48 protein-coding genes and 3 pseudogenes (1 of these 51 cut by a window edge) are annotated in these 54,868 nt (G+C 72.3%); 25 read left to right on the top strand and 26 right to left on the bottom strand.

The features are described from left to right. From ACWDZ7_RS25440 to ACWDZ7_RS25430, 3 genes are all read right to left on the bottom strand, one after another. Window positions 1–554, bottom strand: the 5' portion of a protein-coding gene (locus ACWDZ7_RS25440) for a TetR/AcrR family transcriptional regulator (protein WP_451516756.1). It extends 70 nt beyond the left edge of the window; 554 of the gene's 624 nt are visible here — the first part of the coding sequence; it begins with the start codon at window positions 552–554; its stop codon lies beyond the left edge, outside the window. Window positions 555–654: 100 nt separating this feature from the next. After that, window positions 655–942, bottom strand: coding sequence for a YiaA/YiaB family inner membrane protein (locus tag ACWDZ7_RS25435; RefSeq protein WP_451800067.1), 288 nt, complete (start codon window positions 940–942; stop codon window positions 655–657). Between the two features lie 84 nt (window positions 943–1,026). Next, window positions 1,027–2,178, bottom strand: a complete 1,152-nt coding sequence (locus ACWDZ7_RS25430; protein WP_451800065.1) for an acyl-CoA dehydrogenase family protein — start codon at window positions 2,176–2,178, stop codon at window positions 1,027–1,029. Window positions 2,179–2,295: 117 nt separating this feature from the next. Between ACWDZ7_RS25430 and ACWDZ7_RS25425 the strand changes: the two genes are divergently transcribed. After that, window positions 2,296–2,955 carry a TetR/AcrR family transcriptional regulator gene (locus tag ACWDZ7_RS25425; RefSeq protein ID WP_451800064.1) on the top strand — a complete coding sequence of 220 codons (660 nt, stop codon included), beginning with the start codon at window positions 2,296–2,298 and terminating at the stop codon, window positions 2,953–2,955. A 43-nt stretch (window positions 2,956–2,998) separates the two neighbouring features. Then, the gene (locus tag ACWDZ7_RS25420; protein ID WP_451800063.1) at window positions 2,999–3,709 is read left to right on the top strand and encodes an ArsR/SmtB family transcription factor; all 711 of its coding nucleotides are present in this window, start codon (window positions 2,999–3,001) and stop codon (window positions 3,707–3,709) included. A 16-nt stretch (window positions 3,710–3,725) separates the two neighbouring features. Here the strand turns inward: ACWDZ7_RS25420 and ACWDZ7_RS25415 are convergent, their stop codons facing one another. Beyond that, the gene (locus ACWDZ7_RS25415; RefSeq protein ID WP_451800061.1) at window positions 3,726–4,301 is read right to left on the bottom strand and encodes a TetR/AcrR family transcriptional regulator; all 576 of its coding nucleotides are present in this window, start codon (window positions 4,299–4,301) and stop codon (window positions 3,726–3,728) included. A gap of 151 nt (window positions 4,302–4,452) precedes the next feature. Between ACWDZ7_RS25415 and ACWDZ7_RS25410 the strand changes: the two genes are divergently transcribed. After that, window positions 4,453–5,385 (top strand): DMT family transporter, encoded by a 933-nt coding sequence (locus tag ACWDZ7_RS25410; RefSeq protein WP_451800059.1) that lies wholly within the window; start codon window positions 4,453–4,455, stop codon window positions 5,383–5,385. Between the two features lie 58 nt (window positions 5,386–5,443). Continuing rightward, on the top strand, window positions 5,444–6,517 hold the full coding sequence (locus ACWDZ7_RS25405) for an urea transporter (RefSeq protein WP_451800057.1): 1,074 nt from the start codon (window positions 5,444–5,446) through the stop codon (window positions 6,515–6,517). Here ACWDZ7_RS25405 and ACWDZ7_RS25400 read toward each other — a convergent pair whose 3' ends face one another. Both ACWDZ7_RS25400 and ACWDZ7_RS25395 read right to left on the bottom strand, forming a co-directional pair. Further along, window positions 6,518–7,597 (bottom strand): Zn-dependent alcohol dehydrogenase, encoded by a 1,080-nt coding sequence (locus tag ACWDZ7_RS25400; protein ID WP_451800056.1) that lies wholly within the window; start codon window positions 7,595–7,597, stop codon window positions 6,518–6,520. A gap of 16 nt (window positions 7,598–7,613) precedes the next feature. After that, window positions 7,614–9,002 (bottom strand): aldehyde dehydrogenase family protein, encoded by a 1,389-nt coding sequence (locus tag ACWDZ7_RS25395; protein WP_451800055.1) that lies wholly within the window; start codon window positions 9,000–9,002, stop codon window positions 7,614–7,616. Between the two features lie 205 nt (window positions 9,003–9,207). On the opposite strand from ACWDZ7_RS25395, the gene ACWDZ7_RS25390 reads away from it, so the two are divergent. Then, on the top strand, window positions 9,208–10,158 hold the full coding sequence (locus ACWDZ7_RS25390; RefSeq protein ID WP_451800210.1) for a DUF5829 family protein: 951 nt from the start codon (window positions 9,208–9,210) through the stop codon (window positions 10,156–10,158). On the opposite strand, the pseudogene ACWDZ7_RS25385 reads toward ACWDZ7_RS25390, so the two are convergent. Beyond that, a pseudogene (locus tag ACWDZ7_RS25385) lies at window positions 10,142–10,348 on the bottom strand (RNA polymerase subunit sigma-24); the annotation flags it as partial. The gene ACWDZ7_RS25390 and the pseudogene ACWDZ7_RS25385 overlap by 17 nt on opposite strands. Beyond that, window positions 10,339–10,512 (bottom strand): annotated as a pseudogene (locus tag ACWDZ7_RS25380) (YciI family protein); the annotation flags it as partial. The pseudogenes ACWDZ7_RS25385 and ACWDZ7_RS25380, both read right to left, overlap by 10 nt. A gap of 410 nt (window positions 10,513–10,922) precedes the next feature. Between ACWDZ7_RS25380 and ACWDZ7_RS25375 the strand changes: the two are divergent. Beyond that, complete coding sequence (locus tag ACWDZ7_RS25375; RefSeq protein ID WP_451800054.1) at window positions 10,923–12,134, top strand: S8 family peptidase; 1,212 nt, start codon at window positions 10,923–10,925, stop codon at window positions 12,132–12,134. A gap of 587 nt (window positions 12,135–12,721) precedes the next feature. Here ACWDZ7_RS25375 and ACWDZ7_RS25370 read toward each other — a convergent pair. The 3 genes from ACWDZ7_RS25370 to ACWDZ7_RS25360 form a co-directional block, all read right to left on the bottom strand. After that, window positions 12,722–13,900, bottom strand: a complete 1,179-nt coding sequence (locus ACWDZ7_RS25370; RefSeq protein ID WP_451800052.1) for an MFS transporter — start codon at window positions 13,898–13,900, stop codon at window positions 12,722–12,724. Beyond that, window positions 13,900–15,417, bottom strand: a complete 1,518-nt coding sequence (locus ACWDZ7_RS25365; RefSeq protein ID WP_451800050.1) for a CitMHS family transporter — start codon at window positions 15,415–15,417, stop codon at window positions 13,900–13,902. Before ACWDZ7_RS25365 ends, ACWDZ7_RS25370 begins: the two co-directional genes overlap by 1 nt. A 138-nt stretch (window positions 15,418–15,555) precedes the next feature. Then, the gene (locus ACWDZ7_RS25360; RefSeq protein ID WP_451800048.1) at window positions 15,556–16,188 is read right to left on the bottom strand and encodes a TetR/AcrR family transcriptional regulator; all 633 of its coding nucleotides are present in this window, start codon (window positions 16,186–16,188) and stop codon (window positions 15,556–15,558) included. 119 nt (window positions 16,189–16,307) lie between these two features. Here ACWDZ7_RS25360 and hmgA point away from each other — a divergent pair, with 119 nt between their 5' ends. The 3 genes from hmgA (at window position 16,308) to ACWDZ7_RS25345 (ending at window position 19,759) form a co-directional block, all read left to right on the top strand. Continuing rightward, the gene (gene hmgA, locus ACWDZ7_RS25355; protein WP_451800046.1) at window positions 16,308–17,657 is read left to right on the top strand and encodes a homogentisate 1,2-dioxygenase; all 1,350 of its coding nucleotides are present in this window, start codon (window positions 16,308–16,310) and stop codon (window positions 17,655–17,657) included. Window positions 17,658–17,712: 55 nt separating this feature from the next. Next, window positions 17,713–18,462 carry a GntR family transcriptional regulator gene (locus ACWDZ7_RS25350; protein ID WP_451800044.1) on the top strand — a complete coding sequence of 250 codons (750 nt, stop codon included), beginning with the start codon at window positions 17,713–17,715 and terminating at the stop codon, window positions 18,460–18,462. An 88-nt stretch (window positions 18,463–18,550) separates the two neighbouring features. Beyond that, window positions 18,551–19,759: a type ISP restriction/modification enzyme gene (locus ACWDZ7_RS25345; protein ID WP_451800042.1), complete on the top strand. Its 1,209-nt coding sequence runs from the start codon at window positions 18,551–18,553 to the stop codon at window positions 19,757–19,759. Between the two features lie 100 nt (window positions 19,760–19,859). On the opposite strand, the gene ACWDZ7_RS25340 is transcribed toward ACWDZ7_RS25345, so the two are convergent. Continuing rightward, window positions 19,860–20,129, bottom strand: a complete 270-nt coding sequence (locus ACWDZ7_RS25340) for a hypothetical protein (protein ID WP_451800040.1) — start codon at window positions 20,127–20,129, stop codon at window positions 19,860–19,862. A gap of 341 nt (window positions 20,130–20,470) precedes the next feature. On the opposite strand from ACWDZ7_RS25340, the gene ACWDZ7_RS25335 reads away from it, so the two are divergent. Continuing rightward, a complete protein-coding gene (locus ACWDZ7_RS25335) occupies window positions 20,471–22,138 on the top strand; it encodes a serine/threonine-protein kinase (RefSeq protein ID WP_451800209.1) in 1,668 nt (555 codons plus the stop codon). Here the strand turns inward: ACWDZ7_RS25335 and ACWDZ7_RS25330 are convergent. Continuing rightward, the gene (locus ACWDZ7_RS25330; protein WP_451800038.1) at window positions 22,122–22,931 is read right to left on the bottom strand and encodes an SGNH/GDSL hydrolase family protein; all 810 of its coding nucleotides are present in this window, start codon (window positions 22,929–22,931) and stop codon (window positions 22,122–22,124) included. The genes ACWDZ7_RS25335 and ACWDZ7_RS25330 overlap by 17 nt on opposite strands. Window positions 22,932–23,165: 234 nt before the next feature. Between ACWDZ7_RS25330 and ACWDZ7_RS25325 the strand changes: the two genes are divergently transcribed. The 6 genes from ACWDZ7_RS25325 (at window position 23,166) to ACWDZ7_RS25300 (ending at window position 31,669) form a co-directional block, all read left to right on the top strand. Then, window positions 23,166–23,591 carry a hypothetical protein gene (locus ACWDZ7_RS25325; protein ID WP_451800036.1) on the top strand — a complete coding sequence of 142 codons (426 nt, stop codon included), beginning with the start codon at window positions 23,166–23,168 and terminating at the stop codon, window positions 23,589–23,591. A gap of 1 nt (window position 23,592) precedes the next feature. After that, window positions 23,593–24,693, top strand: coding sequence for a GNAT family N-acetyltransferase (locus ACWDZ7_RS25320; RefSeq protein WP_451800034.1), 1,101 nt, complete (start codon window positions 23,593–23,595; stop codon window positions 24,691–24,693). Window positions 24,694–25,055: 362 nt separating this feature from the next. Next, window positions 25,056–25,889, top strand: a complete 834-nt coding sequence (locus tag ACWDZ7_RS25315; RefSeq protein WP_451800032.1) for a glycosyltransferase family 2 protein — start codon at window positions 25,056–25,058, stop codon at window positions 25,887–25,889. After that, window positions 25,886–26,905, top strand: coding sequence for a glycosyltransferase family 2 protein (locus ACWDZ7_RS25310; RefSeq protein ID WP_451800030.1), 1,020 nt, complete (start codon window positions 25,886–25,888; stop codon window positions 26,903–26,905). Before ACWDZ7_RS25315 ends, ACWDZ7_RS25310 begins: the two co-directional genes overlap by 4 nt. Further along, window positions 26,902–27,705: a polysaccharide deacetylase family protein gene (locus ACWDZ7_RS25305; protein WP_451800028.1), complete on the top strand. Its 804-nt coding sequence runs from the start codon at window positions 26,902–26,904 to the stop codon at window positions 27,703–27,705. The genes ACWDZ7_RS25310 and ACWDZ7_RS25305 overlap by 4 nt, the downstream gene beginning before the upstream one ends. Then, complete coding sequence (locus ACWDZ7_RS25300) at window positions 27,698–31,669, top strand: lipopolysaccharide biosynthesis protein (RefSeq protein ID WP_451800026.1); 3,972 nt, start codon at window positions 27,698–27,700, stop codon at window positions 31,667–31,669. The genes ACWDZ7_RS25305 and ACWDZ7_RS25300 overlap by 8 nt, the downstream gene beginning before the upstream one ends. Window positions 31,670–31,693: 24 nt before the next feature. Here the strand turns inward: ACWDZ7_RS25300 and ACWDZ7_RS25295 are convergent, their stop codons facing one another. Continuing rightward, on the bottom strand, window positions 31,694–33,115 hold the full coding sequence (locus ACWDZ7_RS25295; RefSeq protein ID WP_451800024.1) for a GH39 family glycosyl hydrolase: 1,422 nt from the start codon (window positions 33,113–33,115) through the stop codon (window positions 31,694–31,696). Between the two features lie 142 nt (window positions 33,116–33,257). On the opposite strand from ACWDZ7_RS25295, the gene ACWDZ7_RS25290 reads away from it, so the two are divergent. Next, window positions 33,258–34,352: a DUF5925 domain-containing protein gene (locus ACWDZ7_RS25290; protein WP_451800022.1), complete on the top strand. Its 1,095-nt coding sequence runs from the start codon at window positions 33,258–33,260 to the stop codon at window positions 34,350–34,352. Window positions 34,353–34,447: 95 nt separating this feature from the next. Here the strand turns inward: ACWDZ7_RS25290 and ACWDZ7_RS25285 are convergent, their stop codons facing one another. Further along, window positions 34,448–34,828, bottom strand: a complete 381-nt coding sequence (locus tag ACWDZ7_RS25285; RefSeq protein ID WP_451800020.1) for a GntR family transcriptional regulator — start codon at window positions 34,826–34,828, stop codon at window positions 34,448–34,450. Between the two features lie 74 nt (window positions 34,829–34,902). Here ACWDZ7_RS25285 and ACWDZ7_RS25280 point away from each other — a divergent pair, with 74 nt between their 5' ends. The 3 genes from ACWDZ7_RS25280 to ACWDZ7_RS25270 all read left to right on the top strand — a co-directional run bounded on the left by ACWDZ7_RS25280 (window position 34,903) and on the right by ACWDZ7_RS25270 (window position 36,575). Continuing rightward, window positions 34,903–35,841, top strand: a complete 939-nt coding sequence (locus ACWDZ7_RS25280) for an N-acetyltransferase family protein (protein WP_451800018.1) — start codon at window positions 34,903–34,905, stop codon at window positions 35,839–35,841. Further along, window positions 35,822–36,328, top strand: a complete 507-nt coding sequence (locus ACWDZ7_RS25275) for a DUF402 domain-containing protein (protein ID WP_451800016.1) — start codon at window positions 35,822–35,824, stop codon at window positions 36,326–36,328. The genes ACWDZ7_RS25280 and ACWDZ7_RS25275 overlap by 20 nt, the downstream gene beginning before the upstream one ends. A gap of 106 nt (window positions 36,329–36,434) precedes the next feature. Continuing rightward, window positions 36,435–36,575, top strand: coding sequence for a hypothetical protein (locus tag ACWDZ7_RS25270; RefSeq protein ID WP_451800014.1), 141 nt, complete (start codon window positions 36,435–36,437; stop codon window positions 36,573–36,575). Window positions 36,576–36,585: 10 nt separating this feature from the next. On the opposite strand, the gene ACWDZ7_RS25265 is transcribed toward ACWDZ7_RS25270, so the two are convergent. Genes ACWDZ7_RS25265 through ACWDZ7_RS25250 form a run of 4 tightly spaced genes read right to left on the bottom strand, consistent with a single transcriptional unit; the run spans window position 36,586 to window position 40,142 of the window. Beyond that, window positions 36,586–37,092, bottom strand: coding sequence for a GNAT family N-acetyltransferase (locus ACWDZ7_RS25265; protein WP_451800012.1), 507 nt, complete (start codon window positions 37,090–37,092; stop codon window positions 36,586–36,588). Next, entirely contained in the window at window positions 37,089–38,597 is a 1,509-nt protein-coding gene (locus tag ACWDZ7_RS25260) for a tripartite tricarboxylate transporter permease (RefSeq protein ID WP_451800010.1), read from the bottom strand. The genes ACWDZ7_RS25265 and ACWDZ7_RS25260 overlap by 4 nt, the downstream gene beginning before the upstream one ends. Window position 38,598: 1 nt before the next feature. Then, entirely contained in the window at window positions 38,599–39,132 is a 534-nt protein-coding gene (locus ACWDZ7_RS25255) for a tripartite tricarboxylate transporter TctB family protein (RefSeq protein WP_451800009.1), read from the bottom strand. Beyond that, window positions 39,129–40,142: a Bug family tripartite tricarboxylate transporter substrate binding protein gene (locus ACWDZ7_RS25250; RefSeq protein WP_451800007.1), complete on the bottom strand. Its 1,014-nt coding sequence runs from the start codon at window positions 40,140–40,142 to the stop codon at window positions 39,129–39,131. The genes ACWDZ7_RS25255 and ACWDZ7_RS25250 overlap by 4 nt, the downstream gene beginning before the upstream one ends. A 137-nt stretch (window positions 40,143–40,279) precedes the next feature. Here ACWDZ7_RS25250 and ACWDZ7_RS25245 point away from each other — a divergent pair, with 137 nt between their 5' ends. Then, complete coding sequence (locus ACWDZ7_RS25245; protein WP_451800005.1) at window positions 40,280–40,966, top strand: response regulator; 687 nt, start codon at window positions 40,280–40,282, stop codon at window positions 40,964–40,966. A gap of 172 nt (window positions 40,967–41,138) precedes the next feature. Further along, window positions 41,139–42,158: a lytic polysaccharide monooxygenase auxiliary activity family 9 protein gene (locus ACWDZ7_RS25240; RefSeq protein WP_451800003.1), complete on the top strand. Its 1,020-nt coding sequence runs from the start codon at window positions 41,139–41,141 to the stop codon at window positions 42,156–42,158. Window positions 42,159–42,174: 16 nt separating this feature from the next. Here the strand turns inward: ACWDZ7_RS25240 and ACWDZ7_RS25235 are convergent, their stop codons facing one another. From ACWDZ7_RS25235 to ACWDZ7_RS25225, 3 genes are all read right to left on the bottom strand, one after another. Further along, on the bottom strand, window positions 42,175–43,047 hold the full coding sequence (locus ACWDZ7_RS25235; protein WP_451800001.1) for an esterase/lipase family protein: 873 nt from the start codon (window positions 43,045–43,047) through the stop codon (window positions 42,175–42,177). 214 nt (window positions 43,048–43,261) lie between these two features. Further along, window positions 43,262–43,948, bottom strand: a complete 687-nt coding sequence (locus tag ACWDZ7_RS25230) for a response regulator (protein WP_451799999.1) — start codon at window positions 43,946–43,948, stop codon at window positions 43,262–43,264. Further along, window positions 43,945–45,132, bottom strand: a complete 1,188-nt coding sequence (locus ACWDZ7_RS25225; protein WP_451799997.1) for a sensor histidine kinase — start codon at window positions 45,130–45,132, stop codon at window positions 43,945–43,947. The genes ACWDZ7_RS25230 and ACWDZ7_RS25225 overlap by 4 nt, the downstream gene beginning before the upstream one ends. Window positions 45,133–45,498: 366 nt before the next feature. Here ACWDZ7_RS25225 and ACWDZ7_RS25220 point away from each other — a divergent pair, with 366 nt between their 5' ends. Then, window positions 45,499–46,410 carry an ABC transporter ATP-binding protein gene (locus ACWDZ7_RS25220; RefSeq protein ID WP_451799995.1) on the top strand — a complete coding sequence of 304 codons (912 nt, stop codon included), beginning with the start codon at window positions 45,499–45,501 and terminating at the stop codon, window positions 46,408–46,410. Then, a complete protein-coding gene (locus tag ACWDZ7_RS25215; protein ID WP_451799993.1) occupies window positions 46,407–47,273 on the top strand; it encodes an ABC transporter permease subunit in 867 nt (288 codons plus the stop codon). Before ACWDZ7_RS25220 ends, ACWDZ7_RS25215 begins: the two co-directional genes overlap by 4 nt. Window positions 47,274–47,346: 73 nt before the next feature. Here ACWDZ7_RS25215 and ACWDZ7_RS25210 read toward each other — a convergent pair whose 3' ends face one another. Both ACWDZ7_RS25210 and ACWDZ7_RS25205 read right to left on the bottom strand, forming a co-directional pair. After that, window positions 47,347–48,351, bottom strand: coding sequence for a DNA polymerase Y family protein (locus tag ACWDZ7_RS25210; protein ID WP_451800208.1), 1,005 nt, complete (start codon window positions 48,349–48,351; stop codon window positions 47,347–47,349). 20 nt (window positions 48,352–48,371) lie between these two features. Beyond that, window positions 48,372–51,836 carry a DNA polymerase III subunit alpha gene (locus tag ACWDZ7_RS25205; RefSeq protein ID WP_451799991.1) on the bottom strand — a complete coding sequence of 1,155 codons (3,465 nt, stop codon included), beginning with the start codon at window positions 51,834–51,836 and terminating at the stop codon, window positions 48,372–48,374. A gap of 174 nt (window positions 51,837–52,010) precedes the next feature. On the opposite strand from ACWDZ7_RS25205, the gene ACWDZ7_RS25200 reads away from it, so the two are divergent. Further along, window positions 52,011–53,063, top strand: coding sequence for a DUF3533 domain-containing protein (locus tag ACWDZ7_RS25200; protein ID WP_451799990.1), 1,053 nt, complete (start codon window positions 52,011–52,013; stop codon window positions 53,061–53,063). A 109-nt stretch (window positions 53,064–53,172) separates the two neighbouring features. Here the strand turns inward: ACWDZ7_RS25200 and ACWDZ7_RS25195 are convergent, their stop codons facing one another. Then, window positions 53,173–54,255: a S1 family peptidase gene (locus tag ACWDZ7_RS25195; protein WP_451799989.1), complete on the bottom strand. Its 1,083-nt coding sequence runs from the start codon at window positions 54,253–54,255 to the stop codon at window positions 53,173–53,175. A 301-nt stretch (window positions 54,256–54,556) separates the two neighbouring features. After that, window positions 54,557–54,868: pseudogene (locus ACWDZ7_RS25190) on the bottom strand (slipin family protein); the annotation flags it as partial.

The raw sequence follows: 54,868 nt of genomic DNA, 5'->3' as shown, positions 1-54,868 counted from the left end.
TGCCCCGCCACGTTGAACCAGCGGGCCACGTCGATGCAGAGCGAGAGCACGGCGAGCGTGGTGCCCGGCACGTCCGGGACGTCGAACTCCCCCGCGCGCACACCGTCGTTGATGATGCCCCGCACCGCCGCGTCCGACTCGCGGCGCAGCGCGACGATCTCCGTGCGGTGCTCCTCGCCGAGCGCGTCCAGCTCGTACTGCACCACGCGCGCGGTCATGTGGTGGGCGGCGTGCCAGCCGACGAAGGAGCGCACGGCCGCCGTGAGCCGGTCGGCCGCGCCGCCCTCGCCGTCCGCCGCGGTGCGCAGGATGGCCAGGGCCTTGTCGTGGCCGATCCTGCTGATGCGGTGGAGCAGCTCTTCCTTCGTCTTGTAGTGGATGTAGAGCGCGGCGGGGCTCATCCCGGCGCGGCCCGCGATGTCACGGGTCGTGGTCGCGTGGTAGCCGCGCTCGGCGAAGGCCTCGACGGCGGCGATCAGCAGCCGCCTGGCCGCGTCGGGGCTGACCTCGCCCCACGGCTGCTCCTCGACGCCGGTCTCCTCCGCCGCACTCATGCCCGCTCCTTCGCACCTGACCCGGTCTGCCGGGAGGGACACCATACCCTTGACGGTGAGCAAGCGCTTAGAGAGAGATGGCCGGGTGTCCGGTCAGGCGTCAGGGCTTGGCGAACGGGTCGTGTTCGGCGAGCAGCTTGTCGACGCGGGCCTGGTCGACCCTGCTGACGATCTGCACGACCTCCTGCCGGTCCCTGATCACCTTGGCGAGGGTGAACGCGGAGGTCGTCAGGTAGAGCACGGCGATGGCGAGGAAGCCGCGCACCCAGGCCGAGGCGTCCAGGTAGCCGATGCCGATGGCGACGGCGCCGATGGACACGGCGAAGGACGCCACGGCCTGGCCGTAGAAGGCGTTGGTGGTCTGCTGCTTGACGGGCGGCTCAGTCATGGCCACAGCTTCACCGCCGGGCGGCCCGCGCCATATCCGCTCGCGTACTCAGATGCGTACTCAGCCGCGGGGCCCTGCGGTGTCTCAGAAGGCCGAAATCCCGGTCAGCGCACGGCCGATGACGAGCTTCTGGATCTGGCTGGTGCCTTCGTAGAGCGTCATCACGCGGGCGTCGCGCAGCAGCTTGCCCGCCGGGTACTCGTCTATGTAGCCGTAGCCGCCGAAGACCTGGAGCGCGTTGTTGGCGGCGCGCACGGCGGCCTCCGAGGCGAACAGCTTGGCCTTGGAGGACTCCGTGGCGAAGGGCTGGCCCCGGTCGACGAGGTCGGCGACCCGCCAGGTCAGCAGGCGCGCCGCGTCCACGTCCACCGCGATGTCGCTGAGCAGCTCCTGGACGAGCTGGTGGTGGGCGATGGTCTTGCCGAACTGTTCGCGTTCGGTCGCGTACTTCACCGCCGCGTCCAGGGCGGCCTGCGCGATGCCCACGCACCCGGCGGCCACCGACATGCGCCCCTTGGCGAGGGCCGACATGGCGACGGAGAAGCCCTTGCCCTCGGGCGCCAGCATGGCCGACGCGGGGACGCGGACGTCCTCCAGGACCAGCTCGGCGGTGGCCTGGCCGCGCAGCCCGAGCTTGCCGTGGATCGTGCGGCGGCTGAGACCGGGGGTGTCGGTGGGCACCAGGAAGGCGGAGACGCCCCGGTGGCCCGGGGTGTCGTTCGTGCGGGCGAAGAGGAGGACGACGTCGGCCCACGTGCCGTTCGTGATGAACATCTTGGCGCCGTTGACCACGTAGTCGTCGCCGTCGCGGACGGCCTTGGTGGTGAGGCTGCCCGCGTCGGAGCCGGTGCCGGGTTCGGTGAGCCCGAAGCATCCGACGTACTCCCCGGAGGTGAGCCCCGGCAGCCACTGCCGCTTCTGCGCCTCGCTGCCCCAGGACGCGATGGTCTTGGCGACGAGGCCGAGCGAGACGGAGACGATGCCGCGCACGGAGGAGTCGCCGCGGCCCAGCTCCTCGGTCACCAGGCAGTACGCGAGGTGGTCGCCGCCCGAGCCGCCGTACTCCTCCTCGATGGTGAGCCCCAGGAAGCCGACGTCGCCGAGCTTCTTCACGAGCGCCCGGTCGACGCTCTCCGCGCGGTCCCACTCGATGACGTGCGGGGTGATCTCGCGCGCGACGAAGTCCTCGGCCAGCCGCCGGACGGCGGTCTGCTCGTCGCTGAGCTCCAGGTTCATCGGGGGCACCTCTTCGCGTCGGCACATGCGTGGGGACGTACGTGGATGTACATGGGGAAGTACATGGGATTTAAATTAGCACTGCTAGTTTCCTGTGGCAGCCCTACTATGTGCCGCATGGCCCGACCGCGCAAGCCCCTCCTCAGCCGAGAACGCATCGTCGACACGGCGCGCGCCCTCGTGGACGCCGAGGGCCTCGCGGCCGTCTCCACGCGCCGCCTCGCCGCCGAGCTGGGGGTCAGCGGGCCGTCCCTCTACAACCACTTCCGCACCAAGGACCAGATCCTGGAGGCGGTCGCCGACTCGGTGAGCGCACAGGTCGACCTGTCGATGTTCGACACCGCCGACGGGCGCGACTGGCGTACGGCGCTGCATGACTGGGCGGTCTCCTACCGGGCCGCGCTGACGCTGCACCCGAACATCGTCCCGGTGCTCGCCCGGGGTCCGGGGCGCCGCCCGGCCGGACTGCGGCTCGCGGACGCGATGTTCGGGGCGATGGTCGACGCGGGCTGGCCGGCCGCGCAGGCCACGTCGATCGGCGCGCTGATGCGGTACTTCATCATGGGCTCCGCGCTCGGCTCGTTCGCCGGCGGCTTCGTGGACGACGAGACCGCGTACGACCCGGCGGACTACCCCCACCTCGGCCAGGCCCACCTGCTCGCCGAGCGCCAGCAGATCATCGACGAACGCGCCTTCGAGGCGGGCCTCAAGGCGCTGCTCGACGGGCTGGCCCTCCAGTACGAGCAGGTGGGGGCGGGGCGGACGGCCGACGCCTGACGCTTCGGTGGGCGCCGAAGCGTTCCTGGCCCATCCTGGGGACATGAAGCCCGGTCGCACCACGAACGTCACCGCTCCCGCCCTCGCCTCCCTCGCGGGGCTCTTCGCGGACCGGACGCGCGCCGCGTGCCTGCTCGCGCTGCTGGACGGGCGGGCGTGGACCGCCGGCGAGCTGGCGCGGCACGCGGGAGTCGCGGCGTCGACCGTCAGCGAGCATCTGGGGAAGCTGGTCGCGGGCGGGCTCCTCGCCGAGGAGCGGCAGGGGCGGCACCGCTATGCGAGGCTCGCCGACGCGGGTGTCGCGCAGCTCGTCGAGGATCTCGCCGCCCACGCGGCGCCCGGGGCCACGGCGGAGCCCCGTACGCTGCGCGAGACCGGCGCGGGCAACGCGATGGCGCGGGGCCGCACCTGCTACGACCACCTGGCGGGGCGGCTCGGGACCGCGATCACCGGGGCGATGACGTCGCGCGGGCTGCTGCGGCAGGACACGGGGTTCGCCCTGACCGACCAAGGGGTGGAGTGGTTCGGGGAGCTGGGCATCGGGCTCGCCCGCGCCGGGCGGCGGCCGCTGGCGCGGGCCTGCCTGGACTGGACCGAGCGCAGGCCGCACTTGGCCGGGGTCGCGGGCGCGGCGCTGTGCCTGCACGCGCTGGAGGCGGGGTGGTGCGCGCGGATCGGTTCGCAGCGCGCGGTGAGGGTCACGCCGGCCGGGGAGCGGGCCTTCGCCGCGCATCTCGGCATCGACGGCCTGTGAGCCCCCGGGTGGCCGGTCACTCCGTCACGATGCGCTCCACCGCCGCCGTGACCAGCGCGTCCCGCTCGGCCTCCGAGAGCACCCCCGGCAGCGTGAGCTGCTCCACGATCAGCCAGTTGAAGGCCAGGTAGAGCAGCCGGACGCCGGTCGCGTCACCGGGCAGGCCGGAGGCCTTGTGGTAGGCGAGATTGGCGTCGAGGTCGGCCCGGACGCGTTCGGTGAGGACGGCGCGCAGGTCCGGGCGGCGGGTGGCCTCCAGGCGCAGTTCGAGCAGAGCGAGGTAGCCGGTGCGGAAGCCGCTGACCCGGCCGACGACCTCCCGCATCAGTCCCGCGTACGCCTCCTTGTCGCGCTCGGCGGTGCGCTGGCGCTCGATCTCCTCCGGGCTGGGCTGGAGACGTTCGTAGACCCGGGCGCCCGCGTGGGTCAGCAGGTCGTCGCGGTTGCTGAAGTAGTTGGAGGCCGTGCCGGTGGGCACACCGGCCTCGGTGTCGACCGCCCGGAAGGTCAGCCCGCGGGCACCTTCCCTGGCCAGCACCTCGATGGCGGCGTCGACCAGAGCCGCACGCCGTCCGTCGTTCCTGCGCACCATGATCGTCACTCCATTCGTAGTACTACACGTCAACCACTACAGCAACAGTACTACAGGACGAGCCACCGGCGTGGTAGCGCGCGGATGCGGCGGGGACGCTCGCGTGGATATTGAGGTGAGCGCCGAAGCTTCCCCGACCTAGCCTCTCCCCATGTCTGCTTCCAGCCACTCGGCCCGCCGCCCCCAGCTGCTCGCCGCGGCCGCCGCCGCGTTCACCGTCGTGATGTGGGCCTCCGCCTTCGTCTCCATCCGCAGCGCGGGCACCGCCTACTCCCCCGGCGCGCTCGCACTCGGGCGCCTGCTCGCCGGTGCGCTGACGCTCGGTGCCGTCTGGGCGGTACGCCGCGAGGGGCTGCCGCCGCGCGCCGCCTGGCCGGGGATAGCCGTGTCCGGGCTGCTGTGGTTCGGGGTGTACATGGTCGTCCTCAACTGGGGCGAGCAGCAGGTCGACGCGGGCACCGCGGCGCTGCTCGTGAACATGGGGCCGATCCTCGTGGCACTGCTGGGCTCACGGCTGCTCGGCGACCCCCTGCCGCCGCGGCTGCTCGCGGGCATGGCGGTGTCCTTCGCGGGCGCGGTGGCCGTCGGCTTCTCGATGTCCGGCGAGGGGCGCGCGTCCGTGCTCGGCGTGGCGCTCTGCCTGATCGCGGCCGTGGGGTACGCGGCCGGGGTCGTCGCCCAGAAGCCGGCGCTCGGCAGCGCGAGCGCCCTTCAGGTGACGACGTTCGGCTGCCTGGTGGGCGCGGTGCTGTGCCTGCCGTTCGCGGGGCAGCTCGTGGACGAACTGGAACACGCGCCCGCGTCCGCCACCCTCAACATGCTGTACCTGGGCGTCTTCCCGACCGCACTCGCCTTCACGACCTGGGCGTACGCGCTGGCCCGCACGACCGCGACCCGCATGGGCGCCACGACGTACGCCGTGCCCGCGCTGGTCGTCGTGATGTCGTGGCTGGCGCTGGACGAGGTACCGGGGGCGGTCACCCTCGGCGGCGGCGCGCTCTGCCTGGCCGGGGTCGCGGTGGCGCGTTCCCGCCCCCACACCCGCACCGAGCCCGCCCCCGCACCGACCCCCTCCCGAAAGTAGCTGTAACCTGCACCCGTCCTGCCGGACGAAACAGGGACGGACGTAACCGGGGGTGGCCGTGGGGCAGCACGCGACGGATGCGGTGGACGCCGAGGACTCGGCGAAGGGCGCGGGGGTCTCGGTGAAGGGCGCGGAAGCCTCACCGAAGGCCGCCAGGCGGGCGGTCCGGGTGCCCCGCGGCCGGGGGTTCGTGGTGCGGGTGTTGCGGGGGCAGGCTCAGGTCACCTTTCTGCCGAGTGCCGCGACGGGGGCGGTCTTCTGTGGTGCGCTCTCCGTGGCGGGCTGGGAGTACGGGCTCTACGCCCTCGTCGGCACCGCCGTCGGTACGGGCGCCGCGTGGCTGCTCGGTGTGGACCGCGAGCGGGTCGGGGCCGGGCTCGAAGGGTTCAACGCCTGCCTGACCGCGCTCTGTCTCGCGGTCTTCCTCGGTGCGCGGCACCTGTCGACGGCGCTGCTCGCGCTCGTGGGCTGCGTGGCCGTCACGGTCGTGACCGCCGCCGTGGTCAATCTGCTCGGGGTCTGGGGACTGCCCGCGCTCACGCTGCCGTACTGCCTGGTCGCGAGCGCCATGACCATCGCCGCGCCCGGCTTCCGACGGGTCTGGCACCACGGCGAGAGCCTCGCGGCCCTCACCGGCCCCGCCACGGGCCCGACCGCCCCGCGCCCGGCCGAACTGGCCCGGGGGTTCTTCGCCGGCTTCGCGGAGATCTTCTTCATGCCGCAGTGGTACGTCGGCGCCCTCCTGCTCGCCGGTCTCCTCGTGGCCAGCCGTCGCGCGGCGGCCGTGGCGTGCCTCGGCAGCGCCGTCGGGATCGGCACGGCGTGGGCGCTGGGCGCACCCGCCGCGCGGATCGCCGACGGCACGATGGGCTACAACTCCGTCCTCGTCGCCCTCGCCCTGTGCGGCGTCTTCCTGCCCGCGCGGGCGGCGACACTCGCGTACGCACTCGTGGGCGCCGCCACCGCGACGGCGGTCGGCCCGGCGGTGGCGGCGCTCTTCGCGCCGTCCGGCGGGCACGCCTTCACCTGGCCGTTCGTTCTGACGACGTTCGTGTTCCTGGCGGGGGCCAAGTCCTTCCCCCGGCTCACCGGTTCGGGCGGCGCCCGAAACGCCGGAGCCGCCGGGAGCTGATCAGAAGACGACCAGCGCCCGGCCGCCCTTGCCCGCGACCATGTGCTCGAAGGCGGCCGGGATGCCGTCGAGCGTGATCCGGTCGGTCACCAGGACGCCCAGGTCCAGACGGTCCGCCCGGATGTGCTCGGCCAGGACCGGCAGGTCCACCGCCGGGTCGCAGTTTCCGTACACGCAGCCGGACAGGGTCCGGCCCCAGTGGAAGAGCTCCAGGGCGTTGAAGGTGACCTGCTGGTCCTTGCCGCCGATGCCGACCACCGTGGTGCGGCCGCCCCGGCGCGTGGACTCCCAGGCCGTGCGGATCGTCACCGCGCGGCCCACGCACTCCACGGCCACGTCGACGCCCTGACCGCCGGTGAGGCCCCGGATGTCCTTGGCCGTCCGCTCCGAGGCGACCACGTAGTCGGTGGCGCCCGCCGAGCGCGCCAGCTCCTCCTTCTCCGGGGAGATGTCGACCGCGATGATCCGCGAGGCGCCGGCGATCCGGGCCGCCTGCAGCGTGGCGAGGCCGACCCCGCCGACCCCGTACACCGCGACGGTCTCGCCCTCGCGCACCTTCGCCGAGTGGTGCACGGCGCCGTACCCGGTCAGGACGGCGCAGCCGAGAAGGGCCGCGTCGGTGAGCGGGACGCCGTCCGGCACCGGCAGGACGCAGTTGGCCGCGACCACCGTCTCCTCGGCGAACGCGGCGACGTTCAGGCCCGGATGCAGATCCGTGCCGTCCGGCCGCTTCGCGTAGACGTCGGCGGCGCCCGCGAGGGCGTTCGCGCAGAGCCACACCTCGCCGAGCGCGCAGGCGTGGCAAGTGCCGCAGGACGGCGCCCAGTTCAGGACGACGCCGTCGCCGGGGGCGACCCGGGTGACGCCCTCGCCGACGGAGACCACGGTGCCCGCGCCCTCGTGGCCGAGTACGGCGGGCGCCGGGACCCGCATCGTGCCGTTGGACAGGGACAGGTCGGAGTGGCAGACCCCGGCGGCGGCGAGACGCACGCGGACCTGGCCGGGGCCCGGCTCCGGCAGGTCGATGTCGGCGATCTCCAGGGGGGAGCCGACGGCGGGAAGGATGGCGGCGCGGACCATGATGGAGGGAACTCCCTTAGAACTGGAGGGACTTGGTCTGGAGGTACTCTGTCAGGCCGTGTGAGCCCAGCTCGCGGCCGACGCCCGACTGCTTGTAGCCGCCGAAGGGTGCCAGGGGGTTGAAGCCACCGCCGTTGATGTCGACCTGGCCGGTGTCCATGCGGCGGGCGAACGCGACCGCCTCGGCGTCGTCGGCCGCCCACACGGCCCCGGCGAGGCCGTACACGGTGTCGTTGGCGATGCGCAGGGCGTCGTCCTCGTCCTCGTACCGGATGAGGGAGAGCACCGGGCCGAAGATCTCCTCCTGGGCGATGGTCATCTCCGGGGTCACGTCGGCGAAGACGGTCGGCTGGACGAAGTACCCCTCGTCCTTGGGGGCTTCGGGTCCGCCCGCCACGATCCGGGCGCCCTCCTCGACGCCCTTCTCGATGTAGCCGCGCACGCGCGCCTGCTGCTTGGCGTTGACGACCGGGCCGATGCGGGGGCCGTACTTGGCGGCCGCGGCCCCGGCCAGCTCCACCGCCTCGTCGTAACGGTCGGTGTGCACCAGCATGCGGGTCCAGGCGCTGCACGTCTGGCCGGAGTTGGACATGACGTTCGCGACGCCGACGTTGACGGCCTTGGCGAGGTCGGCGCTCGGCAGGATGACGTTGGCGGACTTGCCGCCCAGTTCCAGCGCGACGCGCTTGACGGCCGCGCCCGCGGTGGCGCCGATCCGCTTGCCGACGGCGGTGGAGCCGGTGAACGAGACCAGGTCGACGCCCTCGTGCTCGGCGAGCGCCTGGCCCGCGACCGGGCCGAGCCCGGTGACGAGGTTGAACACGCCCGCGGGGACGCCCGCCTCATGCACCGCCTCGGCGAAGAGCTGGGCGGTGAGCGGGGTGTCCTCGGCGGGTTTGAGCACCACCGTGCAGCCCGCGGCGAGCGCGGGGGCCACCTTGTTGACGATCTGGTGGAGGGGGTAGTTCCAGGGCGTGATCGCGCCGACCACGCCGACCGGCTCCAGATAGACGGTGGAGTTGCCCACCTTCTCCTCGAAGGGGTGCGTCGCGGCCAGCTCCGCGTACGAACCGCAGACGAGGATCGGGACCCCGGCCTGCACCGCCTGCGCGAACGGCAGCGGGGCGCCCAGCTCGGCGGTGACGGTCTCGGCGATCTCGTCCCTGCGGGCGACCAGCCGGTCGCGGAGCGCGCCGATCAGGGCGGCGCGCTCGGCGGGCGGCGTGGCGGCCCAGCCGGGCAGGGCGGCGCGGGCGGCGCGGACCGCGGCGTCGACGTCTTCCGCCGTGCCGGCCGGGACCTGTCCGATGGGCCGCTCGTCGGCCGGGTTGACGACCGTGATCGTGTCGGCGCCGGCAGCGGGGCGCCAGGCGCCGTCGATGTACATGCCGTCGTGGGCCTTCATCGCATTCCTCCAGGTTGTCGTCCGCACTACAAACTAGCGCTGATAGTTTTCGGGCACCAGGGGCATCGGAGCCCAGGCGTACCAGAGATCTCCGGTGCTTGGGCCGGCCGCTGCCGGATTTCTCCGCCGCCCTCCTCGGAACGACGGCGTCCGCGGCCCTTCCGGCCCTACGCTCATGCGCATGCTGCTGCGCCGGAAGTTGCGGATGACCGTGGTCCTGGCCGTCACCCTTGCCGCCACCTTCGTCGGGGCGACGGAAGGGGGCGCGAGGGCGGGCACAAGGGCGGCTCACGCCGAGGAGAAGCCATCGTACGAACGGCAACGGCAGCTCCTGTTCTACAACCACGCCTACGGAGTCCTCGACCGGGAGACCGCCGACGCCGTCCAACACTCCCCCTACCTGCGGAAGTTCGCCGACTTCGAGGTCCGTACGACGACCGGTTCCGACGGCCGGACCTGGACCGGCCGCTATCTGAAGGGCCGCGAGACCTACCTCGAACTCTTCGGGGCGGGCGACCTGCCCGACACCCCGCTCGGCAGCGCGGGCATGGGCATCTCGACCGAACGCGCCGGTGACCTGGCGACCGTGCTCGCACGGCTGCGGGACCAGGGCGTCGAGGACCCGCTGGAGTTCCAGCAGACGCGCGACTTCGGCGACGGCGTCCCGGTGCCGTGGTTCGACGGCGCCTTCACCACCGACCAGTACGACGCGTTCGGCACCTGGGCGATGGAGTACCGCCCCGAATACTTCGCCGACCCGCGCGGCAGGACGGAACCGGCGTCCTACCCCGGTGACGTCGGCCGCGAGCGCTATCTCCCGGACGCCTACCGCGACCGCCTGATGCGGAATGTGACCTCCGTCCGCATCGCGGTCACCGCACGCGACCTGGCCAACACCGTGCCGCTGCTGCGGGCCGGCGGATTCACCGTCCGCCCCGCACCGTCCGGCGGCATCGTCGCGAAGGACGGCGGCACGACGATCCGCCTGGACGCCGTACCGCGCGACCAGGTGGGCCTACGCCAGTTCACGTTCTCGCTCAACCACGCCACGAAGAGCCGCCACGAGGAGCGACTCGGCCACTCGACCCTGACGGTCGGGCCGGGCCCGCGCGCGGTATGGGACTTCGGGGGTCCACCCCCTACCGACCGGCGTTGAGCCGAGCCGCCTGCCGCGTCAGGTGATCGCGCTCCGCGAGGTTCGCCGCCTTCTGGGCCGCCTCGGCGTACAGCCGTGCCGCCGTCACGAGGTCGCCGTCCCGCTCGTGGAGGCAGGCCGCCACCGCCGCGTGGCGGGGCAGTATGGCGTCCAGGGTCGCGAGCGCCGCGAGGCCGGCGCGGGGGCCGGCGCCTGACCGTCGACGAACTCGCCGGTCTTCTCCAGCCGGTCCGCGAAGTCCTGCATGTACTGCATGTGCGCGGAGATCTCCTGGGGCGTCCACCGGTCCATGGGTACGTCGTTCACCACGGCCGGGGCGCCGCGGTAGTGCTTGAGCAGCAGGTACTTGGCCATCGTGTCTCTCCCTCGGTGCTGTACGACCCATTGTGGTCGCGTTCACCACGGGGACGGAGCCGGTCGCGGGTTCTCGACATCGTCGGCCGAAATCGTCGGCGCAATTTTTCCGGCCGCCTCAGGGAGCGGCGCGGAGCCTCACGGAGCGGCGTGGCGTGGGGTGGCGTGGCGCGGCGTGGCACCAAAGCCGACATTCACCTCGCATTGGTCCGGAATTTGATTTCCGTTGCGTGACAGACGCATGACAAGCTGTCCAGCCTCTTGATCTACCCCCGCGAAGCGGCCACGCTACTGATCGCGACGGGAGCGGCACCGCACCGCTCCCTTCTGTGTGTGCGATCACGCGCACACCCCCCACAGTCGCGTCGCCCCACCCCGGGCGCGCCGCCTATGAGGAGGACTCCCTCGTAATGGCAATGCCGCGTAGCAAGAAGACTGTGATCGCCGCCGCGATCTCGACCGCCGCCGCCGCTGTTCTCGGTACGGTCTCCGCTCTGCCCGCCCAGGCCGCCCCCGCCGAGGGCACCGTGATCGCCGCGGGCTCCGCCGACGCGGTCAAGGGCAGCTACATCGTCACGCTGAAGGCGAGTTCGGGCCTCAAGGCCGCCACGAGCCAGGGCAAGGGGCTCATATCCGAGTACGGCGGCTCGGTGACGAAGACCTTCAAGTCCGCGCTCAACGGCTACGCCGCGAAGCTGAGCGCGACGGAGGCGAGACGCCTCGCCGCCGACCCGGCGGTCGCCACCGTCGAGCAGAACCAGCGGCTCCAGTCCAGTGCGACGCAGTCCAACGCCCCGTGGGGCCTGGACCGCATCGACCAGGCCAGGCTGCCGCTGTCCGGCGGCTACACCTACCCGGACACCGCGGGCTCGGGCGTCACCGCGTACGTGATCGACACGGGCGTACGCATCTCGCACTCGGAGATCAGCGGCCGCGCGGTCAACGGCTACGACGCCGTCGACGGCGACACCACCGCCCAGGACGGCAACGGCCACGGTACGCACGTGGCCACGACCGTCGCGGGCAAGACGTACGGCGTCGCCAAGAAGGCCAAGATCGTGGCGGTCCGCGTGCTCGACAACAACGGCTCCGGCACCACCGCCGGTGTCATCGCGGGCGTCGACTGGGTGACCGGGAACCACGCCGCCGGCGCCCCGGCCGTGGCCAACATGTCGCTCGGCGGCGGCGCCTCGACGTCGCTGGACAACGCGGTGAAGAACTCCATCGCCGATGGCATCACCTACGCGGTCGCCGCGGGCAACGAAGGCGTCAACGCCGCCAACTCCTCCCCCGCCCGGGTCCCCGCGGCCATCACGGTGGGCGCGACCGGCAGCAACGACGCCAAGGCCAGCTGGTCCAACTACGGCTCGGTCCTGGACATCTTCGCGCCCGGCGTCTCCATCAAGGCGGGCTGGCACACCGGCGACACGGCGACCAACACGATCTCCGGTACGTCGATGGCCGCCCCGCACGTCGCGGGCGCGGCGGCGATCTACCTGGCGGGCCACACCTCGGCCACGCCGGCGCAGGTCGCTTCCGCCCTGGTGAACGGGGCCACGCCGAGCGTCGTGACCAGCCCGGGCACCGGATCTCCGAACCGGCTCCTCAAGATCGTCCCGTAACCCGCTGATCCGTACGGGTAGTTGCGCCCCGGAGGTTGTCGACGCCTCCGGGGCGTTCCCGTGCCGGGGCCGACGCGTCGGCCGTCGCCTCGCCGTGGGCCGGGTGCGGGTCGTCTATGGCCGGACGCGCCGCTCGCCGTGGGCCGGTGCGGGTCATCTGTGGCTGGGCGCGCCGTTCCCCGCGCCCCTGACAGGGCTCTGCCCAGGCCCGCCACGACGCGCAGGCCGACACGTCTGCCGTCGCCTCACCGTGGGCCAGTAGCGGTCGTGCGTGGCTGGGCGCGCCGTTCCCCGCGCCCCTGACGGGGCTCTACCCAGGCCCGCCACGACGCGCAGGCCGACGCGTCTGCCGTCGCCTCGCCGTGGGCCGGGTGCGGGTCGTCTATGGCTGGACGCGCCGTTCCCCGCGCCCCTGACGGGGCTTTGCCCAGGATCGCCACGACGCGCAGGCCGACGCGTCTGCCGTCGCCTCGTCGTGGGCCGGTGCGGGTGGTCTGTGGCTGGGCGCGCCGCTCGCCGTGGGCCGGTAGCGGGTCATCTGTGGCCGGGCGCGCCGTTCCCTCGCGGCCCTGACGGGGCTCTGCCGGTCAGGGGCGTGGAGTTCGTGCTCCCAGGGCCGCCGCGAGCACCAGTAGCCCGCCCAGCATCACGAACGGCGCGGCCACGCCCGCGACCCCGGCGACCAGGCCCGCGGAGGCGGGCGCGGCGACCTGGCCGAGGCGGTTGCCGGTCAGGCGCAGCGCCAGTGCCGTCGAGCGCGCGCCGTCGGGCGCGGCCTGGACGACGGTCGTCATGGAGAGCGGCTGGCCGACGCCCAGGCAGAAGCCGAGCGCGGCGAGCATGAGGGCGAGCCCCCACTCCGGTACGGGCAGCGCCATGGCCGCGCACAGCAGCCCGCCCAGCAGACACGTACCGGTCAGCAGGACGGTCCTGCCGAGCAGCCGGATCATCGGCGTCATCACCAGGCGGCAGGCGATGGTCGACGCGGCGCGAAGGCTCAGGAGCAGCCCGACCGCGGCGGGAGCGATGCCGCGGTGCTCGCCGACCACCGGCAGGTAGGCGGTGAGGACGTCCGTCGCGGAGAGCACCGCGAGGCTGATGAAGATGCCCGCGGGCACGCCCCGGGCGCGCAGTATGCCGAGCACCGGCACCCGCTCGGCGGCTCGCTTCCCCAAAGGCGTACGCACGTGCTCGATGCGCCACAGCGAGGTCAGCGAGACCGCGCCGACCGCCGCCGAGACGAGCAGGGCGAGGGCGCTGGTGCGGCCCATGTCGGCGCCGATCAGGGCGCCCGCGGCGACCGGCCCGGCCAGCTGGCCGAGCGAGGCGCCGATGGTGAAGTGCCCGAAGTTGCGGTCCTGTTCGTCGGGCGCGGACTGCCGGGCGACGATCGACTGCGCGCCGATCACGAAGCAGAGGTGGCCGAGCCCCATCACGCCGCTCCACGCGGCCATCGCGGCGAGCGATCCCGCCGCGCCGCTCAGCGCGCAGCCCCCGGAGATCAGGACGACGCCGACGGGCAGGAGCGGCGCGCACCGCCCGTGGTCCGTCCGGCGCCCGAGCGGTACGGCGGCGAAGAGCGGAAGCAGCGCGTAGACGCCCGCGATGACGCCGACGGCCCGTTCGTCGGCGCCCAGCGAGAGAGCCCGGTAGGAGACGGCGGGCCGCGCCATCGACACCGCCGCCTGCGCGAAGCCGAAGGCGATGACGAGGCGCAGCAGCCAGCCCCTGCCGGGCAGAGGAGCGCCGGAGGAACCCTTCGGCATCAGATGATGCCGAAGAGGATTCCGGCGCCGAGCACCACCAGCGAGGTGAGCACGGCCCATTTGACGGTGAACTTGGTGTGGTCGCCGAACTCCACCTTGGCCATGCCGACGAGCACGTACACCGCGGGCACCAGCGGGCTCGACATGTGCAGCGCCTGGCCGGCGATGGAGGCGCGGGCGATCTCCAGGGTGCCGACGCCGTGGGCCTGGCCCGCCTCGGCGAGGACCGGCAGGACGCCGAAGTAGAAGCCGTCGTTGGACATGAAGTAGGTCAGCGGGATCGACAGGAGGCCGGTCACCAGGCCCATGTGCGGGCCCATGCCCTCGGGGATGGCGTCGACGAGCCAGTCGGCCATGTGGTCGACCATGCCGGTGCCGCTGAGGACACCGGTGAAGACGGCGGCGGCGAAGACCATGCCGGTGACGTTGAGGACGTTCTCCGCGTGGGCGGCGATACGGGCCCTCTGGTCGGGCATGTGCGGGAAGTTGACGGTGAGGGCGAGCGCGGCGCCGAGCAGGAAGAGGACCGGGATCGGCAGCCACTCCATGATCATGGCGGTGAGCAGCAGGACGGTCAGGCCCGCGTTGAACCAGTAGAGCTTGGGACGCAGGGTCGGGCGGTTCGGGTCGAGCCCCTGGAAGCCGTCGTCGTCCTCGGAGTCCTCGGAGTCCTCGGAGTCCTCGGAGTCCTCGGAGTCGTCGGTGTTCGCGGCGGTCTCAGCGTCCGCGTCGGTGTCCGCTCCCCCGGCGGTCTTCTTCGTGAGAGACGTACGTCCGTCAGCGGCGCCGCCACCGGCTCCGCCACCGGCTCCGGCTCCAGCTCCGGCTCCGGCTCCGGCTCCGACGAGCAGCGTCTCCTCGGCCTGCTCCGTCTCCTTCGTCAGGACGTCGTCGAGCGACAGCACGCCGAGGCGCTTGCGCTCCCTCAGGCCAAGTACGTAGGAGAGGAGGAAGACGGCGACCAGGCCCATGGCGAGCGCCGGGATCATCGGTACGAAGATATCGGCGGCGTCGACCTTCAGCGCGGTCGCGGCACGGGCCGTTGGGCCGCCCCAGGGCAGCGTGTTCATGACGCCGTTGGCGGTGGCGGCGACACCCGTCATCACGACGAGGCTCATCTTGAGGCGCTTGTACAGCGGGTACATCGCCGAGACCGTGATCATGAAGGTGGTCGAGCCGTCGCCGTCGAGGGAGACGATCGCGGCGAGCACGGCGGTGCCGACCACGATGCGCATCGGGTCCGCCTTGCAGAAGCGCAGGATGCCCCGGACGATCGGGTCGAAGAGACCGACGTCGATCATGACGCCGAAGTACACGATGGCGAACATGAGCATGGCCGCCGTGGGCGCCAGATTGCCGACGCCGTCGAGGACGTAGTCCCCGAGATGGGCTCCCTTTCCTACGAACACGCAGAAGAGCGCGGGGATCAGCACCAGCGCCGCGATCGGCGACATCTTCTTCATCATGATCAGCACCAGGAAGGTGGCGATCATGACGAATCCGAGGATTGTCAGCATGGGGGCTACCTAACGTTCACCATCGAACTCCCACCAGGTCTGGCGGTCCGGTCGACGTTAGGACTCGCCGTGAAGTGTTAACAAGATGTTGACGCGCGAGCAATAAGCGCAAAACTCCTGGTCACGGCTGTGTGTCGGTCAGTCGAGGGAACGCGCGAAGTACGCGTGCAGCAGCGTCCGCGCCTCTTCGATGAGGCCGGGATCGCCCGCCGGGTGCCCGCGGAAGGCCAGCTGCAACACCGCATCGACCGCCTCCACGCCCACCAGCACGGTCCGGCGCAGCCGGTCGTCCAGGGTGCGGCCGAGGTGGTCCGCGAGCAGCGCCGCCACGCGCTCCGCCACCTGGACGTTCGCGTCCGGCATCGCGTCGGGGGCCGAGGGGACGCCGAAGTCGACGAGGCCGAAGCCGGGGACGGTGCGCTTCATCGCCAGGTACTCGTCGAAGGCGGCGTCGACCGCGCCGCGCCAGTCGCCGCGGTCGACGCCGCTCACACGCGCGGCCACGCGCTGAGCGTACGCGTCGAGGTTGCGGTGGGCGAGGGCGTCCGCCAGGGCCCGCTTGTTGCCGAAGAAGCGGTAGACCGAGCCGATCGGGACGCCCGCGCGGTGGGCGACGGCGCGGGTGGTCAGACCTTCGTAGCCGACCTCGTCCAGGACGGCGGCGCAGGCGTCGAGGATCCGGGTCAGGCGCTCGGCGCTTCGCTCCTGCACGGGCACGCGGCGCAGGGAGGCCGGGGGGCGCGGTTCCTCGGACGGGTTCCGGTGGGGCATCCCGGGAGAGTGGGGCATCCGGGGAGAGTAGAGCATCGCTCACATTCCTGGCTTCCTCTTGCGTGAGGAAAACCTGAATCCTACGGTGTCCCATAGGAATCATTCACGAGGGAGTTGTGATGAGCGGGGACCACGCAAGCAACGCCGACCGAGCGGGCGCCGACGACGCCCGGAAGGCCGCCGAAGGGCTGGCCTATCTCTCCGGGTTCGGCAACGAACACAGCTCCGAGGCGGTGCCCGGAGCGCTGCCGCACGGCCGCAACGCACCGCAGCGCGCCCCCCTCGGGCTCTACGCCGAGCAGCTGAGCGGCTCGGCGTTCACCGAGCCCCGCGCGCACAACCGCCGCTCGTGGCTGTACCGCGTCCGCCCCTCGGCCGCGCACCCGCGTTTCACCCGTACGGAGAACGGCGCGATCCGGACGGCCCCCTTCACCGAGTCGGTCCCGGACCCGAACCGGCTGCGCTGGAACCCCCTCCCGGAGCCCGCGCCCGGCACGGACTTCGTCGCGGGCCTGTGGACGCTCGGCGGCAACGGCGACGCGACGCAGCGCACCGGCATGGGCATCCACCTCTACCACGCCAACTCCTCCATGAGGCACCGCGTCTTCGGCGACGCGGACGGCGAGCTGCTGATCGTCCCCGAGCACGGCGGACTGCTGCTGCGCACGGAGTTCGGCGCGCTGCACGCGGAGCCCGGCGAGGTCGCGCTGATCCCGCGCGGTGTCCGCTTCCGCGTGGAACTGCTGGAAGAGAGCGCGCGCGGGTACGTCTGCGAGAACTACGGCGCCCCCTTCCAGCTCCCCGACCTCGGCCCGATCGGCGCCAACGGCCTCGCGAACGCGCGCGACTTCAGGGCGCCCGTGGCCGCGTACGAGGATGTCGAGGGCCCGGTGGAGGTGGTGAACAAGTTCTGCGGCAACCTCTGGCGCGCGACCTACGACCACTCCCCCCTCGACGTCGTCGCCTGGCACGGCAACCACGTCCCGTACGTCTATGACCTGCGCCGCTTCAACGTGATCGGCTCGATCAGCTACGACCACCCGGACCCGTCGATCTTCACCGTGCTCACCTCACCGTCCGACACCCCGGGCCTCGCGGGCGTCGACTTCGTCGTCTTCGCGCCCCGCTGGCTGGTGGGCGAGGACACGTTCCGGCCGCCGTACTTCCACCGGAACGTGATGAGCGAGTACATGGGCCTGATCGAGGGCGCGTACGACGCGAAGGCGGAAGGCTTCGTACCGGGCGGTGGCTCGCTGCACAACATGATGTCCGCGCACGGCCCCGACCGCGAGACGTTCGAGAAGGCGTCGGCCGCCGAGCTGAAGCCGCAGAAGATCGACGACGGCCTCGCCTTCATGTTCGAGACGCGGTGGCCGGTGACGGCGACAGAGCAGGCAGCGCGGGCGTCCCACCTGCAGCGCGGCTACGACGACGTATGGCAGGGTCTGGAGCGCCACTTCCGCAACTGATGCGGCGTAACTGATTGCGGCACAACTGACGCAGCGCGACTGATTCGGAGAGACCGTGACCGCTTTCGCCCCGGACTCGATCGTCCTGAATCGGAAGCTGCCGCTCTGGTACCAGGTGTCGCAGTCCCTGCGCGCCTCGATACTCGGCCGCACCCCCGAGGCCCCGCTCCGGCTGCCCACCGAGGAGCAGCTGGCGGGGCACTACGGGGTGAGCGTGCTGACCATGCGGCAGGCCCTCAAGGAGCTGGAGGACGAGGGCCTGATCACCCGCCACCGGCGGCGCGGCACGTTCATCGAGCCGAGCGCCCGGCGCGGTTCCCCCGTGCGCCTGCTCGGCTCGGTCGACGCGATCGTGGCCCAGCAGTCGGGCATGACCACCGAGCTGCTGGACCACGGCACGGCTCCCCCGCCCGCCGAACTCGCCCCGTACTTCCCGGACTCGGCCGAGGTGGCGACGTACCACCGGCTGCGCAGCGACGAGAAGACGGGCGAACCGACCAACCACGCCCGCAACTACATCCGTCCCGAACTGGCCACCCGTATCGACCTGGACGACCTGGTGCGCTGGCCGATGACGAAGGTGCTGCGGGACGTGGTGGGGATGCGCATCAGCCGCATCACGGACACCGTCGAGGCCACGCTCGCCGACCCGGAGACCGCACGCCTCCTCCAAGTCCCGCTGCTCAGCCCGATCCTGCACTACACGGGCGTGACCTATGACGAGGACGGCAGGGCCCTGGACGTGGCCCGCATCCACTACCGCGGGGACCGCTTCTCCTTCTCGGTGACGCTCGAAGCGACGTGAGGCCGTGCGGCTGTGCGGCCGTGCGGCCCAGTACCGGCACTGACGCCGGCGCCGGCGCCATGCCGCCCGCCGCCGGGTACGTCGTACGATGCCGGGCGTGACGCACGACGAAGCGCCGCTGCTCGCGGACCTCATGCCGTGGTCCGTCGCACCGCTCCGGCCGGGCCGCGGGTGGCCGATGGGACCGGACGCCGCATCCCTGAAGGCCCGCTGGGCCGCCCTCCTGCGCGCGGACGGAGCGGCCCGCGAGGCCCTCTTCCGCCCCACCCGCTCCCGCACGCCGCACACCGCCGTCGCCCAACTCCCGGGCCACCGGGGCGGTACGGGCCGGCTGGCCAGGGAGTCGGGGCCGTGTCCCGAGCCCGTCCGCGTGCTCCACGGCCCGTTCGACGAGCAGTGGCTCATCCCGGACCACCGTCTCATCGACGTCGCCCGCCCGGAGCTGTGGCGGGTCGCGGGCGAGGGCCAGCTGTTCGCCGTCGAGCAGGGTTACGTGCCCGGGGCCGCGGGGCCCGTGGTGCTCGCGTCCGCCACGCTGCCGGACGGCCGCTCACCGGCCGGGCGGCCCGGCCGCGTCCGGCCGCTGTTCCGCCGGCCCGGCGGCCTGGAGCCCAACGTGGCGCCGGGGCTGCTCGGGCACCTCTCAGGGGTGCTCGGCCTGGAGGTCACGGCGCGGGCGCTGCTGGCCTGGGTGCTCGCCGCGGGATCCGGCTCCGCGGCGGGCTGCCGGGTGCCGCTGACGGCCGACGCCGGCCTCTGGGCGCGGGGCGTGGAGCTCGGGGAGCGGCTGCTCGGGCTGCATCTGCGCGGCGACGGCGAGCGCCCGAAGCTGCCCGGCGGGCGCAGGCCCTACGTCCGGGCGCCCCTGCCCGCGCGCCCGCGCTCCCTGTCGTACGACGCGGAGGAGCAGGTCCTGCGGGTGGGCGAGGAGGGTGTCGTCTCGCCGGTGCCGAAGGAGGCGTGGGAGTTCGAGGTGAGCGGGGTGCGGGTGCTTGAGCGGTGGTTCGGGCCGCGCTCGGGTGACACGGAGGCGGAGCCGGGGACGCTGGAGGCGATCCGCCCCTCGGTGTGGCCGCAGGCCTGGACGTCCGAGCTGCTGGAACTGATCACGGTTCTCGCGCTGATCGCGGAACTCGCGCCGGGGCAGGAGGAGTTGGCGGGCGCTCTCGGCGACGGGATCACCGTGGAGGAGCTGCGGCGGGTGGGCGTTCTGCCCGTACCGGACACCGCGCGGCGGCCCGCGTCCGTACTCGATCACCGCGAAGAGGGACCCGAGGGGCAGTTCGCGCTGATCTAGCCGGGGGGCGGGGGTGTGACAGGCGGGAGAGAGGGGTGAACGGGTGGGCGGGAAAGATCCGCCGCGGAGCGGCGGCTCAGTCCCGGGGAACCACCCGTGATCAGCGACCGCCGAAAAGCGACCGCCGCAGCCTGCGCAGCGGCGCGAAGAGCGAGACATGCCTCACTCGGGCACCCCTGCTGCTGCGGGCGCGCGTGGTGTCACGTGAGGTGAGCTCACGCATCAGCAGCGTCGCCTCGTGCGACTCGCGCTGCGGGACGGCTGGGCCGCCCAGCACCGAGAGATGGCGGTCGAGGCGCGAGCTGGTCGCGCTGCTCCCACAAGTGATCGCAGGGACACGCGCCCTGCTGCGCACCGTTATCTGTTCCATGTCACTCCCCACCCGTACGAGGGCACCCGGCCCAGGGCAGGTTAACCCTATCGCCCCGCCGTGACACACGTGTATCCCGGTCGCAGGATTCACCTCCCCTACAAGGAGGTTGACGATTACTCTCCGAATATGACTGATTCCAGGGCGAGTTGGACATACGGTTCGAGACTCCTCCGGTCCGGGCGGCGCTCACGTGGGCTATCTCACCTGTCGTCATACCCGGAGAGAGTTGCTACTTTTGTGGACAATCGCACCGCTGCGGATGGGGGACCCCCGTGAGCCGGCCAGAGCGCGTGATCGCCGGGCGGTATCGCCTTCTGGCACCGCTGGGCGAGGGCGGCATGGGCACCGTGTGGCGGGCCCGGGACGACGTGCTCGGCCGTGAGGTCGCCGTCAAGGAGGTGCGCGCGCCCGCCGGGCTCCCGGCGAGCGAGGTCGACCGGCTCTACGCCCGTCTGGAGCGGGAGGCCTGGGCGGCCGCCCGCATCCCCCACCGCAATGTGGTCACCGTCTATGACGTCGCGACGGAGGAGGGCCGCCCATGGATCGTCATGGAGATCGTGCGGGGGCTCTCGCTGTCCGACGTGCTGGACGCGGAGGGCGCCCTGACCCCGCAGCGCGCCGCCCGGATCGGCGCCGAGGTGCTCGCCGCCCTGCGCGCCGCCCATGACGCCGGGGTCCTGCACCGCGACGTCAAGCCCGGCAACGTACTGCTCGCCAACGACGGCCGGGTCGTCCTCACGGACTTCGGCATCGCCATGGTCGAGGGCAGCTCCGCGCTGACGATGACCGGGGAGGTCGTCGGGTCGCCCGAATTCCTCGCGCCGGAGCGGGCGTTGGGTCATCGCCCCGGGCCCGCGTCCGACCTGTGGTCGCTCGGCGTGCTGCTCTACGCCGCCGTCGAGGGCAGTTCGCCGTTCCGCCAGGACACCCCGCTGAGCACGCTGCGCGCGGTCGTGGACGAGGAGCTGCCGCCCGCCCGCAACGCCGGACCGCTCACCTCGGTCATCGAGGGGCTGCTGCGCAAGGACCCGGACGAGCGGATGTCCGCCGCCGACGCCGAGCGCGACCTGCGGCTCATCGTCTCGGGCGGCAGGCCGCTCACCGAGACCCCGCTCCCCTACATGCCGACCGTCACCGCCGAGCGCGGCCCGTACGGCCCGACCCCGCCCGCACCCCTGCCCATCGCCTCGCCGCAGCCCGCCACGGCCTCCTCGGACACCGTGACGACGGAGCCGGCGCGGCGCCGCCGCACGGTGGCCGTACTGGTCGCCGGGCTCATCGCCCTGGCGCTCGCCCTGGGCGGACTGACGTACGCGCTGGTCAACCGCGACGACGGCGGTGGCGGCAACGGCAGCGGTTCGGGGGGCGAGGGAGGCTCCGGCTCGACGGGCGGCAAGGGCGGGGCCGAGCAGACGTCAGGGGGCTCGGGCGGCGGGTCCGACGGGGGCGGCTCGCCGGACGGCTCCACGGACGGCGGTGACGGGGGCGGTGGGGGCGGCGACGACGGAGGCGGCGGGTCCACCAATGGAGGGAACGGCGGGAACGGGGGAAGCGGAGGAGACGGCGGTAACGGCGGCACGACCACGCCGCCCGCCCAGTCCGTGAAGGTGCACGTCTCCGGGACCCGCACCCAGTACGAGGGCCCTTGTCCGCCGGCGGCGGCCCAGGCGCCGTCGTTCACCGCGACGTTCACGGTGGGCCGCGTCCCGGTCGACGTCCAGTACCGCTGGGTCACCGGGTCCGGCGAGCCGAGCGACCCGGGGTGGAAGACGCTGTCGTTCCCCTCCGGGAGCGGCAAGACGCGGCAGGTCAATCACGTCGAGACGGCGTACGACCCGGGCGGGACGCACGCCAACTCGATCGGTGTGCAGGTGCGCGGCCCGGTGGCCGCCACCTCCAACACGGTGAAGTACTCGGTCACGTGCGAGAAGGAGACCCCGACGGGCGGGGCCTCCTACACGCCGAACGCGTCCCTGTCTGCGGCGGTGGTCAGGCCGCCGAGGTGAACACGGGGAGGTAGCCACCGGACTGTCCGGCGGCCGTGGGGTGGTAGGACTCGCCGATGTTGGTCCAGTTCAGGCTGTGCAGCCACGAGCTGCCCGAGCAGATCTCGTGCCCGGTGAAGGTGCGGGTGACGTCGCCGAAGGCGAAGCCGTGGTCGGCGGCGCGCTTGGCGGTGGCCGTGTTGAGGTAGTCGGCGGCGTCGTTGATGGCGGCCCTCTCACGCTCGGTGAGGCCCGCCGCGCAGGAGCCGCCGAGCTTGTAGAAGCGGGGGTAGCCGAGCACCACCACGCGGGCGGACGGTGCCTTCGCGCTGATCGCCGAGTAGACCTTGTCGAGGTTGCCGGGGAGCGTCGAGTCGACGTACGAGCGCGCCTGGGCGATGCGGTTCAGACAGCTGGTCTCGGACTGCAGTACGCACGTCGTCATGACGTCCGCGAAGCCCGCGTCGTTGCCGCCGACGGAGAGGGAGACGAGGCCGGTGCCGGAGCCGAGCGGGCCCAGCTGGTTCGCCAGAACATCACCCGTACGAGCGCCCGAGCAAGCGGTGAAATGGAAGCTGGAGGGTGAGTGCGCGGCCGCCCAGAGGGCGGGGTAGGCGCGCTTGCTGCGCTTGCAGTCGCCGCTCGCGCTGTCGTAGTTGCCGGCGCCGACACCCGACGAATAGGAGTCGCCGAGCGCCACATAGCCGGTGGCTGCTGCGTTCTGGTCCGCTTGTGCCGCTGTGGCCCCGGCGAGGGCGAAGGCGACGGAGAGGAGGAGCGAGGACATGTATGCCGTGAAGCGGGACAATCTCATGGAACCTCCCTTAGCAGGATTTCCCCCTCGACCGTGGTAGCACGCGGCCCCGCGCGCCGATAGTGTGCATGTCAACGAATGCCTCAACAATTTCCGTTCGCACACGGTGAGTTCACTTCGGCCACGGAAACCTGGCGTGGAACATCTGCACGCTTCCTCCGTATCTTGACGGGCCGCCAGGGACTGCGCGACATTGAAGCCCGGCATCCGGCGCGTCGGGGGGCAAAGTCGCCAATGCAGACCATCGGGAGCAAGGCACCGCCATCAGACAGGGAGCGGCGGTCCGGGCAGGGCCGCGGGAGCGACCTGCTGCCGCTGTTCGCTGGAGCGGCCGTGGCCGTGGGGGGTGTCGGCGCGATGCTCGCGCTCGTCGACCTGAGTTCGCCGCTGCGCGGGCCCTTCACCCTCTTCTTCCTCCTCGCCGCGCCCGGGGCGGCGATCGCCGCCGCGCTGCGGGCGCTCACACCATGGGGCCGTGCCGTGGCCTCCGTGTCCGGAGCCGTCGCACTCAACCTCCTCGTGGCCCAGGGCATGCTGGCGCTGCACGTGTGGTCGGTGCGCGGCGGCGTCGTCGCCGTCACCGCACTCAGCGCGCTCGCTCTGCTGCTGGTGGTGGCAAGGGGCCTGCGCCGCCGCACGGCGAGAAGGTGGACCACCTGACGTGAACATCACCGTGCACCGCCCCGGTGAACTCACCGCCGCCGACCGGGCGGCATGGACCGCCCTGCAGTCCAAGGCCCACCTCGACGGCTCGCCCGAGCTGGCCAACCCCTTCCTCGCCCCGGAGTTCGCCATCGCCACGGCGCACGGACGGCGCGGGGTGCGGATCGCCGTCGTACGCGAGGACGGCGAACCGGCGGCGTTCTTCCCGTTCCAGCGGACCGTCACCGGCGTGGGCCGGGCGATCGGCCTCGGCATCTCGGACTGCCAGGGCATGGTGCACCGCCCCGGGTTCCGCTGGGACGCCCGGGAGCTGCTGCGGGCCTGTGGGCTCGCGGTATGGGAATACGATCATCTGGTGGCCGGCCAGGCGCCGTTCGAGGAGGGCGCCGGCGGCACCTTCGCCTCCCCCGTGATGGACATCGACCAGGGGTACGAGGTCTATCTCGGCCAACTGCGCGAGCGCTCCCCGAGGTTCACCCGGACGACCCTCGCCAAGGAGCGCAAGCTGGGCCGCGACCACGGAGCGGTGCGCTACGTCCACGACGAGCGCGACCCCGAGGTTCTGGCCACCCTGATGGGCTGGAAGTCCGCGCAGTACCGCAGGACGGGGCGGAGCGACCGCTTCGCGCGGCCGTGGATCGCCGAGTTGGCGCACCGGCTCTTCCACACCAGGACCGACTCGTTCGCCGGCATCCTGTCGGTGCTCTACGCCGCCGGCGTCCCGGTCGCGGCCCACTTCGGGCTGCGCGGCGAGCGCATCCTCGCCTGCTGGTTCCCCGCGTACGACCCGGCGTTCTCGAAATACTCGCCCGGCCTGGTCCTGCATCTGCGCATGGCCGAGGCGGCGGCCGCCGACGGCATCGCGTATCTCGACCTCGGCCGGGGCCAGAAGGATTACAAGGACTCCCTGAAGACACGCGAACTCGCCGTATCGGAAGGGTGGGTGGCGCTGCGCCATCCGGTGGCTCTCGGACACAGGGCGCGGCGCGCCCCGGTCAGGGCGCTGCGGAACACCGTACTGTCCAGGCCGGAATTCTTCGGACCGGCCGATAAACTGCTCAAGCGGATGGGCCAAATCCGATCGCTGGGCAAGGAATAAAGCAGTCCGAATGTGACCGCATAGATTGCTCAAATCATGAAAAACGTGAGGCCACGTTCCAGGTCTTGCCATACAGTCTCAATCATCAATACCGTCGTACATCCACCCGCAACGGTCCATCACGCAATGCGATCAAGGGGAGGGCTCAAGATCGCGATGGTTCCGGTGCGGGGCGCGGTAGGGGGGTGCCGTGCCCGGTGATCGCTCTTCAGCCGGGTCACGTGCCGCGCAATGCCAGCTCACTCGGCATGCACGGAGATCCATTTCGGCATGCGCAAGCGAGAACCCCCCTTTCGAACCGGATCAATTACCCGACTGCCCGGGGGCGGGCGGTCCACCGGACGAGAGGGACCACCGGACTCATGAGTTCTTTTGTGCGCCCGGCTGACGCCGGACAAGACCCATTGGACAAGATCTCCCGGAACTTCCGGCCGATCTCCACGCATTTGGCGATCACACCGCCGGTGAGCGTGGTGATACCCGCGATGAACGAAGCGGAGAATCTTCCCTACGTCTTCAAGACACTGCCCGAGTGGATACACGAGGTCGTCCTCGTGGACGGCAACTCCACCGATGACACGGTGGCCGTCGCCCGTGAGCTGTGGCCGGACGTGAAGGTGGTCCGCCAGCTCGGCAAGGGCAAGGGCGACGCCCTGATCACCGGCTTCGCCGCGTGCACGGGGGACATCATCGTGATGGTCGACGCGGACGGCTCCGCCGACGGCCAGGAGATCGTCTCGTACGTCTCCGCCCTCGTCTCGGGCGCGGACTTCGCCAAGGGCTCGCGGTTCGCCAACGGCGGCGGCACGGACGACATGACGCCGATCCGCAAGCTCGGCAACCACGTCCTGTGCTCCGTCGTCAACGCCAAGTTCGGCGCCCGCTACACCGACCTGTGCTACGGCTACAACGCCTTCTGGCGGCACTGCCTCGACAAGATCGAGCTGGACTGCACCGGCTTCGAGGTCGAGACCCTGATGAACATCCGGGTGGTCGAGGCCGGGCTGAAGGTGCAGGAGATACCCAGCCACGAGTACCTGCGGATCCACGGCACCAGCAACCTCCGCGCCGTCCGCGACGGCATCCGTGTGCTGAAGGTGATCCTCACCGAGCGCTCCAGCCGCGGCCGGCGCGGCGCGCGGCGCAAGGGCGCGCGGGTCCTGCCCTTCCGCAAGGGCCAGGGAGAGGTGTCTTGAGCACGGACATATCCGTCGTCATCTGCGTGTACACCGAGGACCGCTGGGAGGACATCCTCGCGGCGGTCTCCTCGGTGCGCGCGCAGTCGACGGCGGCCCTGGAGACTCTGCTCGTCGTCGACCACAACGCCTCGCTCCTGGACCGGCTGGCCAAGGAGTACAAGGAGACCGAGGGGGTGCGGGTGCTCGCCAACGAGGGTCCCCGCGGCCTCTCGGCGGGACGCAACACCGGCATCGCCGCCTCGCGCGGCTCCGTCATCGCCTTCCTCGACGACGACGCCGTCGCCGAGCGGGAGTGGCTGCGCCACTTCGCCGAGGCGTACGAGGACCCACGGGTCCACGGCGTCGGCGGGCGCACCATGCCCGCGTGGGAGTCCGGGCGGCGGCCCGCCTGGTTCCCCGAGGAGTTCGACTGGGTCGTCGGCTGTACGTACAGGGGGCACCCCCCGGGCCGCGCGCGGGTGCGCAACGTCCTCGGGGGCAACGCCTCGTTCCGGCGCTCCGCCTTCGACGTGGCGGGCGGCTTCGCGACGGGCATCGGGCGGGACGGCGACAAGCGGCCGCTCGGCTGCGAGGAGACGGAGTTCTGCATCCGGCTCACCCGCGCCGAGCCGGACGCGATCCTGCTCGTCGACGACCGCTCGGTGATCCACCACCGGGTGCCGGCGGCGCGGGAGCGGTTCGGCTACTTCCGTACGAGGTCGTATGCCGAGGGCCTCTCCAAGGCGCTGGTCGCCCGGAGTGTCGGCGCCGGCAAGGGGCTTGAGTCCGAGCGGCGCTACACCACGCGCGTGCTGCCCGCCGGGGTCGGCCGCGCTCTGCGGGACGCCGTGCTCGGGCGGCCCGGCGGCGCGGGCCGCGCGGGCGCCATCGTGGCGGGAGTGGCCGCCGCGGCCGGGGGGTACTTACTGGGGTCCGTCCGCGCGCGCCGGGGAGGCGCCACGTTCTCCGTCGGGGAGATCGCCGGCAGGGCGGGGGACGCACCGGGCACGGGCGGCGAGGAGGCCGCCGCATGAGCGAGGGGTCCGTACCGATACTGATGTACCACTCGGTCGCGCGCCTGCCGAACGAGGCGACGCACGGCCTGTCGGTGTCGCCCGACGCGTTCGCACGCCAGATGGAGGTGCTCGGCGAGCGGGGCTTCACACCGCTCACCACCGCCCGACTGGCCGCGATCTGGCGCTCGTCGGGCGCCGCGCTGCCCGAGCGCCCCGTCCTGATCACCTTCGACGACGGCTATGAGGGCGTGCACCGGTACGCGCTGCCCGTGCTCGCCAAGCACGGCTTCGCCTCCACCCTGTTCGTCTCCACGGGCTGGCTGCGCGGGGAGCACGACACCGGGGGCGGCCTCGACGTCATGCTCGACTGGGACCAGGTGCGCGAGCTGGCCGCCGCCGGGACGGAGATCGGCGGGCACAGCCACACGCACCCCGAACTCGATCAGCTCCCCGACGAGGAGCTGCGGTCCGAGCTGTGCCGCTGCCGGGACATCGTCGCCGAGGAGCTGGGCACCCGGCCCGTCTCCTTCGCGTACCCCTACGGCTACTCCAGCCGCAGGGTGCGCGCGTGCGTGCGGGAGGCGGGCTTCGGCCAGTCGCTCGCCGTCGGCAACGCCCTGGCCCGCCGCGCCCAGGGTCCGTACGCCCTGCGGCGGGTCACCGTGCGCCGGTCCACCGGCGCCGAGGAGTTCGAGCGGCTCGTGGAGGGCCGCGCGATCACCCGCACGTTCGCCAGGGACCACGCCCTGACCAAGGGGTACGCCGTGGTCCGCAGAGCCCGTCAGCTCCGCCGGAAGGCCGTCTGTTCCCGTGTCTGACACGACCACCGCCCAGGCCGACGTCTCCGGTTCCCCGCGCACCGGAGGGCGGCCGCCGACAGCCAGGTCCGGCAGGGCGCGCAGAGTGCGCCTGCCGGGCGGGGGCGGCGGCAACCCGCTGTTCCGCAACGCCTACGCGCTGATGCTCAACACGGGCATCTCCGGCGTGCTCGGCGTCGGCTTCTGGCTGGCCGCCGCCCGGTACTACTCGGAGTCGGCGGTCGGCCAGGGCTCGGCGGCGATCGCGGCGATGAAGCTCCTCGCGGGGCTCACCGCCGTGACGCTGACCGGCGCCCTCGCCCGGTTCATCCCCATCGCGGGCCGCGCCACGGGCAGGCTCATCTTCCGTACATACGCGGGGAGTTCGGTGGCCGTGGCGCTCGCCGCGGTGGTCTTCCTGCTCACCCTGGACCTGTGGGGTCCCTCGTACCGCTTCCTGCACGGTCCGGTGCACGGCGTCGGGTTCGTCCTTGCCGTCGTGGCCTGGTCGGTCCTGACCCTGCAGGACGGCGTCCTGACCGGGCTGCGCAACGCGCTGTGGGTGCCCGTCGGCAACACCGTCTTCTCGGTGGCCAAGCTGGGGCTGCTCATCGCGATGGCCGCGGCGATCCCCACCGCGGGCGTCTTCGTCTCCTGGGTCGCCTCGATCGTCGTGTCGGTGATCCCGCTGGGCTGGCTGGTCTTCCGGCGCCTGGTGCCGCGCCATGTGAAGGCCACCGACGGCAAGGCGGGACCGCCGACGCTGCGCGAGATCGGCCGCTTCCTCGCCGGCGACTACACGGGATCGCTCTTCTCGCTCGCCGTGGTCTACCTCGTCCCGGTGATCGTCGCCTCCCAGGTCAGCTCGGTCGACAACGCGTACTTCTACATCACCACCACCATCGGCGGCACCGTCAACCTCCTCGCCATCAACATGGGTGCCTCGCTGACCGTCGAGGGCGCGCACGACCCGGCGCTGCTCGCCGCCAACACCCGCGCCGCGCTGCGCCGGATGGCGATGATCATGCTGCCGGTCTGCGGCATCCTCTTCCTGGCGGCGCCGCTCGTGCTGCGCATGTTCGGCCAGGGGTACGCGGACGCCGCCACTCCGCTGCTGCGCTGGTTCGCGGTGGGGGCGCTCCTGCGGGTGGTCATGGAGACGTACTTCGCGGTGCGGCGGGCGCAGAGCGAGACCTCCGGGATCGCCTGGCTGCAGGGGCTGCTGTGCGTGCTTGTCCTCGGCCTCACGCTGATCCTGCTGCCGCGGATGGGGCTGACCGGCGCGGGCATCGCGGAGATCTGCAGCCTGGCGGTGATCGTGGCGATCGCGGCGCCCAAGCTGTACCGCGTGATGCGGGCGGCCCCCTCGGGCGGACCCGCCGCGAGCCCGGCGCCGGACGGGGACCTGGCCGACCTGGGGACGCCGGACGCGCCCGCCGAGCAGGTGCGGAAGGGGGCCGCCGAGGGCGCGGCCAAGGGCGCGGAGCGCAAGGGGCGGCACGGGCCCGCGTGGGCGCTGCGGGAGTCGCTCGACTCGGACACCCTGCAACTCGCCGTACAGCTCGACTTCGAACACCAGGAGCGCAGGCCGGACGTGCGGCCCGGCCCTGGCACGCCCGCCGCCGGGACGCCCGCCCACGAGGCGCCCGTGGCGAAGAGCGAGGGGGACGACATGGACCACCGGCCCACCTGGGCGCTGAGAACCCCGGGTGCCGAGGGCGTGGCTGCCGAGCGCGTGGCTGCCGGGGGCGCGACGGCCGTCGAGAAGCCGTCGGCCTCCGAGGCGTCCCTCGCCGAGAAGCCCCATGCCGAGGAGAGCGCGACGAAGCGGGAGGGGGCCGGGGAGGCGCTGCCCGCGGGACCGCTGCCCCAGGAACCGGCGATCCCTGAGCCGCTGCCCCCGAAGTCGCTGACCGGCGAGGAGCCGTCGGACGGAGAGTCCTCGGACGAAGAGCCGTCGGGCCACCCGCGCCCCTCCCGGCTCCGCGTCCTCGTCCTGTCGCTGCTGCTCGCCGCCGCGCTCGCCCTGTACTGGGTGCCCGTGCTCGGCCTCGGCGAGCGGGACCTGGACGACATGGGCGGGCTCGGGCTGATCTCCGTACTGCCGAAACCGATGCTGCTCGGCGCCGCGCTGCTGATCGTCGTCTTCTCCGTACTGCTCTGGATGGACCGGCCGATCAAGGGCCTCCTGCTGGTGACGCTGCTCGCCACGGTCGTGTCGCTGCACGCGCTGCCCGCGGTCATCGAGAGCGAGCCGCGCTTCGCCACGGCCTGGCAGCACCTGGGCTTCATGGAGTACATCGACCGGACCGGCACCGCCGTGCCCGATCTCGACGCGCGCTGGAGCTGGCCCGGATTCTTCGCGGCGGCCACGTTCGTCGCGCAGGCGTGCGGCGTCTCGGACATGACCGAGGTGATCCGCTGGTGGCCGACGGCCGTCCAACTGCTCTACCTGGCGCCGATGTTCCTGCTCGTGCGCTCCATGCGGGCCGCCTGGCGCGCCAAGTGGGCCGGGCTGTGGATCTTCGTCCTGAGCGGCTGGGTCGGCCAGGACTACTTCTCCCCGCAGGGCTTCACGTACCTGCTCTACATCGCCTTCGCCGCCGTGCTCCTGGTCTGGTTCCGCGCGCCGCGCGTGCTGTGGACCAAGCGCCGCCCGGGCGAGCTGGAGGTCGAGCCGACGGGCCGCAGGGAGCGCGGGGTGCTGCTCCTGGTCCTGGTCGGCCTCTTCGCGGCGACGGTCCCCGCGCACCAGCTGACGCCGTTCGTGATGCTCGGCGTCCTCACGGTGCTCGTCCTGGTCGGCCGCTCGGAGCTGCGCGGCCTTCCGATGCTCTTCGGGGTGATGGTCCTCGTCTGGCTGGGCTTCCTCGCCGAGCCGTACTGGTCGGGGCATTTCGACGAACTGTTCGGCGGGGTCGGCGGCGTCGGCGGCAATGTGACCTCGTCGGTCTCCGGGCGCATCGAGGGCGGCAGTTCCACGCACCAGCTCGTGCTGTACGTCCGGGTGGCGATGGCCGGCGCCGTCATGGCGTTCGCCTGCTGGGGCTGGTGGCGGCGGCGCTTCTACAAGTACAGCGAACGTTCGCTGCTCGTCCTGGCCTTCGTACCGTTCCTCGGCTTCGCCATGCAGTCGTACGGCGGTGAGATGGCCCTGCGCGTCTTCATGTTCGCGCTGCCGGGCGCGGCCCTGCTCGCCGGTCTCGCGCTGTTCCCGCGCGCGGGCATCACGCCGGAGGAACGGGACCGCGACCGGGTGAGCCTGGCACCGCTGGCCGCGCTGATGGCGGGGCTCGTCCTGATGGGCGGCTTCCTGGTGGCGCGCTGGGGCAACGAGTCCTTCGAGCGCGTCCGGCCGGGCGAGGTCGCCGCCATGGAGTACGTGTACGCGCACGACGACCCGACGGTGCGGCTGCTGTGGATGAGCAACGACACGGTGAACAACGTGACGCCCGCGCTGCCGTGGGGCACGCGGGACATGGAGAAGGTCGAGTACGTCCCGACGCTCGCGCCCGCCGACCCGGTCCTGGTCGCCGGCCTGGTCAAGGCGCTCAAGGACGCGGGGCCCAACTCATATCTGATGATCAACCGCAGCCAGACGACGTATCTCCAGCTGGACGCGGGCTACTCGAAGACGTGGGAGCCGCGGCTCATCCACCACCTCGACAACCGCGAGGACCTGAAGAAGGTCCTGACCAACGACGACGCGACCGTCTACAGCCTGCGGGAGCAGCCGGACGGCAAGGCGGCCGAGGCCGATCCGGGGCCGGTCGGGCCGAAGGTGACGTGGACGCCGTGGTCGGTGGTGGGCGCGCTCGCCGCCGTGGCGCTCGTGCTGCTGCTCACCGCGCGCGAGATCGTGCGGGTCGCGGCGGCGGCGGGCGTGCGGCAGCAGCGGTGGCTGCAGAGCAGCTTCTGGTTCTCGCTGCCGCTGCTCGCGGTGCTGCTCGCGTCGCTGGTGCAGCGGTTCGTGACGATGGCGTGACGGCTCGTCCCGGGGTGCGGCGGCTCAGCGCTTGAGCCACCTCACCTCGTACCCCGCCATGTCGAACCGCTTCCCGTCGACCTTGGCGCTGATCTGCCGGTCGAGGGTGTTCACCACGAGGACGGCGTCGTCGTCGGCGATGACGCGTACGTCGCGCCGGTCCTCGGCGGCGATCGACACCTTCTCGAACTCCGTACCCGGGCCCAACTCCTCGCCGAATCGCTCGATGAGCCTCAGCATCGGCAGCTCGGCCCCGCCGCCCGCCTTCTGGGTGGCCGTCCACAGGCAGCCCGCGCACTTGGCACCCCGCTTCTGCGGGTTCCAGTAGAAGCCGCTGGTGGCGCCGCCGCGGGCCATCGCCATCAGGCCCGACGCCTGGACGGCGACGCGGTGCGCCTCGGACCAGTCGTCGCGGTTGTCCTGGCTGTCGCCGGGCTCCACGTAGTACTCGGCCCACCACAGGGGCAGGTCTCCCGTGCGCTCGCGCACCCACTCGCCGACGGCCGTGAGCTTGTCGGTGGCCTTGAACTCATCGGGGAGCAGCTCGTCGTCCGCGGTGTAGCTGGAGCCGTCGACGACGACGAAGTCCGCGCCCCGCTTGTTCTTGTTCCAGTACTCGAAGGCGTCGAGGGCCCGCTGGTCCAGGCGGCCCCAAGGGCCCTTCACCCGCGAGGCGTTCTCGGCCTGGCGCGGGTCGAGGCTGTCCATGACGAGGTAGGGGCCGCCGACCATGATGTTTTTGTTGACCTTCTTGAGCTCCTCGTGGACGAGGTTGTAGAGCTCGGTGTAGCCCTCGTAGTCCCAGCGGGCCTTCTCGTCGTTCCAGAAGCCCTTGAACTCGTTCCAGACGATGAAGTGGCGTACGTCCGGATAGCGCTTGGCGATGGTCGCGGCGAGCTTCGCGAAGTCGTCGTAGTGCGCGCGCTCCGGGGCCGTCTCCAGTGCCTGCTGGCTCCAGTCGGTGTTGTCCGCGCCGGGCTCGCCGCCCTTCATCCAGTCCGGGGCGCAGCACAGCGTGACCACGGGCGTGCCGTCGCTCGCCCGGACGAAGTCCATCCGGCGGTCCATCGCGGAGAAGTCGAAGCGGCCGTCGACCGGCTCCGGATTGCCCGCGCCCCAGCCCATGATGTGCTGGATCTGGGGGACGGGGCGGTCCTGGCCGGCCAGTTCGCCGCGGACGCGTTCGACGGCCTCGGGCTCGCCCTCGTCCGCGCTGTACTGGGTGTGGGTGAAGCCCCAGCCCACCTCGGGTCTGGCCTCGTGCGGGGGGACGGCCGGGGTGCCGTGCACCTTGTCGCCGTCCGGAGTGGTGCCGGCGGTGCCGGCGCCGTCCCCGGGCAGCGTATTGACCAACGTGATCACCAGGGCCAGTGCGGCCAGAGCGACACCGAGCAGTGCGGTGAGGCGCCACCGCCGTGCCCCCGAAACCCACCCATGACGTCCCATCGGCGACAAGCGTATCGGGGGCGGTCGGCGGTGGGACAGGTTCCGCACGACAGCACTCCTGACTCATGACTCATGACTCATGACTCATGACTCCTGCGGAAACCGGATGCACAACGGCGCGCGCGTGCCGGATCATGGCGGCATGTCTGCGAACCCTCACGACGCCCTGCCGATCCGGCTCAACGTCGACGACAGCGACTCCCCGTCGGATGTCGTGGACGCGCTGTTCCTCGGCCGCTTCGCGACGGGCGAGCAGCCCTTCTCGCACAGCGCGAACATCGAACGCGTGAAGAAGGGCTCCACGCTGCTCCCGGCAGGGGCGACGGTGCTGCGGGCCGCCAGGGACGACGACCGCAGCGCGACGCTCGCCGAGGGCGAGGGGTGGACGCTGCTGGTCTCCCGCTGGAACCGCGGCGCGGACGTCACGGTGACGGCGACCACCGCCGACCTCGCCGAGCGGGTGCTCAAGCAGGCCACGGACGGCGCGCAGGACGAGCCCGAGCCCCAGCCGGAGAACGTGACGATGGGGTTCTGGTACGTGTCGCCGCGGCGCGGCCCGCACCGCACCACCCGGCAGATCTCGGCCGGTACGTGGGAAGAGGTGCGGCCCAATTACACGGCGCCGGTCGCCGACGCCATGGACAAGCTGATGAAGACGACCCCCGAGGACATCTCGGGGCGCCTGCTCCTGCTGCACGGCCCGCCGGGCACGGGCAAGACGTCGGCGCTGCGGACGCTGGCGCGGTCGTGGCGGGACTGGTGCCAGGTGGACTGCGTCCTGGACCCGGAGCGGCTCTTCAGCGACGTCGGCTATCTGATGGACATCGCGATCGGCGAGGACGACGGCACGGCGAAGGGGCGCTGGCGGCTGCTGCTCCTGGAGGACTGCGACGAGCTGATCCGCGGCGAGGCGAAGCACACGGCGGGTCAGGCGCTCTCGCGGCTGCTGAACCTCACGGACGGTCTGCTCGGCCAGGGCCGCAACGTCCTGGTCGGCGTCACGACCAACGAGGACCTGGAGCGCCTGCACCCGGCGGTCGTCCGTCCCGGCCGCTGTCTTGCCCGCATCGAGGTCGGCGCGCTGACCCGGCCGGAGGCGGTGGAGTGGCTCGGCACGGAGGAGGGCGTCTCGCGCGAGGGCGCCACCCTCGCGGAACTCTTCGCACTGCGCCGGGGCACGACTCCGACCTCGGTCCCGGACCAGAGGCCGGGGGCGGACGCGGGCCTGTACTTGTAACAGGCGTGCCGCAGGGGCGCGAGGCTGTTTTTTGATATGCGGCTCCGCCGTGTGGGCGCGACCAGCCACAATGCCGCAGCAGCCGCCCGGAGCCCTCAGCCAGAACCCCCATAAGCCGCGCGCAGCGCATCCCGCACAGCGCTGAGCGCGGCCTCCTCGGAGAGGCCGAGGCGGCGCGCCAGCCCGGCATAGGCCTGCGCCTGGGCCGAGGCGGCCCGAGCCCCCGCGTCCCCCGCGGCGGCGATGAACGTGCCGTTGCGGCCCCGGGTCTCGATGACCCCGTCGGTCTCAAGTGCCCGGTACGCCTTGGCCACCGTGTTCGCCGCGAGCCCCAGCGACTCGGCGAGCCCCCGCACCGTGGGCAGCTTGTAGCCGACCGGCAGCGCGCCCGACCTCGCCTGCCCGGCGATCTGGGCCCGCACCTGCTCGTACGGCGCGTCGCCCGCGCCCCCGTCGATGTCGATCCTCAAAGTCACGGAGCGATTGTGCCGCACCGCCCCACGGAAAATAGGAGGCACCCCGCGGCGGCCCCCGCGTACCGTGCGGGCTCATGACAGTGATCGTCCGGGCCCTGAGCCCCGATGCCCCGAGTGCCGCCGCGGACGTCGCGGGTTTCGCCGCCGTGCGCCGGGCCTGTGTGCCCGCCATGCTCGCCACACCCGAGTCGGTCGCCTTCGACCACACGCATGCCCACCCGGACTCCGCCTACCGGCAGTTGATCGCCGAGGCCGACGGCGAGGTCATCGGTACGGCGCAGGTGGGCATGGCCTACGACAGCCCGGAGCCCGGCCAGGGCTTCGCCAACGTCTACGTGCATCCGGAGCGGCTCGGCGCGGGCGCCGGAACGCTTCTGCTGCGCACGGCGGAGGACCATCTGGCGGCCGAGGGCGCGCGCACCGTCTTCTCATGGGTGCTCGACGAGCCCGCGAACCTCGCCTTCGCCGCCCGCCGCGGCTACCGCGCGAGCCGCCGCGCGCACTTCCTGCGCCTGGACCTCGCGCACGGCACGCTGCCGCCCCGCCAGGAGCCGCCCGCCGGGGTGGAGCTGGTCAGCGGATCGGTGTACGCGGACGACGCGCGACCCCTGTTCGCCCTCGACGCGGAGACGGTGGCGGACGAACCGAGCGACGTGGCCGCCGAGTTCACGGACTACGAGCACTGGCTCGCCGAGACCTGGCACCACCCGCTGGTCAGCCAGGAGCTGACCACGGTGGCCCTGGTGGACGGCCGCCCGGCGGCGTTCAGCCTGGCCCGCACGGACGGCGCGGGCCGCTACGCGTCCGGCATGACGGGCACCGCGCGCGCCCACCGCCGCCGCGGCCTGGCCAAGCTCGCCAAGAACGACTCCCTGCACCGGGCCCGCGCGGCCGGCTGCGCGGAGGCGTTCACGGGCAACGACGCCGGCAACGAACCGATGCTGGCGATCAACGATTGGTTCGGCTACGAGATCTGCGCCACGGAGGTACGCCATGTCCGAGACCTCATCTGACCGGCCCCGCCCCACCACCACCTTGCACATCACCCTCGTCAAGGCGGGCCGCACCAAGATCCGCTACCCGGCGCGGCTCCTCCACGACGACGGAACCCGCATCACGGTCACCGCCCCCTGGGCGGCCCCCGGCATCCGCGACTTCGGCTTCGTCCGCTTTGAACCGGGCGACGTCTTCACCGAGCACTACTGGCGCGACCGCTGGTACGCGATCAAGGAGGTGTACGCCGCCGACGGCACCCTGAAGGGCTGGTACTGCGACGTGACCCGCCCCGCGGTCCGCGACGGCGAGGTCCTCACGGTGGAGGACCTGGACCTCGACCTGTGGTGCTCGGCGGACGCGAACACGGTGGTGCGCCTGGACGAGGACGAGTTCGAGGCGAGCGGCCTGCCCACCACGGACCCCCTGGCGGCCACCGCGGCCCGCCGCGCCCTCACGGAACTGGAGTCCCTGGCCCGCGGAAGGCTCCTTCCGGTGGGCCGGTAGATCGCTTCGTGCACGTGCTCGATCAGAAAGGCGGCGCGAAGAGGTCTAGCACGTGGCTTCGGTGGACATCGGTAAGGCAGGACGTCGGTAAGGCAGGGAGGCAGCCATGCGCCGGGTCACCACGCACAAGCCCGCGGTCAAGTCCGTCAGCCGTCGGGTGCGGGAACGCCAGGAGGCCGAGGTCCAGCCCCGGGAGAGGCCGGAGGTCCGCAAGGATGTCCAGCGGACCTGGTGGCCGGACGGGTGAGGGGCCGCCGTCAAGTGCGGGAGAGCCGCTTGCGGTAGTGCAGGCGGTCGTACGGGCCCTCGATGCGGCGCTCCACCAGCTCGTATCCGTAGCGGGGGTAGATTTTCTGGTTCTCCCACATCAACGCGTTGGTGTAGAGGCGGACTTCGGTAAGGCCCAGGGCACGCGCGTGTGCGTCGACGTAGGTGAGCAGGTCGCGGCCCAGACCTTGGCCGGCGGCTTCGGGGTGGACCGCGATCGACTCCAGGAGCAGGTGGGCCTCCTCGCGCGGTTCCGTGACGGGGACGAGGACCAGCAGGCCGACGACCGGGTCCCCGGTGACGTACACCCGTCCCGCCGCCACGTCCGCCGCGTGGTCGGCCTCCATGGGGGCGGGGACGATGCCGATGCGTGCGATGTAGTGGTGGTACGCCGCGTCGGTCACCGCGCGTACGGCCGGGACGTCGGCGGCGGTGGCGAGCCGGATCTCCGGGGGGAGTCCGGTCGTGTCCGGGGAGGGCTCGGTCGTCTTGGTCATGCCTCCACGTCTACGTCACGGCGGCGCGACCGCACCAGCGCCTTCTTCACCAACGGCCAGGCCACGATCAGGACGATGAGGCCATAGACCGTCACGGAGAAGGGTGTGTCGATCAGCCCGCTGACGCTGCCGTCGCTGATCTGCAGGGCGCGGCGCAGCTGCTGTTCCGCGTTGGGGCCGAGGATGACGCCGATGACGGCGGGCAGGACGGGCAGTCCGTAGCGCCGCATGCCGAAGCCGATCAGGCCGATGACGAGCAGGATGACGAGGTCGAGCGGCTCGCCGCCGACCGCGTACGCGCCGACCGCCGCGAAGAACAGGATGCCCGCGTAGAGGTGGGGCCGCGGGATGCGCAGCAGCTTCGCCCAGAGGGGGGCGAGCGGGAGGTTCAGGGCCAGCAGCAGCACCATTCCCACGAAGAGGGACGCGATCAGGCCCCACACCAGGTCGGGTTCGCGTTCGAAGAGGAGCGGGCCCGGCTGGATTCCGTACTGCTGGAAGGCGGCGAGCATCACCGCGGCGACGGCGGTCGTGGGCAGGCCGAGCGTCAGCATGGAGACGAGGGTGCCCGCCGCCGACGCGGATGCCGCCGACTCGGGGCCGGCGACGCCCTCGATGGCGCCCTTGCCCCACTCCTCCTTCCGCTTGGACAGGCGTTTCTCGGTGACGTAGGAGAGGAAGGTCGGGATCTCCGCGCCGCCCGCCGGGATCGCGCCGAACGGGAAGCCGATGAGGGGGCCGCGCAGCCAGGACTTCCAGGTGCGCCGCAGGTCCGACCTGCCCAGCCAGGGGCGGCCGACGGGGATCGCGTCGGCGCTGGTGCGCCGCAGGTGCGCGGCGACCCACAGGGCCTCGCCGATCGCGAAGAGGCCGACCGCGACAATCACCACGTCGATGCCGTCGGCGAGTTGCAGAGAGCCGAAGGTGAGCCGCTGCTGGCCCGTCATCTGGTCCAGGCCCACCAGGCCGATCGTCAGGCCGATCAGGAGCGAGGCGAGGCCGCGGACGCGGGAGGAGCCGAGGACCGAGGTCACCGCGATGAACGCGAGCACCATGATCGCGAAGTAGTCGGGCGCGCCGATGTCCACGGCGAGGTCGGCGACGGTCGGCGCGAGCGCCACCAGGAGAACCGTGCCGATCATGCCGCCCGCGAAGTGGCCGATGGCGGCGGCCGCGAGTGCCTGCGCGCCCCGGCCCGACCTGGCCATCGGATGGCCTTCCATGGCGGCGACGACGGCGGCGCTCTCGCCGGGGGTGTTGAGGAGGATCGAGGTCGTGGAGCCGCCGAACATCGCCCCGTAGTAGATGCCCGCGAACATGATGAAGGCGCCGGTCGGTTCGAGCCCGTAGGTCACGGGGAGCAGGAGGGCCACCGCCATCGCGGGGCCGATGCCGGGCAGGACGCCGATGGCCGTGCCGAGCAGCACGCCGACCGCGGCCCACAGGAGGTTGAGCGGGGTGAGGGCCGTGCCGAAGCCGTCCATCAGGGAGGTGAAGGCGTTCATGTCACAGCACTCCCATCAGGGGGCCGCCCGGCAGGGGAACGCCGAGCAGGTTGTTGAAGACTCCGTACGTGACGACGGAGAGTCCGGCGGCGATCAGCGGGTCGCGGTCGAGGTGGCGGCTGCCGAGCGCGTAGGCGGAGCCCCAAAAAAGCAGCGCGCCGGCGACGGGGAAGCCGAGCGGCTCGATGAGGACGGCGGTGGCGAGGAAGACGCCCGCCAGGAGCAGCACGGTGCGCCAGTCGGCCGGTTCGGACAGGTCGATGTCCTCGCCGCCCTCGGCCTCGCCGCGCCCGCCGCGCAGCACGTCGACGGCGAGCAGGAGGGCGACGACGAGCAGCCCGATGCCGACGGCGATCGGTACGGTCCTGGGACCGATGGGGCCGCGCTGGGCGATCTCCACGTCCATGGTGAGCGCGTCGGTGAGGACGAGCACGCCGAGGGCCAGCAGCAGGACGCAGACACCCAGTTCGGAGTGTTCGCGCAGCCAGGAGCGGCCGCCGTCCGGCCGTTCGGACGTGACGTCGGTGGCGGTCACAGCCCCAGCTCCTTCAGGACGGATACGACGCGCTTGTCCTGGGCGTCCAGGAAGTCGCCGAACTTGTCACCGGTGAGGAAGGCGTCGTCCCAGCCGTTCGTCCTGAGGGACTTCTTCCACTCGGGCGAGGCGTGCAGCTTCCGGAACAGCTCGGTGAGCTTGTCGCGTTCGGCGTCGCTGAGGCCGGGCGGGGCGACGATGCCGCGCCAGTTGGTGAAGTCCACGTCGTAGCCGGACTCCTTGAGGGTGGGCCCGTCCAGGCCGCTCACCCGCTCGGGTCCGGTCACGGCGAGCAGCCGCAGCTCCCCCGACTTGATCTGGTCCAGGTACTCGCCGACTCCGGAGACACCGAAGGCGACCTTGCTTCCGAGGATGGAGGCGAGGAGTTCGCCGCCGCCGTCGAAGGGGACGTAGTTGACCTTCTTCGGGTCGATCCCGGCGGCGCGCGCCATCAGCATCGGCGCGAGGTGGTCGGGCCCGCCGGGTGACGAGCCGCCGCCCACGGGCAGTTTCCCGGGGTTCTTCTTCCAGGCCCGGACGAGCTGCCCGATGGTCTTGTACGGGGAGTCCTTGGAGACCACGACGACGTCCTGCTCCTCGGTGAGGCGGGCGATCGGGGTGGTGTCGGAGAGGGTCTTCGGGGAGTCGTTGGAGCGTGCGGCGCCGACGACGCCGAGGCCCATGGACATGGCGAGCTTGCCGTTGCCGTGCTCACCGACGAGCCGGGTCAGGCCGACGGTGCCGCCGGCGCCCGGCAGGTTGAACACCTCGATGTCGTGGGTGAGTCCGGCGTCCTCGGCGTTCTTCGCGGCGGTGCGGGCGGTGATGTCGTAGCCGCCGCCGGGCGTGTTGGGGACCATGAGGCGCAGGCCCGGGATCTGTGTGCCGGTCTCGGCGCCGCCGCCCGTGGTGAGCAGGGGCGGCGCCACGAGCACGAGCAGCGCGGCGCCGAGCAGGGCGAGGGGTGTGCGCGGGGCGAGGGGTGTGCGCAGGCGCACGTGTGCCACCACCTGACGGTTGTGAGGGGGACGGGGCAGGTCGGTCGGTCGTGAAGTGGCCCACATGTTGCCCGGGTGTTGACGGCCTGTCTCTCTTCCGGAAACAACGGTCGTTGTGGTCGTTGTGGTCACCCCCATAACCTGCGGCGATGACAAGGGTCCTGGTCGTGGACGACGACTTCATGGTCGCCAAACTGCACAGCCGGTACGTCGCCGCGGTGGACGGATTCGCCGTGGCCGGCGTCGCGCACAGCGGCGCGGAAGCGCTCGGCGCGGCGGAGCGGCTCCGCCCCGACCTCGTACTCCTCGACGTCTATCTGCCCGACATGGACGGCATCGCGGTGCTCCGGGAGCTGCGCGCCGCCGAGGAGCGCGACCCGGGGCGGCAGCCGGTGGACGCCCTGTTCATCACGGCCGCGCGGGACGCGGAGATCGTACGGGCGGCGCTGCGGGCGGGCGCCCTGCACTATCTGATCAAACCGTTCAACCAGGCGGCCCTGCGGGAGCAGTTGCGGCACGTGGCGGCGTTGCGGGCGCGCCTCGACGGGCTCGCGGAGGCGCGCCAGGAGGACGTCGACCACATCTTCGGCCCGCGCCCGCCCGGCTCACGGGGGCTGCCGAAGGGGCTCGCGGCCCACACCGCGGAGCTGGTGGAGCAGACCCTGCGGGAGCACCCCCGGGGCCTCTCCGCCTCGGAGTGCGCGGGGGCGGGCGCCCTCTCGCGCGTGAGCGCCCGCCGCTACCTGGAGTTCTTCGTGGACACGGGCCGCGCCGAGGTGACGCTCCGCTATGGGGGGACGGGGCGTCCCGAGCGGCGGTACCGGTGGGTGGGGTGAGCCGTGGAGGTGGTGAAACGGGCATCACGGGCGCGACCTGAGCGGAGGCTGAGCCCTCCCTTAACGCGGCCATAAGGATCTCCGTCCCGGGCCGTCGGCAAGGGATTTCGCGGATTTCACGGGCTAGCTTTCCCGGCGTCCCCCTGTGAACCGTCGTTGAGGAGAACCACCCATGCCCGCTCGCCGCAAGGTCACCGTGATCGCCGCCGTCGGCGTGGCCCCGCTCGCCCTGACCGCCCTGTCGGTGACGCCCGCCGCGGCGCACGGCTCGATGACGGACCCGGTCAGCCGGGTCTCCGCCTGTTTCCAGGAGGGCCCGGAGTCACCGAAGTCCGCCGCCTGCAAGGCCGCCGTCGCCGCGAGCGGCACGCAGGCCCTCTACGACTGGAACGGCGTGAACATCGCCAACGCCGCCGGGAAGTCGAAGGAGATCATCCCCGACGGCAAGCTGTGCAGCGCGGGCAACGACAAGTACAAGGGCCTCGACCTGCCGCGCGCCGACTGGCCCTCCAGCAAGCTGGCCGCCGGGAAGCACACCTTCCGCTACAAGGCCACCGCCCCGCACCGGGGCTCCTTCGAGCTGTACGTCACCAAGGACTCGTACGACCCGACGAAGCCCCTGAAGTGGTCGGACCTGGAGAAGAAGCCCTTCGTCAAGGTGACCGACCCGAAGCTGCGGAACGGCGACTACGTCTTCGACGGGAAGATCCCCGCCAAGTCGGGCCGCCACCTGATCTACTCGGTCTGGCAGCGCTCGGACTCCCCCGAGGCCTTCTACACCTGCTCCGACGTCGTCTTCGGCAAGGACAGCGGCGGCTCCGGTTCCGCCCCGGCCCCGGCCGCGTCCGCCCCCTCCGACAAGGAGATCGCGGCGGGCGCCGAGAAGTCGACGGTCGAGCACCACGGGCACGGGGACGCCGACGCCAGTACGGGAGCGAAGGCCACGGAGGCCGCCCCGGCCGCTGACTCAGGCTCCGGCTCCGGCTCCGGCGACGCGCCTTCCGGCAATGATCCCGAGGTGAACGGCGGCGCCGAGAAGCCCGTCACCACCGCGAACGACGACCTCGCCGAGACCGGCGGCTCCAGCTCCACCTCGTACATCGCGATCGGCGGAGCCGCGGCCCTCGCCGTCGGTGCCGCGGCGATGTTCGCCACGGCCCGCCGCCGCGCGGCCGGACGTCACGGTCGCTGAAGCGGCTGGACCAGTATCAGGAAAGACACGTGGTCGGCGTCGCGTTCTTCGGATCCAGCGCGTTCGCCACCTCGTGGTGGGCGAGACGGTCCAGGACGCCGATCGCCACGTGCTCCGACACGTTGACCCGGCACAGGTCCTGGAGCGTGACGTTGCGTACGCCGGGGCCGTCCAGGAACTGGCTGCGGTACGGCGTGACCACCTCGTCGTACTTGGTGGCGATGACGGTGTAGCGCACGCCCGGCACGGTGTCGCCGCCCGCGTTGAGCTTGGTCAGGAACGGTGACCCGGCCACCTGGTCGGTGAGGGCCGGCGTCTTCGTGGTCAGCAGGTCCTCGATGCCCGGGAAGTACGGCAGCAGCCTGGTGAGACCGAGCAGGGTGGTGCCGTGGTTGTCGGGCGCGAGGCCGATGAGGGCGTTCACCTTGTCGGCGCCGCCGAGGAACTTGAGGTAGTGGCGGGGCATCATGCCGCCCTGCGAGTGGCCGACGAGGTCCGCCTCGTCGGCGCCCGTCGAGGCGAGTACCTTGTCGACGAAGCCGTCGAGCTGCTCGGCCGACTTGTCGATGGGGCCGAGCCCGTGGAAGAACGGCACGTCCTTCAACTGGCCGTAGTCCAGGGAGTAGACGCAGTAGCCGCGCGCGACCAGATAGGGCGCGAGGACGAGCCAGTTGTCGATGGAGTTCCCGAACGTGCCGTGCACGAGGACGACCGGGCGGGGGTGAGCGGCGGAGGGCTCGCAGGTGTAGTCGTTCCAGCCGCTGGACGTGGCGAATTCCGTCTGAGCGGTGGTGGCGGCGCTGGCGGTGGCAGCGGGGGTGAGGGTGGCCGCGCCCGTGAGGAGCAGGGCGGCGGCGAGCGCGCGCAGCGCTCGTCTCCAGGGCAGCATCCGGTGATCTCCTTGCGGTTCAAGGGAGTGGAGAGGGGTACCGTACGCCCTGTGATCCAGATCACAGGATGCCGTGCTCACGTCAAAATACGCGCCGTTGGATGAAGACAGAAGCTGCGCGTCGCAACAACTTCCAGTGATTACTGGCAGAGTTTCCGGTCCTCTTGGTCCCGGGGCATCCCGCCGCCCCGCCGTCCCGCCGCCTCGCCGTCCCTCACCGTTGCGGCGCCGCGAGCCCCAGCTCGTAGGCGATGATGACCAGTTGGACCCGGTCCCTCGCGTCGAGCTTGGTGAACAGCCGCGCCACGTGCGCCTTGACCGTCGCCACCGTGATGAACAGCTCGGCGGCGATCTCGCTGTTGGACAGGCCGCGCCCGACCAGGGTGAGGACCTCGCGCTCGCGATCGGTGACGCCGGCCGACGGGCGCGGCGGAGACGGTGACGGCAGGGTCGGCGGGGTCGGCTCCGGGCGGGCGGCGAACTCCGCGATCAGGCGCCGCGTCACGCTCGGCGCGATCAGCCCGTCCCCGGCGGCAACCACCCGGATGGCCGCGAGGATGTCGTCCAGGGCCATGTCCTTGACGAGGAACCCGCTCGCGCCCGCCCGCAGCGCGCCGTAGACGTACTCGTCGTCGTCGAAGGTGGTCAGGACCAGGACGCGCGCGCCCTCCGCGTCCGCCTTGATCAGGCGGGTGGCCTCGATGCCGTCCATGCCCGGCATACGGATGTCCATGACGACGACGTCGGGGCGTACGTCCCTGGCCAGCCGGACCGCTTCGGCGCCCGTGCCCGCCTCCCCCACGACCTCGATGTCCGCGGTGTCGGCCATCAGCACGCGCAGGCCCGCGCGTACCAGCGGCTGGTCGTCGGCGAGGACCACGCGGACGGTCCCTGCGCTCATCGGGCGTCCTCCGCCGGCACGGGCAGCCGGGCGGCGACCCGGAAGCCGCCCTCGGGGCGCGGTCCCGCGGTGAAGTCGCCGTGCAGCAGGCTTACGCGCTCGCGCATGCCGACGATGCCGTATCCGCCGCCGGCGGGCAGCCCGCCCTGTCCGTCGTCGACGACCTCGACCGTCACGTCGTAGCCGTAGCCGGCGCCGTCGCCGTCGCCGTATCCGACGGTCACCCGGCATGTGCCGGTGCCCGCGTGGCGTACGACGTTGGTGAGCGCCTCTTGCAGGACGCGGAACGCGGCCAGGTCGATGTCGGCGGGCAGCGGCCGCGGTTCGCCGTGCCGGAGGACCTCGGCGCGGACCCCGGCGTCCAGCGTCGACGCGACCAGGCGGTCGAGGTCGGCGAGGCCGGGCGCGGGCTCCAGGGGCGCGGGATGGTGCCCGGCCTCCGTGTCGTCCTGCCCCGTCGTGGGCCTCCGCAGCGCGACGAGCGTCCTGCGCAGGCCCGCGAGGGTCTCCCTGCTGGTGGCCTCGATGGTGGTGAGCGCGTTGCGGGCCTCGGCGGGCTGGGTGTCGATGACGCGGCTGCCCACGCCCGCCTGGATGGCGATGACGCCGATGCTGTGCGCGATCATGTCGTGCAGCTCCCGGGCGATGCGCAGCCGTTCGGCGGTCACCGCCTGTTCGGCGGCCCGCGCGCTCAACGCCTCCGCGTGCGCGCGGCGTTCCCGGACGGAGTCGCCCGCGAGCCAGGTGGCGGACGTCGCGAGGGCGAGGAACGCGGAGAGCTGGACGGCCCGTTCCGGGGTCTGCCCGAAGGAGGACAGATGGGTGCCGAGCTGCGCGCCGAACGCCAGGCCGGCCGCCACCACCGAGGTGCGGCGCGGCCGTACGGCGGCGATGTAGCCGACGGCGAGATCACCGAGCACGACCTGGAAGTACGCGATCTCCGGATTCTGCATCTGCGTACGCGCGGCGGCCCAGCCGACGAGCAGCAGCGCGAGCGCGGGCAGCGGCCTGGTCCGCAGAAGCGCGCCGAGCAGCGCGGTGAGGACGATCAGCGGGACGACGGTGAGCACGCTGAAGCCGCTGCGCCCGTCGAGCATGGCGAAGTACAGAGCGAAGGGGTAACCGACCGCGGCCGCCCAGGCCACCGGCACGAGCCACGCGCCCGACAGCCGCCACCGGGCCACGGAGAGCAGCGAGGCCGTTTGTCTCGGCGGGGCGGTTCGCGGCTTCGGCGAGACCACCGCATCACGCGAAGCCACCGGCCCCGGCGACGCAGCCCGCGGCCTCGGCAAGGCCGCCGAGCCGGACAAGGCCCCCGCGGAAGGCAAGGCCCCCATGGCCGCCGCGTCCGCCGCGGCCTCCGCGTCCCGTGGACCGGGGGGAGTCGGTGGGCGGGGAGCGTCCGGCGTCGCGTGCATTTCCCGATCGTAAGCGCGCGGCCCCGCCCTGGCATGGGCCCCGAGACGTACGCCCACGGGCTACCCGCCCCCGCGCGGATGTGGTCGCCGGGCCGATGCCCCGGGCGCTCCGTCCGCGACACCGTGGGGCGCGTGATCGAAATCGACGAACTGACCAAGTGCTACGGCGCCGCCACCGCGGTGAACGGCCTGAGTTTCACGGTGCGTCCAGGGCGGGTGACCGGGTTTCTCGGGCCGAACGGCGCGGGCAAGACCACCACGTTGCGGATGCTCCTCGGCCTCGTCGAGCCCACCGGCGGAAGCGCCACCATCGAGGGGCGGCCGTTCCGTGACCACCCGCGCGGGCTGCGCCACGTCGGCGCCCTGCTCGACGCGGGCGACGTGCACGGCGGACGCAGCGCCCTGGCCCACCTCGCCGCGCTCGCCCGCAGCAACGGCATCGCACGCCGCCGGGTCGACGAAGCCCTCGGCGAGGTGGGCCTCGCGGAGGTCGCGCGGCGGCGCGTGTCCGGCTACTCGCTCGGCATGAAGCAGCGGCTCGGCATCGCCGCCGCGCTGCTGGGCGACCCTCCGGTGCTGCTCTTCGACGAGCCGCTCAACGGCCTCGACCCGGAAGGCGTGTTGTGGGTGCGGGGTCTCTTTCGGCGCCTCGCCGCTGAGGGCCGCACGGTCTTCGTCTCCAGTCACCAGATGAGCGAGATGGAGAACACCGCAGAGCAGCTGATCGTGATCGGCCGGGGCGAGCTGATCGCCGCGGAGAGCGTGGCGCGCTTCGCGGCCCGCTCCACCCGGCCGGGCGTGACCGTGCGGACACCTCGCGCCGCCGAACTCACCACCGTCCTGACCGCCGAGGGCGCCGCGGTCCAGCAGGACGGCCACGGGCTGCTCTCGGTCAGCGGCCTTCCCCCGGCCCGCGTCGGCGAACTGGCCTGCGCCCACCGGCTCCCCCTGCACGAACTCACCGCCGTGGGCCCGTCCCTGGAGGCGGCGTTCATGGAACTGACCGCCGACCACCTCGACCACCACGCCGGAGAGACCCGATGAGTACGCAGACGAGTAGAACGCAGACGAGTACGCCAAGGAGTAGTACGCCTGAGCGAATCCGCTTCACCGATCTCCTCGCCGCCGAGTGGATCAAACTCCGGTCGCTGCGCTCGACGTACTGGGTGCTCGGCGGCGGCGCCCTCGTCGTCATCGGCATCAACGCCAACTCCGCCTGGTCCAACGCCCGTCGGCTCGCGGACATGCCGCCGCCCCCGGCCGGCCTCGAACCCCATTTCCGGTTCGACCCGCTGCACACCGCCTTCGTCGAACCGGCCTGGCAGCTCTTCATGGTCCTCGCGGCCACAGTGGGCGCGCTCTCGGTCATCGGCGAGTACACCAGCGGCCTGATCCGTACGACGTTCACGGCCGTGCCGGACCGCCGGGCGGTGGTCGCGGCGAAGATCGTCGTGGTCACGGCGGTGCTGTGCGGGCTCGGCGCGGTCGTCGCGGGGGCGTCGTTCGGCGTGACGCAGGCGCTGCTGCGGGAGGAGGGCGGCCTGTCGATCGGCGACGAGGGGGCGCTGCGGGCCGTCGTGGCGTCGGCGCTGCTCGCGCCGGTGTGCGCGCTGGTCGGCATGGCCCTGGGGGCGGCGGTCCGGCACGCCGCGGGCAGCATCGTCGCCGTGGTGGGCACGCTGCTGCTGCTTCCGGCGCTCTTCCAGGGCGACACGTACCGGTGGGTCAAGGAGATCGGCAACGCGATGCCGCTCACCGCGTGGGGCCGCCTCGTGGAGAACCCGGCGGTGCCCGGTCTCCCGGAGAAGTATCCGGTGACACTCGCCGAGGCGTGGGCGGTCTTCGCCGCGTGGCCGCTGGTCGCGGTGGTGGTGGCGGTCGTCGTGGTGCGCCGCAGGGATGTGTGAGGCGGGATGCGTGAGGCGGGATGTGTGAGGCCAGGAAGAGGTACGGGGTTACGCCCAGGAAGAGGTACGGGGGTTACGCCGCCAGCGTCCCCGGCACGATCGCCCCGGGCCCGAACTTCTCCCGCGCCCGGTCGACCACCTCCTCGATGCGGCGGGCCTTCTCGTCCGCCGGGTCGAACGTCAGCTGGTGGGTGGCGCGTTCGGCCGGCGCGAGCCCCTCGGCGCGCAGGGCGACGGCGCGCACCCGGGCGCGCTGGAGTCCGAGCGCCTCGTACATGCGGTACGCGGCCGTGGTCAGCGCGGTGGAGTGCGCGGTCGGCTCGGACAGGGACCGGGTCCGGACGGTCGTACTCCGGTCCGCGTACCGCACGGTGAGGGTCAGGGCGCGGCACACCTGGTCCTCGCCGCGCATCCTGACGCCCAGTTCCTCGGCGCCGGACAGGAGGGCGCGTCGGTGCCGGAAGGGGTCCAACTCGTCGCGGGGGAAGGGGCGTTCGACGGCGAGCGAGCGCGCGGCGGAGTTCGGCACGACCCGGGTGCGGTCGATGCCCCGCGCCTTCTCCCGCAGCTCGCGGCCCGTGCGGGCGCCGACGAGCCGCTGCAGGGTGGACAGGGGTGCGGCGGCGACCTTTCCGAGGGAGTCGAGGCCGTACTCGCAGAGGGTACGGGCGGTGGCGCGGCCGATGCCGGGCAGTTCGCCGACCGGCCGGTCGGCGAGGAACTCCCGTACGCCGTCCGGCCCTTCGGGCACGGCACGGGTCACGCCCGGGGCGGCCCCGCGGGCGGCCATCCGTGCCAGCATCGGGCCGGGCCCGGCGCCGATCGCGCACTCCACGCCGTACAGCGCGAGCGCCCGCACCCGGATCAGCGCGGCCAGCTCGACGGCGCTCCGCCCGAAGTACCGCCGAGCGCCGCGCACGTCCACGAGCGCGGCGTCGGGCGGCAGTGCCTCGACCAGGGGGGTGAACTCGCCCAGGAGGCCGAGCAGTTGCGGCAGTACGGCCTCGTACATGGGGGTCAGCAGAAAGCGTACGTAAAGGGTGTTGGTGTTCACCTCGGTGTTCACCTCGGTGTTCATCCCGTTGTTCATCCCGTTGTTCATCCCGCGCTCCCCGGACTCTGGTGCCACAACTTCCTGGCGCCGCCCGCGGCGCCCTCGCCCGCCGGGCGGAGATCCGCCCAGGGGTGCATCTCGTACCCGGTGGACATGCGGAGGCGCCGCCCGCCCGCCACGGGGCCCGGGGCCGGACCCGGCTCGGACTCGGACTCAGGTTCAGGCTCGGACGCGGGCTCCGGCTCCGGCTCCGCCAAGCGCAGCGCCACCGCGTCGAGACCGCCCTCCTTGCGCACCTCCACCAGCTCCGCGAGGTTCCACGCCGCCGCGCCGACCACACTGACGCTGCGCGGCCCCCGGCGCTGCACCACGCCGCGCACCAGCAGCAGCCAGGAGTGGAAGACGGTGTGCGCGCACCGCTCGTGCGCGTCGTCGAAGAAGGCCAGGTCGACCAGGCCCGTGCCGTCGTCGAGGGTCGTGAAGATGACCCGCTTGCCGGAGCGGATCGGCGGGGTCTGCGTGGCGGCCTTGGCGCCCGCGACCAGGACGGTCGCGCCGTGCTCGGCCTCCCGCAGCCGCCGGGCGCTGAGCGCGCCCAGCTCCGCGAGGAAGTCGGCGTGGTCGCCCATGAGGTGGCGCGAGGAGTCCATGCCGAGGACGCCCAGCTCGGCGCTGAGCCGCTCGGCGTCGTCGAGGTCGGGGAGGCCCGCGGGGGCCGTCTGCCGCCCGCCGGCCAGCGGCAGTTGGGCGCCACTCGCGCCACGCGCGCCGCGCCGCAGCTCGGTCAGGTGCAGTTGCAGGTCGCGGCGGTTGGCGCCGAACGCGTCGAGCGCGCCGACCTGCGCGAGCCGCTGCGCGACCGGCTTGGAGGGCCTGGCCCGCTCCCAGAAGTCGACGAGGGAGGCGTACGGCTGTCCGTCCGCGATCCGCGCGGCTTCCGCCTCGCTGATGCCGTGCACGTCACAGAGGGCGAGCCGCAGACCCCACACCGACCGCGGCTCGGACACCAGTTCGATACGGTGAGCGACCGCCGACCGGTTCACGTCCAGCGGAAGGATCGGCACCCCCCGCCGCCGCGCGTCCGCGAGCAGCAGCCGCTTCGGGTACATGCCTGGGTCGTGCGTGAGCAACCCGGCGTAGAACGCGGCCGGGTGATGGACCTTCAGCCACGCCGACTGGTACGTCGGCACGGCGAAGGCCACGGCGTGCGCCTTGCAGAAGCCGTACGACCCGAAGGCCTCGATGATCTCCCAGGTGCGGGCGACCGTCTCGGCGTCGTACCCCTTGGCCGCCGCGTGCTGCGCGAACCAGAACCGGATGCGCCCCTGCGACTCGGGGTCGGAGAGCCCGCGCCGCACCCGGTCCGCCTCGTCGCGCCCGCAGCCGGTCATGATGTCCACGATCTGGATGATCTGCTCATGGAAGACGACGACGCCGTACGTCTCCTTCAGCGGCTCCGCGAGGTCCGGGTGCGGAAAGCGCACGGGCGCGCGGCCGTGCCTGGCCTCGATGAAGGGCCGCACCATGTCGGCGGCGACCGGCCCCGGACGGAACAGGGAGATGTCCACCACGAGGTCGTGGAAGGTCGAGGGCTGGAGCCGCCCGACCAGGTCGCGCTGGCCCGGCGACTCGATCTGGAAGCAGCCGAGCGTCTCGGTGGAGCCGATGAGCCGGTACGTCGCCGGGTCGCCCGGCGGCACCGCGTCCAGGTCCACCCGCTCCCCCGTGGCCCGCGCGACCTCCGTCACCGCGTGCGCCATCGCCGACTGCATCCGCACGCCGAGCACGTCCAGTTTGAGCAGGCCTAGGTCCTCGACGTCCTCCTTGTCGAACTGCGACATGGGCAGGCCCTCGCCGCTGGTGGGCACGACGGGCGTGCGCGCGAGCAGCGAGGAGTCGGAGAGCAGCACCCCGCACGGGTGCATGGCGACGCCGCGCGGCAGCGCGTCCAGCGCCTCTACCAGCTCCCACAGACGGTCGCGGTCGCCCAGCTCCTCGGCCACCGCCCGCAGTTCCGGCAGCTCCTCCATCGCCGCGCGGGCGTCGCGCGCGCGGATGTGCGGGAAGGCCTTGGCGATCTTGTCGATCTCGGCCGGGTCCATGGACAGGGCCGCCCCGACGTCGCGTACGGCGTGTCGTACGCGGTAGGTCTCGGGCATGGCGACCGTGGCGACGCGCTCGGTGCCGAAGCGGTCGATGATCGCGCGGTAGACCTCCAGGCGGCGGGCCGACTCGACGTCGATGTCGATGTCCGGGAGCACGTGCCGCCGCTTGGACAGGAACCGCTCCATGAGCAGCCCGTGCTCGACGGGGTCGGCGTGCGCGATGCCGATGAGGTGGTTGACGAGGGACCCGGCGCCGGAGCCGCGCGCCGCGACCCGGACGCCCAGGTCGCGTACGTCGTCGACGACCTGGGCGACGGTCAGGAAGTAGGAGGCGAAGCCGTGGTGGGCGATGATGTCCAGCTCGTGGTGCATCCGCTCCCAGTACTCACGCCGGGAGTCGTAGCCGCGCAGCACCATGCCCGCGGCCGCCCGCGAGGCGAGGACGCGCTGCGCGGTGCGCCGCCCGGCGCCGACCAGCCGCGGCTCGGGGAAGTGCACGGAGCCGATGCCGATGTCGTCCTCGGGGTCGACCAGGCACGCGGCGGCCGCCGCCCGGGTCTGTTCGATCAGGCGGTGCGCGGTGTCGCGGCGGAAGCCCGCGGCCTCGACGATCCGCTCGGCGGCGCGCAGCATGGCGTCCGGGCCCTTCAGCCACCGTTCGCCGCCGTCCAGCTCCTTGGTCGGGTCGACGGGGACGAGGCGGCGCGCGGCGTCCAGGACGTCGGCGACGGGGCCCTGCCCGGCGTCGGCGTAGCGCACGGCGTTGCTCAGGACGGGTCGTACGCCCTGCTCGGCGGCGAAGCCGACGGTGCGCGCGGCCAGCCGGAGCGAGCCGGGTCCGGTGCCTTTGCGGCCGTGCCAGACGGACTCCAGGCGCAGGTCGTCGCCGTACCGCTCGCGCCAGGGCACCAGGAGCCGGGCGGCCCGGTCGGGGCGCCCGGCGGCGAGCGCGCGCCCCACGTCGGAGGCGGGGCCGAGCAGCACGGTCAGGCCCTCGCCGTGGTTCTCCTCCCACGGCAGGACGGGCTGCCCGTCGGGGGCGCGGTGCGCGGCGGTGACCAGACGGCAGAGCGTGGCCCAGCCGGTGGCGCCGTCCCGGGCGAGGTAGGTCACGCGCGGGGTCGACTCGTCGATGAAGGCACCGCCGCGCACGGGGGCCCGGCGCCGCTCGCCCCTGGCCGGGGCGGGCTCCCCCACCGCCAGCTCGGCGCCGAAGAGCGGCCGCACCCCCGCCTTCGCGCAGGCCTTGGCGAACCGGACGGTGCCCGCGAGGGTGTCCCGGTCGGTGAGCGCGAGGGCGTCCATGCCCCGCTCGGCGGCGCGCTCGGCGAGCCGCTCCGGGTGCGAGGCGCCGTACCGCAGGGAGAACCCGGACGCGGTGTGCAGATGCGTGAAGCCGGGCACACGCACCTCCTGTAACCCTGAACCGATCCGATCTCGTATCCCCCGCCTCCACCATAGACCAAGTTTCGAACGCATGTACGACACGTGTGCGGAGCCCACCCCTGTAGACCCCTCAGGTCGCCCGTTCGGCCCGTCCCACCTGCGGAAACGAGCGGCGCCCCGGAGCGTGGGGGCATGAGGTTCGCCGACGAATTGAAGAGCGCCGTCACCCCGCGAGCAGCCCTGCTCGTCATCGGCGTACTCGCCCTGCAGCTGCTGTTCATCGCCTCCTACGTAGGCGCGCTGCACGATCCGAAACCGAAGGACGTGGCCTTCGGAGTGGTCGCCCCCGGCCCCGCGGCCCAGCAGACCGCCGACCGGCTGAAGAAGCTCCCCGGTGAACCGCTGGCCCCCCGCGTCCTCAAGGACGAGGCCACCGCCCGCCGCCAGATCATGAACCGGGACATCGACGGCGCCCTGCTCGTCGACCCGCGCGGCACGACCGACACCCTGCTGGTCGCCTCCGGTGGCGGCACCGCCCTCTCCAGGGCCCTCACCACGCTCGCCACCGAGGTCGACGCGGCCGAGAAGCGCACGGTGAAGACCGTCGACGTGGCCCCGGCCTCGCGCCACGACTTCAACGGGCTCTCGTCCTTCTACCTGGTCGTCGGCTGGTGCGTCGGCGGCTATCTGTGCGCGTCGATCCTGGCGATCAGCGCGGGCTCCCGGGCCGCCAACCTGCCGCGCGCGGTCATCAGGCTCGCCACCATGGCGCTCTACTCGATCGTCGGCGGGCTCGGCGGCGCGGTCATCATCGGGCCGATCCTCGGCGCCCTGCCCGGCAGCATCATGGGCCTGTGGGGCCTGGGCACCCTGGTCGTCTTCGGGGTCGGCGCGATCACACTCGCCCTCCAGGCGCTCACCGGCATCGTGGGCATCGGCCTGGCCGTCCTCATCGTGGTCATCGGGGGCAACCCGAGCGCGGGCGGCGCCTTCCCGCTGCCGATGCTGCCGGCCTTCTGGAACGCGATCGGGCCCTGGCTGCCGCCGGGCGCGGGCACCTGGGCGGCGCGCTCCATCGCGTACTTCGAGGGGAACGCGATCACCGGACCGTTCCTCGTCCTGGCCGCCTGGGCGCTCGTCGGCACCGTCGTCACCCTCGCCCTGTCCGCCCGGCGGCGCGAAACACCCCACAGCTCGATCGACCTCAGTGGCACGAACTACGGCAGGGGCCTCGGCACCCGCTGACCGCTCCGCTGAACGCAGAGCCCCGCCCCCGCGTCTTTCGCGGGAGCGGGGCGCGATGCGTCCGTCAGACTCAGCGGACTCAGTCTCAGTCTCAGTTTCAGACTCAGACTCAGCCGATTTCCGCGCCGTAGGCGCTCAGCGCCTCCGGCACCGGCTGGAAGAAGGTCTCGCCGCCGGAGGAGCAGTCGCCGCTGCCGCCCGAGGTGAGGCCCAGCGCGGTCTCACCGTCGAAGAGCGCGCCGCCGCTGTCGCCGGGTTCGGCGCAGACCGTGGTCTGGATCAGACCGTCGACCCGGCCCTCCTGGTAGTTCACCGAGGCGTCGAGCGCGGTGACCACACCGTCGTGGACCTGGGTGGTGCTGCCGCTGCGCGTCACCTTCTGCCCGACCGTGGCGTCCCCGGCCTTGGTGATCGCCTGGGCGCTGCCGTTGTAGAGGTTCACCTCGCTGGGGTGCGGGGTGTCGGCCGTGTACTTCACGAGGGCGTAGTCGTTGCCCGGGAAGCTCGACTCCTCCGTGGCGCCGATCTCCGAGCCGCCCTGCGAGTCGGACCAGCTCTTGACCGCGTTGCCGCAGTGGCCGGCCGTCAGGAAGTACGGCTCGCCGCCCTTGACGACGTTGAAGCCGAGCGAGCAGCGCGAGCCGCCGCCCCAGATCGCGTCGCCGCCGGCGATGAGGGCCCTGAACTCTCCCTTGCTGTGCTTGAGTTCGGCCTTGCCGCCGAGGCTCTTCACGACGGAGCCGACCTTGTCGAGCTTCGCGCCCTTGACCGTGCGGTCCGCCGTGACGACGACCTTGTTGGCGGCCGGGTCCATCGCCCATGAGGTGCCGGGGACGGCCGCCTTGTCGTCCAGCGTGGCTCGGGCGCTCTTCAGCTCCGCGAGGGAGTTCTCGACGATTCTGGCCTTGCCGCCCGCCGACTCGACGACGTCCGCCGCACTCTCGTTCAGCACGTTCACGACGAGGGTCCTGGCCTCGGCGTCGTAGTACGCGCCCGCGGCGTCCGCGCCGAGGTCCTCGCCCAGGGACGAAGCGAGCTTTCCGGCCTTGGCCACCGAGAGGGTGTCGGGCGTGGGTGGGGGCGAGCTCTCGCTCGCGTTCGCAGTCTGGAAGGTGATGCCCGTGGCGACCAGCGCGGCGATGCCCGCGCCTGCCACGGCGGCACGCCGCTTGGGTATGCGTCGGTGCTTCAAAACTCACGACCTCCTGTGGGGGGAACGACCCGGCCGGAGTGGGGTCCTGACGGGTCGTAAGGTGGTGCGCGGCACGGAGTGGACACACTGGTGCTGCGGCGTTCGCCGCGCCGAGGTGACCGCGTCCATGCCAATTTACTTGTCCACTATCCCGACGCCTCGCGGTCGCACACAAGGTCGACTTCAGGACGCGCACACGGAAACACCTGTACGCCCCCTGGTCATCGCGCGCCCCCTGGCACCACGCCGGGTTCCCGTTGCAAACACCGCGCGCTGAGGGACGGTCGTCAGCCTGTGAGGACTAGTCCTGTCCGGTTCTCGCCCCTTCGGAGGGGGCGGACGGCTGCTGCTGGGGCGGGGGTGACTGCTGCGGCAGGGCCTGCTGGGCCCGCTCCAGGAAGCGGAGCAGCTCCACCGGGAAGGGCAGGACAAGAGTGGAGTTCTTCTCGGCGGCGACGGCCACCACGGTCTGGAGCAGCCGCAGTTGGAGCGCCGCTGGCTCCTCCGACATCTCGTGGGCGGCCTCGGCGAGTTTCTTGGACGCCTGCAGTTCGGCGTCGGCGTTGATGACGCGGGCCCGCCGCTCGCGGTCGGCCTCGGCCTGCCGGGCCAT

This window comes from Streptomyces sp. NPDC003032, assembly GCF_053591415.1.
The sequence above is the reverse complement of the archived record's forward strand: the minus strand, read 5'-3'. Positions and strand labels throughout refer to the sequence as shown.

What these genes read in the sequence shown, in the direction of transcription:
- ACWDZ7_RS25435 (WP_451800067.1), bottom strand. Translation starts at nt 942, where the DNA reads ATGACTGAGCCGCCCGTCAAGCAGCAGACCACCAACGCCTTCTACGGC.
- ACWDZ7_RS25430 (WP_451800065.1), bottom strand. Translation starts at nt 2,178, where the DNA reads ATGAACCTGGAGCTCAGCGACGAGCAGACCGCCGTCCGGCGGCTGGCC.
- ACWDZ7_RS25425 (WP_451800064.1), top strand. Translation starts at nt 2,296, where the DNA reads ATGGCCCGACCGCGCAAGCCCCTCCTCAGCCGAGAACGCATCGTCGAC.
- ACWDZ7_RS25420 (WP_451800063.1), top strand. Translation starts at nt 2,999, where the DNA reads ATGAAGCCCGGTCGCACCACGAACGTCACCGCTCCCGCCCTCGCCTCC.
- ACWDZ7_RS25415 (WP_451800061.1), bottom strand. Translation starts at nt 4,301, where the DNA reads ATGGTGCGCAGGAACGACGGACGGCGTGCGGCTCTGGTCGACGCCGCC.
- ACWDZ7_RS25410 (WP_451800059.1), top strand. Translation starts at nt 4,453, where the DNA reads ATGTCTGCTTCCAGCCACTCGGCCCGCCGCCCCCAGCTGCTCGCCGCG.
- ACWDZ7_RS25400 (WP_451800056.1), bottom strand. Translation starts at nt 7,597, where the DNA reads ATGGTCCGCGCCGCCATCCTTCCCGCCGTCGGCTCCCCCCTGGAGATC.
- ACWDZ7_RS25395 (WP_451800055.1), bottom strand. Translation starts at nt 9,002, where the DNA reads ATGAAGGCCCACGACGGCATGTACATCGACGGCGCCTGGCGCCCCGCT.
- ACWDZ7_RS25390 (WP_451800210.1), top strand. Translation starts at nt 9,208, where the DNA reads ATGACCGTGGTCCTGGCCGTCACCCTTGCCGCCACCTTCGTCGGGGCG.
- ACWDZ7_RS25375 (WP_451800054.1), top strand. Translation starts at nt 10,923, where the DNA reads ATGGCAATGCCGCGTAGCAAGAAGACTGTGATCGCCGCCGCGATCTCG.
- ACWDZ7_RS25370 (WP_451800052.1), bottom strand. Translation starts at nt 13,900, where the DNA reads ATGCCGAAGGGTTCCTCCGGCGCTCCTCTGCCCGGCAGGGGCTGGCTG.
- ACWDZ7_RS25365 (WP_451800050.1), bottom strand. Translation starts at nt 15,417, where the DNA reads ATGCTGACAATCCTCGGATTCGTCATGATCGCCACCTTCCTGGTGCTG.
- ACWDZ7_RS25360 (WP_451800048.1), bottom strand. Translation starts at nt 16,188, where the DNA reads ATGCCCCACCGGAACCCGTCCGAGGAACCGCGCCCCCCGGCCTCCCTG.
- hmgA (WP_451800046.1), top strand. Translation starts at nt 16,308, where the DNA reads ATGAGCGGGGACCACGCAAGCAACGCCGACCGAGCGGGCGCCGACGAC.
- ACWDZ7_RS25345 (WP_451800042.1), top strand. Translation starts at nt 18,551, where the DNA reads ATGCCGGGCGTGACGCACGACGAAGCGCCGCTGCTCGCGGACCTCATG.
- ACWDZ7_RS25340 (WP_451800040.1), bottom strand. Translation starts at nt 20,129, where the DNA reads ATGGAACAGATAACGGTGCGCAGCAGGGCGCGTGTCCCTGCGATCACT.
- ACWDZ7_RS25335 (WP_451800209.1), top strand. Translation starts at nt 20,471, where the DNA reads ATGGGCACCGTGTGGCGGGCCCGGGACGACGTGCTCGGCCGTGAGGTC.
- ACWDZ7_RS25330 (WP_451800038.1), bottom strand. Translation starts at nt 22,931, where the DNA reads ATGAGATTGTCCCGCTTCACGGCATACATGTCCTCGCTCCTCCTCTCC.
- ACWDZ7_RS25325 (WP_451800036.1), top strand. Translation starts at nt 23,166, where the DNA reads ATGCAGACCATCGGGAGCAAGGCACCGCCATCAGACAGGGAGCGGCGG.
- ACWDZ7_RS25315 (WP_451800032.1), top strand. Translation starts at nt 25,056, where the DNA reads ATGAGTTCTTTTGTGCGCCCGGCTGACGCCGGACAAGACCCATTGGAC.
- ACWDZ7_RS25305 (WP_451800028.1), top strand. Translation starts at nt 26,902, where the DNA reads ATGAGCGAGGGGTCCGTACCGATACTGATGTACCACTCGGTCGCGCGC.
- ACWDZ7_RS25295 (WP_451800024.1), bottom strand. Translation starts at nt 33,115, where the DNA reads ATGGGACGTCATGGGTGGGTTTCGGGGGCACGGCGGTGGCGCCTCACC.
- ACWDZ7_RS25290 (WP_451800022.1), top strand. Translation starts at nt 33,258, where the DNA reads ATGTCTGCGAACCCTCACGACGCCCTGCCGATCCGGCTCAACGTCGAC.
- ACWDZ7_RS25280 (WP_451800018.1), top strand. Translation starts at nt 34,903, where the DNA reads ATGACAGTGATCGTCCGGGCCCTGAGCCCCGATGCCCCGAGTGCCGCC.
- ACWDZ7_RS25275 (WP_451800016.1), top strand. Translation starts at nt 35,822, where the DNA reads ATGTCCGAGACCTCATCTGACCGGCCCCGCCCCACCACCACCTTGCAC.
- ACWDZ7_RS25270 (WP_451800014.1), top strand. Translation starts at nt 36,435, where the DNA reads ATGCGCCGGGTCACCACGCACAAGCCCGCGGTCAAGTCCGTCAGCCGT.
- ACWDZ7_RS25265 (WP_451800012.1), bottom strand. Translation starts at nt 37,092, where the DNA reads ATGACCAAGACGACCGAGCCCTCCCCGGACACGACCGGACTCCCCCCG.
- ACWDZ7_RS25260 (WP_451800010.1), bottom strand. Translation starts at nt 38,597, where the DNA reads ATGAACGCCTTCACCTCCCTGATGGACGGCTTCGGCACGGCCCTCACC.
- ACWDZ7_RS25245 (WP_451800005.1), top strand. Translation starts at nt 40,280, where the DNA reads ATGACAAGGGTCCTGGTCGTGGACGACGACTTCATGGTCGCCAAACTG.
- ACWDZ7_RS25240 (WP_451800003.1), top strand. Translation starts at nt 41,139, where the DNA reads ATGCCCGCTCGCCGCAAGGTCACCGTGATCGCCGCCGTCGGCGTGGCC.
- ACWDZ7_RS25235 (WP_451800001.1), bottom strand. Translation starts at nt 43,047, where the DNA reads ATGCTGCCCTGGAGACGAGCGCTGCGCGCGCTCGCCGCCGCCCTGCTC.
- ACWDZ7_RS25230 (WP_451799999.1), bottom strand. Translation starts at nt 43,948, where the DNA reads ATGAGCGCAGGGACCGTCCGCGTGGTCCTCGCCGACGACCAGCCGCTG.
- ACWDZ7_RS25215 (WP_451799993.1), top strand. Translation starts at nt 46,407, where the DNA reads ATGAGTACGCAGACGAGTAGAACGCAGACGAGTACGCCAAGGAGTAGT.
- ACWDZ7_RS25210 (WP_451800208.1), bottom strand. Translation starts at nt 48,351, where the DNA reads ATGAACACCGAGGTGAACACCGAGGTGAACACCAACACCCTTTACGTA.
- ACWDZ7_RS25200 (WP_451799990.1), top strand. Translation starts at nt 52,011, where the DNA reads ATGAGGTTCGCCGACGAATTGAAGAGCGCCGTCACCCCGCGAGCAGCC.